The 54,469-nt window shown below is 61.5% G+C and carries 59 protein-coding genes and 1 pseudogene (2 of these 60 cut by a window edge); 25 read left to right on the top strand and 35 right to left on the bottom strand.

Annotated features, from left to right (window positions below):
• Positions 1–1,897, top strand: the 3' portion of a protein-coding gene (locus tag QTL94_RS03690) for a TPR end-of-group domain-containing protein (protein WP_289800623.1). It extends 2 nt beyond the left edge of the window; 1,897 of the gene's 1,899 nt are visible here — the last part of the coding sequence; only part of the start codon is in view: it crosses the left edge, with 1 base visible at position 1; the stop codon is at positions 1,895–1,897.
• 143 nt (positions 1,898–2,040) lie between these two features.
• Positions 2,041–2,241, top strand: coding sequence for a hypothetical protein (locus QTL94_RS03685; protein ID WP_289800622.1), 201 nt, complete (start codon positions 2,041–2,043; stop codon positions 2,239–2,241).
• 21 nt (positions 2,242–2,262) lie between these two features.
• Here QTL94_RS03685 and QTL94_RS03680 read toward each other — a convergent pair whose 3' ends face one another.
• Complete coding sequence (locus QTL94_RS03680; RefSeq protein ID WP_065691098.1) at positions 2,263–2,619, bottom strand: helix-turn-helix domain-containing protein; 357 nt, start codon at positions 2,617–2,619, stop codon at positions 2,263–2,265.
• Positions 2,620–2,917: 298 nt separating this feature from the next.
• On the opposite strand from QTL94_RS03680, the gene mbfA reads away from it, so the two are divergent.
• Positions 2,918–3,901: an iron exporter MbfA gene (gene mbfA / locus QTL94_RS03675; protein ID WP_289800621.1), complete on the top strand. Its 984-nt coding sequence runs from the start codon at positions 2,918–2,920 to the stop codon at positions 3,899–3,901.
• Between the two features lie 60 nt (positions 3,902–3,961).
• Here the strand turns inward: mbfA and QTL94_RS03670 are convergent, their stop codons facing one another.
• Entirely contained in the window at positions 3,962–4,561 is a 600-nt protein-coding gene (locus tag QTL94_RS03670; RefSeq protein WP_289800620.1) for a transglutaminase-like cysteine peptidase, read from the bottom strand.
• A gap of 172 nt (positions 4,562–4,733) precedes the next feature.
• Entirely contained in the window at positions 4,734–5,534 is an 801-nt protein-coding gene (locus QTL94_RS03665) for an alpha/beta hydrolase (protein ID WP_289800619.1), read from the bottom strand.
• 177 nt (positions 5,535–5,711) lie between these two features.
• Between QTL94_RS03665 and infC the strand changes: the two genes are divergently transcribed.
• From infC to pheT, 10 genes are all read left to right on the top strand, one after another.
• Positions 5,712–6,248 carry a translation initiation factor IF-3 gene (gene infC, locus QTL94_RS03660; RefSeq protein ID WP_065691097.1) on the top strand — a complete coding sequence of 179 codons (537 nt, stop codon included), beginning with the start codon at positions 5,712–5,714 and terminating at the stop codon, positions 6,246–6,248.
• Between the two features lie 172 nt (positions 6,249–6,420).
• Complete coding sequence (locus QTL94_RS03655) at positions 6,421–7,014, top strand: hypothetical protein (protein WP_289800618.1); 594 nt, start codon at positions 6,421–6,423, stop codon at positions 7,012–7,014.
• 136 nt (positions 7,015–7,150) lie between these two features.
• Positions 7,151–7,705, top strand: a complete 555-nt coding sequence (locus tag QTL94_RS03650; protein ID WP_289800617.1) for a PepSY domain-containing protein — start codon at positions 7,151–7,153, stop codon at positions 7,703–7,705.
• 3 nt (positions 7,706–7,708) lie between these two features.
• Positions 7,709–8,377: a response regulator transcription factor gene (locus QTL94_RS03645; RefSeq protein ID WP_065690981.1), complete on the top strand. Its 669-nt coding sequence runs from the start codon at positions 7,709–7,711 to the stop codon at positions 8,375–8,377.
• Positions 8,374–9,714, top strand: coding sequence for an ATP-binding protein (locus tag QTL94_RS03640; RefSeq protein WP_289800616.1), 1,341 nt, complete (start codon positions 8,374–8,376; stop codon positions 9,712–9,714). Before QTL94_RS03645 ends, QTL94_RS03640 begins: the two co-directional genes overlap by 4 nt.
• 245 nt (positions 9,715–9,959) lie before the next feature.
• A complete protein-coding gene (rpmI, locus tag QTL94_RS03635; protein WP_056816455.1) occupies positions 9,960–10,163 on the top strand; it encodes a 50S ribosomal protein L35 in 204 nt (67 codons plus the stop codon).
• A gap of 38 nt (positions 10,164–10,201) precedes the next feature.
• On the top strand, positions 10,202–10,606 hold the full coding sequence (gene rplT, locus QTL94_RS03630; RefSeq protein ID WP_007798644.1) for a 50S ribosomal protein L20: 405 nt from the start codon (positions 10,202–10,204) through the stop codon (positions 10,604–10,606).
• 100 nt (positions 10,607–10,706) lie between these two features.
• Entirely contained in the window at positions 10,707–11,546 is an 840-nt protein-coding gene (locus QTL94_RS03625; protein ID WP_198928690.1) for a BUD32 family EKC/KEOPS complex subunit, read from the top strand.
• Positions 11,547–11,566: 20 nt separating this feature from the next.
• Positions 11,567–12,649, top strand: a complete 1,083-nt coding sequence (pheS, locus tag QTL94_RS03620; protein WP_065690979.1) for a phenylalanine--tRNA ligase subunit alpha — start codon at positions 11,567–11,569, stop codon at positions 12,647–12,649.
• 15 nt (positions 12,650–12,664) lie between these two features.
• A complete protein-coding gene (gene pheT, locus QTL94_RS03615) occupies positions 12,665–15,100 on the top strand; it encodes a phenylalanine--tRNA ligase subunit beta (RefSeq protein WP_065690978.1) in 2,436 nt (811 codons plus the stop codon).
• 46 nt (positions 15,101–15,146) lie between these two features.
• Here pheT and QTL94_RS03610 read toward each other — a convergent pair whose 3' ends face one another.
• Complete coding sequence (locus tag QTL94_RS03610; protein WP_065690977.1) at positions 15,147–15,506, bottom strand: nuclear transport factor 2 family protein; 360 nt, start codon at positions 15,504–15,506, stop codon at positions 15,147–15,149.
• A 69-nt stretch (positions 15,507–15,575) separates the two neighbouring features.
• The gene (locus QTL94_RS03605; protein ID WP_289800615.1) at positions 15,576–15,857 is read right to left on the bottom strand and encodes a hypothetical protein; all 282 of its coding nucleotides are present in this window, start codon (positions 15,855–15,857) and stop codon (positions 15,576–15,578) included.
• A 190-nt stretch (positions 15,858–16,047) separates the two neighbouring features.
• On the opposite strand from QTL94_RS03605, the gene QTL94_RS03600 reads away from it, so the two are divergent.
• A complete protein-coding gene (locus QTL94_RS03600) occupies positions 16,048–16,665 on the top strand; it encodes a hypothetical protein (RefSeq protein ID WP_065691095.1) in 618 nt (205 codons plus the stop codon).
• Here QTL94_RS03600 and QTL94_RS03595 read toward each other — a convergent pair.
• Positions 16,655–17,098, bottom strand: a complete 444-nt coding sequence (locus QTL94_RS03595) for a GNAT family N-acetyltransferase (protein WP_289800614.1) — start codon at positions 17,096–17,098, stop codon at positions 16,655–16,657. The genes QTL94_RS03600 and QTL94_RS03595 overlap by 11 nt on opposite strands.
• Before the next feature lie 13 nt (positions 17,099–17,111).
• A complete protein-coding gene (locus QTL94_RS03590; protein ID WP_065690974.1) occupies positions 17,112–18,059 on the bottom strand; it encodes an aldo/keto reductase in 948 nt (315 codons plus the stop codon).
• A gap of 178 nt (positions 18,060–18,237) precedes the next feature.
• Between QTL94_RS03590 and QTL94_RS03585 the strand changes: the two genes are divergently transcribed.
• Positions 18,238–19,224, top strand: coding sequence for a Gfo/Idh/MocA family protein (locus tag QTL94_RS03585; RefSeq protein ID WP_065690973.1), 987 nt, complete (start codon positions 18,238–18,240; stop codon positions 19,222–19,224).
• A gap of 3 nt (positions 19,225–19,227) precedes the next feature.
• Here QTL94_RS03585 and QTL94_RS03580 read toward each other — a convergent pair whose 3' ends face one another.
• Positions 19,228–19,605, bottom strand: coding sequence for a GtrA family protein (locus tag QTL94_RS03580; RefSeq protein WP_289800613.1), 378 nt, complete (start codon positions 19,603–19,605; stop codon positions 19,228–19,230).
• Positions 19,602–20,612 carry a glycosyltransferase gene (locus QTL94_RS03575; protein ID WP_354666047.1) on the bottom strand — a complete coding sequence of 337 codons (1,011 nt, stop codon included), beginning with the start codon at positions 20,610–20,612 and terminating at the stop codon, positions 19,602–19,604. Before QTL94_RS03575 ends, QTL94_RS03580 begins: the two co-directional genes overlap by 4 nt.
• Before the next feature lie 141 nt (positions 20,613–20,753).
• Here QTL94_RS03575 and QTL94_RS03570 point away from each other — a divergent pair, with 141 nt between their 5' ends.
• Positions 20,754–22,595: a hypothetical protein gene (locus QTL94_RS03570; RefSeq protein ID WP_289800612.1), complete on the top strand. Its 1,842-nt coding sequence runs from the start codon at positions 20,754–20,756 to the stop codon at positions 22,593–22,595.
• 3 nt (positions 22,596–22,598) lie between these two features.
• Here QTL94_RS03570 and QTL94_RS03565 read toward each other — a convergent pair whose 3' ends face one another.
• Together QTL94_RS03565 and QTL94_RS03560 are read right to left on the bottom strand one after the other, a co-directional pair.
• Positions 22,599–22,838 carry a hypothetical protein gene (locus QTL94_RS03565; RefSeq protein ID WP_065690969.1) on the bottom strand — a complete coding sequence of 80 codons (240 nt, stop codon included), beginning with the start codon at positions 22,836–22,838 and terminating at the stop codon, positions 22,599–22,601.
• Positions 22,839–22,959: 121 nt separating this feature from the next.
• Entirely contained in the window at positions 22,960–23,223 is a 264-nt protein-coding gene (locus QTL94_RS03560; protein ID WP_289800611.1) for a spike base protein, RCAP_Rcc01079 family, read from the bottom strand.
• A 207-nt stretch (positions 23,224–23,430) separates the two neighbouring features.
• Between QTL94_RS03560 and xseA the strand changes: the two genes are divergently transcribed.
• Positions 23,431–25,017 (top strand): exodeoxyribonuclease VII large subunit, encoded by a 1,587-nt coding sequence (gene xseA, locus QTL94_RS03555; RefSeq protein WP_289800610.1) that lies wholly within the window; start codon positions 23,431–23,433, stop codon positions 25,015–25,017.
• A gap of 9 nt (positions 25,018–25,026) precedes the next feature.
• Positions 25,027–25,616: pseudogene (locus QTL94_RS03550) on the top strand (NAD(P)H-dependent oxidoreductase).
• Here QTL94_RS03550 and QTL94_RS03545 read toward each other — a convergent pair.
• Positions 25,617–26,099, bottom strand: a complete 483-nt coding sequence (locus QTL94_RS03545; RefSeq protein ID WP_289800609.1) for a MarR family winged helix-turn-helix transcriptional regulator — start codon at positions 26,097–26,099, stop codon at positions 25,617–25,619. It abuts the pseudogene before it with no gap.
• A 95-nt stretch (positions 26,100–26,194) separates the two neighbouring features.
• Here QTL94_RS03545 and QTL94_RS03540 point away from each other — a divergent pair, with 95 nt between their 5' ends.
• Positions 26,195–27,106, top strand: a complete 912-nt coding sequence (locus QTL94_RS03540; protein ID WP_289800608.1) for an EamA family transporter — start codon at positions 26,195–26,197, stop codon at positions 27,104–27,106.
• Here the strand turns inward: QTL94_RS03540 and QTL94_RS03535 are convergent.
• The 5 genes from QTL94_RS03535 to QTL94_RS03515 all read right to left on the bottom strand — a co-directional run bounded on the left by QTL94_RS03535 (position 27,054) and on the right by QTL94_RS03515 (position 31,022).
• On the bottom strand, positions 27,054–28,307 hold the full coding sequence (locus tag QTL94_RS03535) for an aminopeptidase (protein ID WP_289800607.1): 1,254 nt from the start codon (positions 28,305–28,307) through the stop codon (positions 27,054–27,056). The two genes, QTL94_RS03540 and QTL94_RS03535, sit on opposite strands and share 53 nt — an antisense overlap.
• A gap of 73 nt (positions 28,308–28,380) precedes the next feature.
• Complete coding sequence (gene ybaK / locus QTL94_RS03530) at positions 28,381–28,854, bottom strand: Cys-tRNA(Pro) deacylase (protein ID WP_289800606.1); 474 nt, start codon at positions 28,852–28,854, stop codon at positions 28,381–28,383.
• Between the two features lie 3 nt (positions 28,855–28,857).
• Positions 28,858–29,208 carry an ArsC family reductase gene (locus QTL94_RS03525; RefSeq protein ID WP_289800605.1) on the bottom strand — a complete coding sequence of 117 codons (351 nt, stop codon included), beginning with the start codon at positions 29,206–29,208 and terminating at the stop codon, positions 28,858–28,860.
• A gap of 2 nt (positions 29,209–29,210) precedes the next feature.
• Positions 29,211–30,269 (bottom strand): succinylglutamate desuccinylase/aspartoacylase family protein, encoded by a 1,059-nt coding sequence (locus QTL94_RS03520; protein ID WP_289800604.1) that lies wholly within the window; start codon positions 30,267–30,269, stop codon positions 29,211–29,213.
• A gap of 66 nt (positions 30,270–30,335) precedes the next feature.
• Positions 30,336–31,022, bottom strand: coding sequence for a 2'-5' RNA ligase family protein (locus QTL94_RS03515; RefSeq protein WP_289800603.1), 687 nt, complete (start codon positions 31,020–31,022; stop codon positions 30,336–30,338).
• A gap of 54 nt (positions 31,023–31,076) precedes the next feature.
• Here QTL94_RS03515 and QTL94_RS03510 point away from each other — a divergent pair, with 54 nt between their 5' ends.
• On the top strand, positions 31,077–32,306 hold the full coding sequence (locus QTL94_RS03510; protein ID WP_289800602.1) for a glycosyltransferase: 1,230 nt from the start codon (positions 31,077–31,079) through the stop codon (positions 32,304–32,306).
• 19 nt (positions 32,307–32,325) lie between these two features.
• On the opposite strand, the gene QTL94_RS03505 is transcribed toward QTL94_RS03510, so the two are convergent.
• A complete protein-coding gene (locus QTL94_RS03505) occupies positions 32,326–33,249 on the bottom strand; it encodes a LysR family transcriptional regulator (RefSeq protein ID WP_289800601.1) in 924 nt (307 codons plus the stop codon).
• A 128-nt stretch (positions 33,250–33,377) separates the two neighbouring features.
• Between QTL94_RS03505 and QTL94_RS03500 the strand changes: the two genes are divergently transcribed.
• Positions 33,378–34,559: an MFS transporter gene (locus QTL94_RS03500; RefSeq protein WP_289800600.1), complete on the top strand. Its 1,182-nt coding sequence runs from the start codon at positions 33,378–33,380 to the stop codon at positions 34,557–34,559.
• Between the two features lie 44 nt (positions 34,560–34,603).
• Positions 34,604–35,437, top strand: a complete 834-nt coding sequence (locus tag QTL94_RS03495) for an aldo/keto reductase (protein ID WP_289800599.1) — start codon at positions 34,604–34,606, stop codon at positions 35,435–35,437.
• 62 nt (positions 35,438–35,499) lie between these two features.
• On the opposite strand, the gene guaA is transcribed toward QTL94_RS03495, so the two are convergent.
• From guaA to QTL94_RS03475, 4 genes are all read right to left on the bottom strand, one after another.
• A complete protein-coding gene (guaA, locus tag QTL94_RS03490) occupies positions 35,500–37,062 on the bottom strand; it encodes a glutamine-hydrolyzing GMP synthase (RefSeq protein WP_065692491.1) in 1,563 nt (520 codons plus the stop codon).
• Between the two features lie 94 nt (positions 37,063–37,156).
• Positions 37,157–37,795: a 5'-methylthioadenosine/S-adenosylhomocysteine nucleosidase gene (locus QTL94_RS03485; RefSeq protein WP_113520465.1), complete on the bottom strand. Its 639-nt coding sequence runs from the start codon at positions 37,793–37,795 to the stop codon at positions 37,157–37,159.
• Complete coding sequence (locus tag QTL94_RS03480; RefSeq protein ID WP_065692489.1) at positions 37,792–38,241, bottom strand: PaaI family thioesterase; 450 nt, start codon at positions 38,239–38,241, stop codon at positions 37,792–37,794. Before QTL94_RS03480 ends, QTL94_RS03485 begins: the two co-directional genes overlap by 4 nt.
• Before the next feature lie 139 nt (positions 38,242–38,380).
• Entirely contained in the window at positions 38,381–38,833 is a 453-nt protein-coding gene (locus tag QTL94_RS03475; RefSeq protein ID WP_289800598.1) for a TspO/MBR family protein, read from the bottom strand.
• Positions 38,834–38,969: 136 nt separating this feature from the next.
• On the opposite strand from QTL94_RS03475, the gene QTL94_RS03470 reads away from it, so the two are divergent.
• Positions 38,970–40,046 carry a DUF2252 family protein gene (locus QTL94_RS03470; RefSeq protein ID WP_289800597.1) on the top strand — a complete coding sequence of 359 codons (1,077 nt, stop codon included), beginning with the start codon at positions 38,970–38,972 and terminating at the stop codon, positions 40,044–40,046.
• Here QTL94_RS03470 and QTL94_RS03465 read toward each other — a convergent pair.
• The 6 genes from QTL94_RS03465 to QTL94_RS03440 form a co-directional block, all read right to left on the bottom strand.
• Entirely contained in the window at positions 40,032–41,129 is a 1,098-nt protein-coding gene (locus QTL94_RS03465) for a DUF1513 domain-containing protein (RefSeq protein ID WP_289800596.1), read from the bottom strand. The genes QTL94_RS03470 and QTL94_RS03465 overlap by 15 nt on opposite strands.
• Before the next feature lie 3 nt (positions 41,130–41,132).
• On the bottom strand, positions 41,133–42,227 hold the full coding sequence (locus QTL94_RS03460) for an imelysin family protein (protein ID WP_289800595.1): 1,095 nt from the start codon (positions 42,225–42,227) through the stop codon (positions 41,133–41,135).
• Positions 42,227–43,765: a di-heme oxidoreductase family protein gene (locus QTL94_RS03455; RefSeq protein ID WP_289800594.1), complete on the bottom strand. Its 1,539-nt coding sequence runs from the start codon at positions 43,763–43,765 to the stop codon at positions 42,227–42,229. Before QTL94_RS03455 ends, QTL94_RS03460 begins: the two co-directional genes overlap by 1 nt.
• A gap of 46 nt (positions 43,766–43,811) precedes the next feature.
• On the bottom strand, positions 43,812–45,092 hold the full coding sequence (locus QTL94_RS03450) for an imelysin family protein (protein WP_289800593.1): 1,281 nt from the start codon (positions 45,090–45,092) through the stop codon (positions 43,812–43,814).
• Positions 45,093–45,307: 215 nt separating this feature from the next.
• Positions 45,308–46,597: an RsmB/NOP family class I SAM-dependent RNA methyltransferase gene (locus QTL94_RS03445; protein WP_065692482.1), complete on the bottom strand. Its 1,290-nt coding sequence runs from the start codon at positions 46,595–46,597 to the stop codon at positions 45,308–45,310.
• 156 nt (positions 46,598–46,753) lie between these two features.
• On the bottom strand, positions 46,754–47,077 hold the full coding sequence (locus tag QTL94_RS03440; RefSeq protein WP_244499522.1) for a septal ring lytic transglycosylase RlpA family protein: 324 nt from the start codon (positions 47,075–47,077) through the stop codon (positions 46,754–46,756).
• Here QTL94_RS03440 and QTL94_RS03435 point away from each other — a divergent pair.
• Entirely contained in the window at positions 46,971–47,294 is a 324-nt protein-coding gene (locus QTL94_RS03435; RefSeq protein WP_244499523.1) for a hypothetical protein, read from the top strand. The two genes, QTL94_RS03440 and QTL94_RS03435, sit on opposite strands and share 107 nt — an antisense overlap.
• A gap of 230 nt (positions 47,295–47,524) precedes the next feature.
• Here the strand turns inward: QTL94_RS03435 and QTL94_RS03430 are convergent, their stop codons facing one another.
• The 3 genes from QTL94_RS03430 to QTL94_RS03420 are packed head-to-tail and all read right to left on the bottom strand — an operon-like array spanning position 47,525 to position 50,260.
• Complete coding sequence (locus QTL94_RS03430; protein WP_065692480.1) at positions 47,525–48,397, bottom strand: SDR family oxidoreductase; 873 nt, start codon at positions 48,395–48,397, stop codon at positions 47,525–47,527.
• Entirely contained in the window at positions 48,397–49,557 is a 1,161-nt protein-coding gene (queG, locus tag QTL94_RS03425; protein ID WP_289800592.1) for a tRNA epoxyqueuosine(34) reductase QueG, read from the bottom strand. The genes QTL94_RS03430 and queG overlap by 1 nt, the downstream gene beginning before the upstream one ends.
• Before the next feature lie 10 nt (positions 49,558–49,567).
• Positions 49,568–50,260, bottom strand: a complete 693-nt coding sequence (locus QTL94_RS03420; RefSeq protein ID WP_065692478.1) for a glutathione S-transferase family protein — start codon at positions 50,258–50,260, stop codon at positions 49,568–49,570.
• Positions 50,261–50,536: 276 nt separating this feature from the next.
• On the opposite strand from QTL94_RS03420, the gene QTL94_RS03415 reads away from it, so the two are divergent.
• A complete protein-coding gene (locus tag QTL94_RS03415; RefSeq protein ID WP_065692477.1) occupies positions 50,537–51,334 on the top strand; it encodes an undecaprenyl-diphosphate phosphatase in 798 nt (265 codons plus the stop codon).
• Positions 51,335–51,871: 537 nt separating this feature from the next.
• Here the strand turns inward: QTL94_RS03415 and QTL94_RS03410 are convergent.
• The 4 genes from QTL94_RS03410 to QTL94_RS03395 all read right to left on the bottom strand — a co-directional run.
• Entirely contained in the window at positions 51,872–52,852 is a 981-nt protein-coding gene (locus QTL94_RS03410) for a complex I NDUFA9 subunit family protein (RefSeq protein WP_065692476.1), read from the bottom strand.
• Positions 52,853–52,961: 109 nt separating this feature from the next.
• Positions 52,962–53,249 (bottom strand): DUF1330 domain-containing protein, encoded by a 288-nt coding sequence (locus tag QTL94_RS03405; protein WP_065692475.1) that lies wholly within the window; start codon positions 53,247–53,249, stop codon positions 52,962–52,964.
• Positions 53,250–53,274: 25 nt separating this feature from the next.
• On the bottom strand, positions 53,275–53,970 hold the full coding sequence (pyrF, locus tag QTL94_RS03400; protein WP_065692474.1) for an orotidine-5'-phosphate decarboxylase: 696 nt from the start codon (positions 53,968–53,970) through the stop codon (positions 53,275–53,277).
• 1 nt (position 53,971) lies between these two features.
• Positions 53,972–54,469, bottom strand: the 3' portion of a protein-coding gene (locus QTL94_RS03395) for a histidine phosphatase family protein (protein WP_065692473.1). The gene runs 90 nt beyond the window's last position; the window shows 498 of its 588 coding nt (coding positions 91–588); its start codon lies off the right edge, out of view; its stop codon occupies positions 53,972–53,974.

Genomic DNA, 54,469 nt, shown 5'->3' with positions numbered 1-54,469 from the left:
GGAACGCCGTCTCGCAGCCATCTTAGCAGCAGATATCGTAGGCTACAGCCGTCTGATGGGCTCAGACGAGTCGGGCACGCTTGCCGCCGTCAAGCGTTGCCGCGAGGAGTTGATCGACCCGAAGATCGCAGCTCACAAGGGCCGGATCGTCAAGCTGACAGGCGACGGGATGCTCGTCGAATTCTCCAGCATCGTCAATGCGGTAGCCTGCGCCGACGAGGTGCAGCGAGCGATGGCGGAGCGCAATGGCTTGGTCGAGGACCCGCGCCGCATAGAGTTTCGCATCGGTATCCATCTGGGGGACGTTCTGGTCGAGGATGGCGATATCTTCGGGGACGGCGTCAATCTCGCCGCGCGTCTGGAGGGGATCGCCGAGCCTGGCGGGATCGCGATTTCGGCGTCCGCCAGAGACCATGTCGGCGGAAGGCTCGATGTCGTGTTCCAGGACAAGGGCGAGCATTCCCTGAAGAACATCGCGCGCCCGGTGAGGGTATACGCCGTCGCACCAAGGCGCGCATTGCCGCTGAAGGTGCATGAAGCGGCGCTCAGCGCGGCAAAGGAGAAGCACAAGCAACTGGTCGCCGTCCTGCCCTTCACCAACATGAGCGGCGATCCCGAACAGGAATATTTCTCCGACGGCATCACTGAGGACATCATTACCGACCTGTCAAAGATCTCGAACCTTTATGTCGTCGCCCGCAACACGGCCTTCACCTACAAGGGCAAATCCGTGCAGGTGAAGCAGGTAGCTGCCGAGTTGGGCGTCAATTTCATTCTGGAAGGCAGCGTCCGCAAGGTCGGCCAGCGGGTGCGCATAACAGGACAGCTGATCGATGCTAAGAACGGTGGGCACGTCTGGGCCGACCGGTTCGACCGCGAGTTGACCGACATCTTCGCGATCCAGGACGAGATCACCCACGCGATCGTCGCTCAGCTTAAGATCAAGCTTCTGCCGGAGGAAAAGCAGGCAATCGCCAGCGAGCCCACCAACAGCGTCGAAGCCTACACCTACTATTTGCGCGGCCGCCAGTTTTCCAACACCTGGACGCGGCCTTACCTGCTGATGGCACGGCGTATGTTCACGACCGCGGTTGCGCTCGATCCGCAATATGCCCGTGCCTATGCCGGCATCGCCGATTGCGAATCCGCTCTGCGTGACTGGCATGCCGGCGAATACACGTTGCAGGGCATCCTGAACCTGACCGCCAAGGCGCTGGCGCTCGATCCGCATCTTGCCGAGGCCCATGCCTCGCGCGGCCTCGCGCTGCATCAGGACGGGCGGGACGACGAGGCGCTGGTGGAGTTCGACAAGGCGCTCTCGCTCGAACCCGATCTCTATGAGGTGAACTTCCACTACGGCCGCTTCATGTTCATGCAGGGCAAGTTCCAGCGCGCCATCAACTTCTTCACCAGAGCCTCGGAAATCCATCCGGACGACTATCTCTCGCCGATCCACTTGATCAGCGCCTGCCGCTCCCTTGGTTTCAAGAAGGAGCGGGAGAACTGGGCGCGTGTCGCTCTGGAGCGCGCTGAACGTGCGCTCGAGCGTCATCCGGAAAACTCCGGCCCCGCCCACCGCGGCGCGCTCGCGCTGGCGCATATGGGCGACAAGGAGCGGGCCAAGGAATGGATCAGGCGCGCCCAGGCCATCGATCCCGACGATATCGTCGCGCAGTACAATGCTGCCTGCGTGTACGCGCTGCTGGATGAGCGAGACACGGCGCTCGACATTCTCGAGTCGCTGTTGCCGCAGTCCTCCTGCTACCAGATCCTCTGGTTCAAGCACGACTCCGACCTGGATTCAGTTCGAAATCATCCTCGTTTCCGCAAGATGCTGGATGCGATCGAGGCGTGCTCTCTGTCTCTCGATAGCCTCACACGCGTGGCTTCCGAATAAAGCGCCTGCAATCTGCTCCATATTGAAACAGCACGCTCGTCGGTTCTGTCTTGTGTTAACGCAGGTCGCTGATCGCGCTTTGCAGCGGTGGCGAATCTATTCATGATGGCTGCAGGGGAATATTCTAACTGAGGGCAACTTCCATGACGGTAGCAAGCACCTTCCAGGCTGACGATGACGATGTACTCGCAGGCGCTCTTTACGCTTGGTGCGCCGAGCGCAACATCAAGATCCGCAGCCAGCAGGGCCTCTCGATTGCCAGCATCGCAATTGATCTGTACCACGCCGGTCACCAGACCCAGGACGACCTCTTGGTCGCTCTGCACGAGCGCGAATTGCACTGATATCGCAGCCCGCTGGGCACGTTAAGCGAACGCTTCTCCGTTCATCAGCGTCAGGATCGTCTTGACGGCCTCCTTGCCGGCGGCCGAACTCAGTCGGTCGTAGTGGACGGCAAGCTCATAGGCTTCGGCGCTGAGGCCCGGCCGCGCGGATGCGTCCGTCGTGTTTGCGCCTTCGAACAGGGCTGAAATCTCTACGCCGAGAAAAACCGCGATCTGGTGCAGCTTGCTGGCCGATACGCGGTTGGTTCCTTTTTCGTATTTCTGGATCTGCTGAAAGGTGAGGCCCAATGCCTCGCCCAATTCCAGCTGCGATATGCGTCGCTTTGCCCGAAGCGCCCTGACATTCTGGCCAACAATCATATCCACCGGATCTGGCACGTCGGTTTCCCCCATAGACGCCTAGTTTCGACAATACTATGCCCGCGTTTTTTTATATCTCAACCCGGCAGTTGCAAAATTCAACCTGATTTTCGCAAGAATTCAGGCAAGATTCTCTCGCTTTTTGCAGGGATGTAGACCTTAGCGTGCGCCCAGGTATACATGCCAGTTAAGGGGGGTGTTGGCGTTTCTATTGTAAGCCTATTCGACCGGACGCGAGGCGAGTCGGAAGATACTTGCGGCCTTGACGGTCAGCGGGCGCACTCTTAAATTAGAATAATTCTAAAAAGAGGATGCCATGTTCAATAGATTTTTCAGATCGTCGAAACGCCCTTTTACGTCGCTCTCCGAGCAGGAGATCCTCGCGCTGGCAATCGCGTCGGAGGAAGAGGATGCGCGCATCTATCTCGCCTACGCTGACCGTCTGAGGGGCGACTATCCGGCATCCGCCAAGGTATTCGAAGAGATGGCCGAGGTCGAGGACACCCACCGCCAGTCTCTGATCGCCATTTATCGCGAGCGTTTCGGCGAACGTATCGTTCTCATCCGCCGCGAGCACGTCAGCGGTTTCTACGAGCGGCGGCCGGACTGGTTGGCCCGCAATCTGTCGCTGGAGACGATCCGGGCCGAGGCCGAGGCCATGGAGCAGCAGGCCTATCGGTTCTATGTCGAGGCGACCGGTCGCGTCTCCGATGCGCGGACACGCCAGCTGCTTGGCGATCTGGCGCTCGCGGAGCAGGGGCATGGGGACATCACCCGCATGTTAGGCGAAAAGCACCTGCCCGAGGATGCGCGCGCGGAAGAGGATCAGACGGTCCGCCGGCAGTTCGTCCTGACCTATGTTCAACCTGGCCTGGCTGGCCTCATGGACGGCTCGGTCTCGACACTCGCGCCGATCTTCGCTGCGGCGTTTGCCACCCAGGATACCTGGCAGACGTTCCTCGTCGGCATGTCGGCCTCGGTCGGTGCCGGTATTTCCATGGGCTTCACCGAAGCCGCCCATGACGACGGAAAGATCTCCGGACGCGGCTCCCCGATCAAGCGCGGGCTTGCCTGCGGCCTCATGACGGCGCTGGGCGGCCTCGGGCACACCCTGCCGTATCTGATCCCGAATTTCTGGACGGCGACCACCATGGCCGTGATTATCGCGATCTTCGAGCTGTGGGCGATCGCGTTCATTCAGAACCGCTATATGGAAACGCCGTTCCTGCGCGCGGCGTTTCAGGTTGTCGTCGGCGGCGGACTGGTGCTTGGCGCCGGCATCCTGATTGGCAATTCCTGATCCGGAAACGAAAAAGGCCGGCGATAAGCCGGCCTCTCAATTCCGCGTTGTGCGCTGTGACTACTTCAGGGCGCCGACCAGGACGTCGCGGCCATTCTCGATGGTGACCCAGCGGCCGGCATTGTAGCTCGACTGGCGCTTGATGAAGGAATAGCTCGTCTCGAACCATGGTTTGACGGTCGAAGCGAGGTTGTCGAGGATGAAATCGCCCTGCGTCGTGCGCAGTGTCAGAACCGCATGGCCCTCGCCATCGGGCTTGCGAACGACGGTCATGAGAAGGTTAGCCGGCGAAAAACCGCGCTGAATAAGGATGCGACGCTTGAGTAGTGCGAAATCTTCGCAATCACCTGCCGTCGTGGGGTAGGCCCAGACCTCGTCCTTGCCGTAGATTTCCTTGTCGGTCATCGGTGTGATGGTGTTGTTGACCATCGAGTTGACAGAACGAACGAGCGCCCATTTGCCGTCCGACATTTCGGCGACCGCGGCGTTGCGATTGGCGCCGCACTCGCTGCGATGGGTCTGACAGAATTCGTAATGGCCGATCGGCTGCGAGGTCGACGCGCCCGTTACCATCGAAACATTGTTGGCCGGCGCCGGTGTTGCGGCTGTCGACATCGCAAACACAGCCGTCATGGCTACCAGGAAACCCTTGATCTGCACGCCCGCTCTTCCTTGCACCGCCCCTGAATTCTTAACAAAAAGTTAACGGAGAGAGGCTCGGAGAGTCAATCGTTACTTCTGCTAGGGTCGGTGCAACTCGCAGACATGGTTAAAATGCGTTAGGATTTGGGACAGGACCGCGTCCCTAAGGCGCGGCCTGTCCGTGGTTTGCCTAGTGGATCAGCGCTTTGACGGCGGCAACCATCCGCTCGATATCTTCGGGACGGGATAGGCGATGGTCGCCATCGCGGATAAAGGTCAGCACGACATCGTCGGCGGGAAGGTGCTCGATGAGCGTCATCGCGTGCTGGTAGGGCACGTCGGGATCCTTCATGCCCTGCAGGATATGGACGGGGCAGCCGGTCTCGATGATGCCCTTGAGCACGCGGTTCTCACGACCGTCCTCGATGAGCGCGCGCGTGTAGATATTGGGCTCCGGGCTATAGGCGGAGCGCTCCTCGAAATAGCCCCGTTCGGCCAGGGAGGACTGCTCTGCCGGCGTGAGATGAGGTTCGATCAGCTCCGACGTGAAATCGGGCGCAGGCGCGATCAGCACGATGCCGTCGAGTTTCGGTGCGTTCGCAAGCTTGGCAAGCTCCTGCACCAGCCGCAAAGCGATCCAGCCGCCCATGGACGAGCCGACGAGAACGATGCGCTCTGGCCTGACGTGCAGGATCACGGAAAGCGCCTCCTCCAGCCACCGCGAAATGGTCCCGTCGACGAAGTTCCCGCCAGACAGGCCATGGCCGGAATAGTCGAAGCGCACGCAGGCAAGCCCGCTCTCGGCGGCCAGCCTGTCGATCTCCACCGCCTTGGTGCCGCTCATGTCGGAGCGGTATCCCGACAGCCAGACCAGCGCCGGGCCGGTCGCGCCCGCTGCCTGCGGACGGACGACGTAGGCGATCTCGCGAGCAGCGTCGGCGGATCCGACGGTCAGGAACTGATGATCGATGGCGGGATTTGCGTCAGACATGGCGGAACTCCGTTTGTTTAGTGGCTATAAAACAGATTCTTGACAGGCTGACAGCAGGTGATTTTTCCGCTAAAGCGTGCTAATGACTTGGTTGCAGCGATGGCGAAACTCGGTCGTCTTCCTTATATAGAGGCGATCCGCTGCAGCAATCCGAAACAACGCGAGGAGAGTACGACCATTCGCAGACCTTTCAAGAACGACGCGCCCGTAAAGGAAGGGCCGCGCTCGAACAGGGAAATTCGCATTCCCAAAGTTCAGCTCATCGATGCTGAAGGACAGAATCTAGGCGTCGTGGCGACCGACCAGGCCCTGAGAATGGCTGAAGAAGCCGGCCTCGACCTGGTGGAGATTTCCCCCAACGCCGAACCGCCTGTGTGCAAGATCCTCGATCTGGGCAAGCTGAAATACGCTAACCAGAAGAAGGCCGCCGAGGCGCGCAAGAAGCAGAAGATCGTCGAAGTCAAAGAAATCAAGATGCGCCCGAACATCGACACCCATGACTATGAGGTGAAGATGAAGGCGATGGGTCGTTTCTTCGAGGAAGGCGACAAGGTCAAGGTGACCCTGAAGTTCCGCGGCCGCGAAATGGCTCACCAGGAACTGGGCATGAAGCTTTTGCAGCAGGTCAAGGCCGATACCCTGGAATATGCCAAGGTCGAAGCCGAGCCGAAGCTCGAAGGCCGCCAGATGATGATGGTGCTCGCACCGAAATAAGATGTCGGAACAGGGCGCATCGCCGCCGTTCGTATCAAAGCCGTCCGCGAGGGCGGCTTTTGTATTTCCGGGCTGTCCCATCAATCTGACAGGATGCTGACATCGGCACTCAACGCGTTGTCAGCCAACCTTTGCCATTCTCTCCTCATCGAAACGAGAGAGGAGGCAAGTCATGACAATCAAGATTCGCAGTATGGCGCTCGCATCGGTTGCCGCATTGGCGCTGACAGCGTCGATTCCGATCGTTCAATCGTTCGGCCCGGCTTCTTCGGCGGCTGTTGCATTGGCCCGGGGCGGTCACGACGATGGCGGTTCCTCAGGCAGTAGCAGCGGCGGCGGTAGCTCCGGTCGCAGCGGCAGCGACGATCATGGGAGTGACGACCACGGCGGACGTAGTGGTGGTCACGGCGATGACAGCAATGACGACGACGGCAACGATGATCACGGCGGCCGGCGCGACGATCGCGCCTCTGATGATGGTCCCTCTCATGACGTCGGCGACGATAATCCCGGAAACCATAGCGGGCGGGGAGACCGTGGCCGGTCCGACAGGCCGCAGACCGTCCTGAAGGTTTCTGAGTCGAGCCTGCGCGGCCTGCTGAACGGATCGCTGGTTGCCCGTGATCAGCTTGGCCGCCTGTTGGAAATCGAGGTCGAGCGCGAACATGGGGCGCGCGTCATCAAGGCCCAGGTTCACAGGTCCGATGCTCGCCGTAATCCGGGGGCGATCACCAGCGTCCAGATCTTCCCCGCTGCCGCGCAGTAAACGTGCGACAGATCTTCCGACCGCCTCGGAAGAAAGAGGCTCCGTCGCCATGCGGCGGGGTCTCTTGGTCTGGCGACCTTGCCTCGCCGCAGCGAAGCGTTCAATCTAGCGCTGGCCCTTAATCGCCGGAACAATCATGGACCCCAAACGCCGCTCGCTTCTATCTTTGTTGTTGTTGACCTGCTGGTTCGCGGCCGCCGGCAACGTCGCGGTGCGCGATGCGTCTGCCAAGGATGGCGGCAGCAACAGCGGGTCGGGCAGCTCGGGCAGCGGCTCCTCTGGTTCCGGCTCGTCTGGATCGAATTCCGGCTCCGGAAGCGATGACAGCGGCCATAGTGGCAGCGATGACAGCGGCCATGGCGGCGGCGATGATGACGGGGGTGGTCATGGCAGCGACGACGGCGATGACGACAATGGCAGCGATGATAGCAACAACAGCGGCAGCAGCGGCAATCAGGGGCGCGGTTCGGATTACGATCGCGCCAGGGATGCAGTACGAGACGGCAAGGTGCTTCCCCTGAAGGCGATCTTGAAAAACATCGACATGCGGCGCTATGGCCGCGTCATCGATGTTCGGCTGAAGCGGTCGATGTTTAGCGATACCTATCAGTTGAAAGTCAGGGACGGCGCGGGAACCATCAGAACCCTGCGCATCAACGCTCGCAACGGTACCTTGTTGGGGGGATCATGATCGATGCGGATCTTGCTGGGGGAGGACGACGCCAACATTTCCAGTCATGTGGTCGAGGCGCTCCAGCGGGAGGGCTACCGCATCGACGTCCTCGCGACCGGGCCGCAGGTCTGGGAGGAAGGAGAGACCGGTGACTTCGCCGCGATCATTCTCGATCTCGGCCTGCCAGGCATGGATGGCCTGTCTATCCTGAAGCGATGGCGCATGGCGGGCATCAATACGCCTGTCCTCGTGCTGACGGCTCGCGGCTCATGGATGGAACGGGTTGATGGCTTCGATGCCGGCGCCGACGACTATCTGCCGAAGCCGTTTCGCACCGAGGAATTGATCGCGCGTCTGCGCGCCTTGTTGCGCCGCTCCGGTGCCGGACGCTCACGCGTCAAATCCGCCGATCGCTTCACGCTGGATGAAAACGCCCGCCGGGTGACATTCGACGGCCGGGAGTTGGACCTCAGTCCGCTCGAGTATCGGATGCTGGCGCTTTTCATCGCAAGGCCGGGCGCGGTGCTCACCGCCGCTGAACTTGCGAGCCAGGTTCAGGGCAGGGACGACGATGCCGCCAAGAATGCCGTCGAGGCCATGGTGGCGCGGCTGAGAAAGAAGACCGACAGCGATGCGATCGAGACGCGTCGTGGCTTCGGCTATGTGCTGCCGGAGCGGCGTGGCGCATGATGGGGTCGCTGCGGTTTCGCCTTGCCGTCGGCGCGCTTGTCGCGATCGGCGTTGCATTGACGATCGTCTGGTTTGTGCTCAGTCATCTGTTCACGGACTATCTCGCCGACCAGTATTCCTACGAGATGACGGGCGTGATGGATTCTCTCGCCGCGCGCCTCACTGTGGAAGATGAGCGGCTTGTGCTGACGGGTGAACTGGCCGACACCCGCTTCGACCTGCCGACGGGCGGCCGCTACTGGCAGATCTCTCCGAGCGATGGCGGGCGCCCCTTGCGTTCGCGATCGCTGTGGGACGAGGAGATCGCCGCGGGCGATCTGTCCGCGGACCTCTATTGCGGGTTCCGCCAGGCAGAAGGCCCGGACGGACTGCCTGTTCTTGTTTCTGAAAAGCGGATGAGCCTGGGGGAGGGGGGCGCGCGCAAGGATTTCACGGTCTACGCCGGTTTCTCCAAGGCTGAGATGGAGAAGGTGCTTGAAAGCTATCACCGTCCGTTGCGATTGATGCTGCTGTCGATCGGCGGGATCTTGCTGTTGGCAGCCTTTCTGCAGGGCTGGATTGGCCTTCGTCCGCTTGCGCGGCTTCGTGACAGCGTTGCCGATATCCGCGCTGGCCGCCTTGCCCATATTGGCTGGAGCGGACCAAGCGAGGTGACGCCTCTGGTGCGCGAGATCAACCTCTTGCTGACCGAACGGGAAACAGCCGTGGAGCGGGCCCGGGCGCGGGCAAGCGATCTCGCGCATGGGCTGAAGACACCGCTGACGGTTCTCTCGCATCTCGCGGAGAGCCTGCCGGCGGAAAAGCGCGACACTGCCATGCAGCAGATCGAGTTGGTGCGGCAGCGCTCCGATCGTCAGTTGCAGGCCGCCCGTATGGGTGTCGAACAGATGGCGACGACGTCGCTGCTTGGGATATCGGGAAAACTCGTCAATGTCCTGCAGGCGTTCACGTCTGGAAAGGGCATCGATTGGCATGTCGATATCGATCCGACGCTGACCATTCAGGCTGATCCCGCGGATATCGCGGAGGCGCTGGGCAATGTGCTCGACAACGCCGTACGCTTTGCCCGCTCGCGAATAGAACTCAGCGCCCGCCACGACGAACGGCATGTCGTATTGATCGTATCCGATGATGGCCCCGGCGCAGGCGCCGAGAGTTACGACCGGATGCTGAAGCGCGGAATCACCATCGATGACGAAACCTCCGGTTCCGGGCTCGGGCTTGCAATCTCCGCCGATATCGTCGAAGCCTATGGCGGCAAGCTCGATCTCCTGGCCTCGAAACTGGGTGGGTTGATGGTGAAAATGACCTTGCCCGCCACGGAAGGGACGCCCTGATCTCGGGGCACGGAAGATTCCTCGCTTCGCCCCGTTGCACTTTTATGACGTCGCGGTTATAAGCGCGCGTCCGAACTGACCGGCAGGGCATGCCGTGGCAGTTTCGAATGCTTGCGGAACGGTTCGTCACCGGAGCCGCAGATCAACAACAAACGCTCCCGCACTTGTTGCGACTCCAGGGAAACCGGGCATCGCGAGAAGGCTTCTTTTGAAGCGCGCAGGGGGATCAGAAACGGAGTAGCAAAATGCCCAAGATGAAGACGAAGTCTGCTGCCAAGAAGCGGTTCAAGATCACCGCGACTGGCAAGGTCAAGGCTGCAGCTGCTGGCAAGCGCCATGGCATGATCAAGCGTTCCAACAAGTTCATCCGCGATGCACGTGGCACCATGGTTCTCGCAGAACCGGATGGCCGCAAGGTCGTGAAGAACTACCTGCCGAACGGTCTCTAAGACTATTCCGCGAACGTATAGATTAAGGAGATCATGAAATGGCACGTGTAAAAAGAGGCGTTACCGCCCACGCCAAGCACAAGAAGGTTTTGAAGGCCGCTAAGGGCTTTTACGGCCGTCGCAAGAACACCATCCGCGCCGCGAAGGCTGCTGTCGATCGTTCGAAGCAGTACGCTTACCGCGACCGCAAGATCAACAAGCGCAACTTCCGCGCTCTGTGGATACAGCGTATCAACGCCGCTGTCCGCGAATTCGGCCTGACCTACGGCCGCTTCATCGACGGCCTGAACAAGGCTGGTATCGAAGTTGACCGTAAGGTTCTCTCCGACATGGCAATCCATGAGCCGGAAGCATTCGGTGCACTCGTTGCAGCCTCCAAGAAGGCTCTCGAGTACCTGAAGGACGCCGGTACGAAGAACGAGTTTGAAGCAGCCGTCAACTAAGCCGGCGCTATTCGAACCTTCGTTTCGATGATTTGGAACCCGCGCTGGCAAAGCTTGCGCGGGTTCTTTCGTTTTGATCTGAATAAGGACGCCGAAAGACGTGGCGGGCGATTTCGAAACCCTGGTGGCCGATGAGGGCTTGTGCGAGAAGGACGTTCCCGTTCTGCTCGCGGCGCTTATCAACGGCTCCGGTCGACGGGTCGAGCGCGTCGCCTTGTCGAAAGGCGCCGTGTGGATCAAGCGCTACGGTACGGAGCGTACCTCGCGCTGGGTTGCGCTTCAGCACACGCTGGCCGCTCTTCTTCGCGCTCCCTTCCTCCGACCGTCTCCGGTTCTTGCCGACGAAGGCATGGCGGCGCGCGAAATTCGCCGCATTGCCCAGTTCTCGAAAAATGGCGTGCCGACGGCGCGCGTCATCTATTCGTCGGGCGCCGCTGTCGTCTTCAGCGATGCGGGCAAGACGGTTGACACCTATCTCTTCGATATCCGCAAGGTTGACCCCGTCGCCCACGACGATATGCTCGTCCATTGCGCCGGCGAACTCGGTCGGCTGCATGCCAAGGGTCTTTGCCATGGTCGCCCCTATCCGCGGGATATGTTCCTGAAGGACGGCCGCATCGGCTTCATGGATTTCGAGGAAGAGCCAGATACCGTCATGCCACTCGAAGTCGCGCAAGCACGCGACATCTGGCTGCTGTTTCTGCAGGTGGCCACACGCGCGCATTTCGGCAAGAAAACCTACGATCGGGCCTACCAGGCCTGGCTCAAGGTGGCACCGCCTGCCGCGGTCGCCGAACTGCGCAAGCTTACCGGCTTTCTCGGCGGCTTTTTATGGGCTGCCCGGTTGATTGGCCGCGTCCACATGGGTAGTGATCTGCAACGTTTCATCGTGGCAACCAGCTATCTCACGCATGTTTTCGTAAATTGTCGACAAGACTGACGCCCGCGAGGCAGGAAAAGATGACCGAACTCGATACTTTGGAAAAGCAACTTCTGTCTGACGTCGCAGCTGCTGCCGACGAACCGGCAATCGAAGCGGTGCGTGTTGGCGCGCTGGGCAAGAAGGGCTCGGTGTCCGAACTGCTGAAGACGCTCGGCGCCATGTCGCCGGAAGAGCGCCAGACCCGCGGCGCCCAGATCAACGCGCTGAAGACTGTCGTGACCGAGGCGATCAACGCCCGCAAGGCCGATCTCAAGAAGGCGGCGATCGACGCGCGCCTGAAGGCCGAGACGGTCGACGTCTCGCTGCCCGTCCGCTCCTCGCCGGCCGAGCGTGGCCGCATCCATCCGATCAGCCAGATCGTCGACGAGATCACTGCCATCTTTGCCGACATGGGCTTCTCGATCGCCGAAGGTCCGGATGTCGAGACCGACTACTACAATTTCACGGCGCTGAACTTCCCCGAGGGCCATCCGGCCCGCGAGATGCACGACACCTTCTTCTTCAATCCGGACGAGAACGGTGAGCGCAAGGTGCTGCGCACGCACACCTCGCCGGTGCAGGTCCGCACCATGGAAGCGCGGAAGCCACCGATCCGCATCATCATCCCCGGCAAGACCTATCGCCAGGACAGTGACGCGACGCATTCGCCGATGTTCCACCAGGTCGAAGGCCTCGTCGTCGACAAGAAGGCCAATGTCGCCAATATCCGCTGGGTGCTGGAAGAATTCTGCAAGACCTTCTTCGAGGTCGACAGCGTCACCATGCGCTTCCGCCCGTCCTTCTTCCCCTTCACCGAGCCGTCCTTCGAGGTCGACATCCAGTGCGACCGTTCCGGCCCGATCGTCAAGTTCGGCGAAGGCACGGACTGGATGGAGATCCTCGGTTGCGGCATGGTGCACCCGAACGTGCTCCGCGCCGGCGGTCTCGATCCCGACGAATACCAGGGCTTTGCCTGGGGCATGGGCCTCGACCGCATCGCCATGCTGAAATACGGCATGCCCGACCTGCGCGACTTCTTCAACGCCGACGTCCGCTGGATGACCCATTACGGCTTCCGCCCACTCGACATGCCGACGCTGTTCGGCGGTCTGAGCGCGTAAGGGAGGATAGACATCATGAAATTCACGCTTTCCTGGCTCAAGGATCATCTTGAGACCGACGCCACACTGGATGAAATCTGCAAGCGACTGACCGAGATCGGCCTTGAGGTCGAGGATGTCGACGACAAGGCGGCCTACAAGCCCTTCGTCATCGCCCGGGTTCTGTCGGCCGAGAAGCATCCGGAAGCCGATCGCCTGAAGGTGCTGTCGGTCGATGCCGGCCCCGATATCAACGGCGGCAAGCCGCTGCAGATCGTCTGCGGCGCGCCGAATGCGCGCGCCGGTCTGGTGGGCGCGCTCGCACGGCCGGGCGATTATGTGCCGGGTATCGATGTCACGCTCGGCGTCGGCAAAATCCGTGGCGTCGAAAGCCACGGCATGATGTGCTCAGAAAAAGAGCTCAACATGTCCGACAGCCACGACGGCATCATCGACCTGCCTGAAGATGCGCCGGTCGGCACCTCGTTTGCCGCCTACGCCCATCTCGACGACCCGATGATCGAGATCAACCTGACGCCGAACCGTCCGGATTGCACCTCGATCTACGGCATCGCCCGCGATCTGGCCGCTTCCGGTCTCGGCACGCTGAAGACGCGCCCCGCGCCGTCCTTCGCCGTCGAAGGCGAAACGCCGGTGAAGCTGACGCTCGATCTCGACGACGACAAGCTCTGCCCGGGCTTCGGCCTGCGCCTGGTGCGCGGCGTCAAGAACGGCCCGAGCCCCAAGTGGGTGCAGCAGCGCCTGACGGCGATCGGTCTGCGTCCGATCAACGCGCTCGTCGACATCACCAACTACATGACGTTCGACCAGGGTCGCCCGATGCACGTCTTCGACGCCGCCAAGGTGAAGGGCAACCTCACCGTTCGCCGCGCCAAGGACGGCGAGACGGTGCTCGCGCTCGACCAGCGCGAATACAAGCTCGGCCCGAACAATGTCGTCATCGCTGACGAAAACGGCATCGAGTCGATCGGCGGCATCATGGGCGGCGAGCATTCCGGCTGCGACGAGAACACCACCGACGTCTTGATCGAATCGGCGCTGTGGGACCCGATGAACATCGCGAAATCAGGCCGTGGCCTCGGCATCATCACCGATGCCCGCTACCGCTTCGAGCGCGGCGTCGATCCCGAATACATGGTCCCCGGTCTCGAGCGCACCACCGAACTGGTGCTCGAATTCTGCGGCGGCACGGCAGCCAAGGCCGAGATCGTGGGCTACAAGGGCTACGAGCCGAAGATCGTCGACTTCCCATTCTCGGAAGTGAAGCGCCTGACGGGCCTGGAAGTCTCCACTGAGGAGAGCGTCGAGATCCTGACGCGCCTCGGCTTCAAGGTCACCGGCTCGGGTGAGCGCGTTTCCGTCGCCGTTCCCTCCTGGCGTCCCGATGTCGACGGCAAGGCCGATCTCGTCGAAGAGGTCATGCGCATCCATGGCGTCGACAACATCAAGCCGGCGCCGCTGGAAAGCCACACCGAAGTCAACGGCCGCATCCTGACGACGCTGCAGATCCGCACCCGCACCGCCAAGCGCGCGCTTGCCTCGCGTGGCATGCTGGAAGCCGTCACCTGGTCCTTCATTTCGGAAGATCAGGCCAAGCTCTTCGGCGGTGGTTCGCCGGCTCTGAAGCTTGCCAACCCGATCGCATCAGAAATGTCCGACATGCGCCCCTCGCTGCTGCCGGGTCTCCTGACCGCTGCCCAGCGCAATGCCGACAAGGGCTATGGCGACGTCGCGATCTTCGAAGTCTCCGGCACCTATGAGAACGACAGGCCGGAAGGCCAGCGCCGCGTTGCCGGCGGCATCCGTCGCGGCACCGCCTCGATGGCGGGCGCCGGCCGCATGTGGTCGAATGCATCCAAGGGCGGCGGCAAGCCGGTCGACGTCTTCGACGCCAAGGCCGATGCGCTTGCCGTGATCGAGGCCTGCGGCCTGCCGATGACCAACATCCAGGTCGAGCAGGGCGGTCCGGAATGGTACCATCCCGGCCGTTCCGGCACTATCAAGATGGGCCCGAAGGTCGTGCTCGGCTATTTCGGCGAGTTCCATCCCTCGACGCTGGAAGCGCTCGACGTCTCTGGCGCGCTCGCGGGCTTCGAGGTCTATCTCGACGCCATGCCCGAGCCGAAGAAGAAGGCGACCCGTACCAAGCCGGCGCTGGAGCTCTCGCAGTTCCAGGCCGTCAAGCGCGACTTCGCCTTCGTCGTCGACAAGGCGGTCGAAGCCGGCGCCATCATCAAGGCCGCCACCGGTGCCGACCGCAAGCTGGTCGCCGGTGTCAACGTCTTCGATATCTTCGAGGGCGCCTCGGTCGGCGAGGGCAAGAAGTCGGTTGCCATCGAGGTGCAGATCCAGCCGGTCGAGCGCACGCTGACCGACGAGGATTTCGAGGCCCTGACGCAGAAGATCGTCGCCAGCGTCACCAAGGTCACCGGCGGCGTTCTCAGAGGTTGAGATCACCCATCAGACAAGAGAGAGGCCGGCGATTTCGCCGGCTTTTCTATGTGTTGAGGTAATAGAGTTTGTTGACGATCGTCCAGCGGCCGTCGATCTTCAACATCGACAGGTAGTCGGTGAAGCGCATCCCGGCGAAGTCATCGCTGACTTTCACGCTGGCGGCGTCGCCGACGAAATCGACCAGTTCGATATCCATGTAAGGCTGTGTGCCGGGCGGCGCTGAGCCTTCGGCGACGATGGCCGCAATGAACTCATCGCGCGTCAGCCATTCCACGACATTCTCATAGTGCCCTATGATGGCGCATTGCGGGTGAAACGCCTTTTTCAAGGCGGCCTCGTTGGCGAATGTCATGCCTTCGACGTAGAGATGAACGACTGCTTCTATTGCCTGCTGATCTGACATGTGGCGCGTCCCCCGCAAGGTTGTGTTCTAAAGCATAGGGCGGGGCGACAAAGCCGCAAGGCGTAGACGTCACTCGTGGCCGTTCGAAAACAATGATCCGGCCGCAGCCTGCAGAAGCTCTTCCACATAGGTCGTGGCGGCTGACGTCGCGGTGTTGGAAAGAGCGAGTTCTTCGCATTTGTTCGCGACCGCATCGCGAATGAGGTAGAGCACATTTCTGCCGAGGTTTGCGTTTCCCTCGTCACAGACGCCAATCACCAGTGCGAGCGATGTCATGGCAACGATCTCTAAAACGACAAGGCGCCCTTCGAGTTCAGCGATATTCGTTGGTTTCCCTCCGTCAATCTGCATCTCCCCCTCCCGCCGCGCGTTTGGCAGGAGGAGTCTATTATCACTAAATGAGAAAAGATGAATATGACCGTCTGTCGGATGCTCTACCAACTTCGGCCAGTTGAGCGCAGAACATTTCAGTAGAGCGGAAATCGGGTTGCGCGCTTGCCGCGCATGCGAAAAGATCGCGGCGCAGGCGGAGGGTTCGAGCGTGAAGAAGCCGGGTTCGATGAAGGGTTTGGAAGATCTCGGGCGTGTGCGGTTGTCGCAGAATTTCTTCCTGCGCGATTTCCTGCATTCGGAGATCGCTGATTTCTATCGCATTTCCAACATACCCGACGATCCCGATCTGGCGGTCGAAGCCGGCCGGCATCTCTGCGAGCAGCTGCTGGAGCCCCTGCAGGCGACGTTCGGACGCCTGCATATCCGTTCCGGTTATCGCTCGGCGGAAGTCAACCAGTTCGGCAACCGGAACAAGCTGAACTGTTCCTCGAACGCCGCAACCGCTGCGGATCACATTTGGGACCGCAGGGACGCCGACGGATGCATGGGGGCGACCGCCTGCATCGTCGTCCCATGGATGGTCGATCACTACCGCGACGAAGAGGATTGGCAGAAGCTGGCGTGGTGGATCCACGACCACCTCCCTTACGCGTCGCTCTGCTTCTTTCCCAAGCTATGGGCCTTCAATATCCAGTGGCACGAACGGCCACGAAGGATCATTCAAAGCTACGTGCGTCCGCGCGGTACGCTGACTCGGCAAGGGATGCCGAACTGGGAGGGGACGCATTCGGCGCTATACGAAGGTTTTCCAGCGCTCAAAAATTGATCCGGTAGCGAATGTGGCCATCGCTCTCCACGTAGCTGTCGTAGAGCGCGCGCGCCGTCTTGTTGTGCTCGCTGGTGTGCCAGTAGAGGCGTGACCAGCCCTTGTCTTTGCAAAGCGCGATCAGATCGTTCATCAATGCCTTGCCGACGCCTCGGCCGCGCGCTTCCGCATCGACGAAAAGTTCCTCAAGGTAGCAGTCCTTGCCCCGGATCCAGGTGCCTTCGTGGGTGAGGTAAAGCGCAAATCCCATGACGCGACCGTCGACTTCCGCCACGCGCATCGAGATCTCCGAGGCGGGGTCGAAAACCCGACTCCAGGTGGAGTCGGTGATATCGGCATCGACCGTGACCTCGTAGAAGGCGAGGTAGCCCGCCCAAAGTTGCCGCCAGCGGGCCTCGTCGTCGGGTCGCGCGTCACGAATGGTCACGGTCATGGTCTTGCTCCTCTCAGGCGCCCGCGGCGTCGAGCAGCGCCATCGCATCGTCCGACAGATTGAGAGCGGCCGATTTCGTCAGGCTCTGGAGCTGTGAAAGGCTGGTGGCGCTGGCGATCGGTGCGGTTACGCCCTTCTTCCGGAGCAGCCATGCCAGCGCGATCTCGGCCGGCTTCGCGCCCGTTTCCGCGGCAACCTTGTCGAGCGCGGCGAGAATGCGCAGCCCCTTGTCGTCGAGATATTGCGCGACCCGGCCCTCGCGTGCTCGTCCTTCTGTATCGGCCTTGGTGCGGTATTTTCCGGAAAGGAAGCCCGCCGCAAGGCTGAAATAGGTGATGACGCCGATGTCTTCCTTGATGCAGAGTTCGGCGAGAGGCCCCTCGAAGCTCGCGCGTTCATAGAGGTTGTATTCCGGCTGAATGACGTCATAGCGCGGCACACCTGCCTTTTCCGCGGCGTCGAACGATGCCTTCAGCTGGGTAGCGTCGAGGTTCGAGCAGCCGATCGCCCGGATTTTTCCCTGCTGCTTCAGCTTTGCAAAGGCGCCGAGCGTTTCTTCATACGGTGTGTCTTCATCCGGCCAATGCGAGAGATAGAGGTCGATATAGTCAGTCTGCAGACGACGCAGCGAATCTTCGACGGCTTTGAGGATGTAGGTTTCCTTGAGGGTCTTACCCTGGCCCATGTCGGACCCGACCTTGGTGATGATGATCGCCTTGTCTCGCGATACCTTGCCCTGCTTCAGCCATTTGCCGATGATCTCTTCGGAATCGCCGCCCTTGTTGCCAGGCACCCAGGCCGAATAGACGTCAGCGGTATCAATGGTGTTGAAGCCGGCGTCGAAGAACGCGTCGAGGATTTCGAACGACGTCTTTTCGTCCGCGGTCCAGCCGAAGACGTTGCCGCCAAAGACGATGGGGGAAATCGAAAGCCCGGTTTTTCCAAGTTGGCGCATATTCATGGCGCTCTCCTAAATGGCTGAAAGAATTGAAATCGGGGGCACGGCAAAAAGAGCCGACGCCGTAACTTAGCGACGGGTGTCTCGGATGGAAACCAATCTTCCGTGAATTGCAGCCGCGCCATTGCATGGCCGGATGCCGGCCAATATGTTGCGCAAAAATTCAGAAGGGAGAAACACCATGTTGCGCTTCGGTATTATGTCGACTGCAAAAATCGGCCGGGACCTCGTTGTTCCCGCCATTCAGGATGCGGAAAACTGCGTCGTCACGGCTGTCGCAAGCCGCGACCTGTCCAGGGCGCGGGAGATGGCCGATCGCTTCTCGGTACCGCATGCTTTCGGCTCCTACGAGGAGATGTTGGCCTCCGACAAGATCGACGCGGTCTATATTCCGCTGCCGACGGCCCAGCATATCGAATGGGCCATCAAGGCGGCCGACGCCGGCAAGCACGTGCTTTGCGAGAAGCCGATTGCGCTGAAGGCGGATGACATCGATGGCGTGATCGCGGCTGCGGATCGCAACAAGGTCCTGATCGCCGAAGCCTACATGGTCACCTACGCGCCGGTGTGGCGGAAGGTCCGCTCGCTGATCGCGGAAGGCGCCATCGGCAATCTTCGCCATGTGCAGGGTGTTTTCACCTACTTCAACCGCGACCCGGGCAATATGCGCAACATCCCCGCACTCGGCGGCGGCGGCTTGCCCGATATCGGCGTATACCCGACGATCACGACACGCTTTTCGACCGGCAAGGAGCCGCTGCGCGTCCAGGCCGTCACCGAGCGCGATCCGGAGTTTGGCACTGATATCTATTCCAGCGTGAAGGCGGATTTCGGTACGTTCGAATTGAGCTTCTATATCTCGACGCAGCTCGCCAACCGTCAGTCGATGACGTTCCATGGCACCGACGGCTTCATCGAGGTCAAGTCGCCCTTCAATGCCGATCGTTGGGGCGCGGAAGAGATCGAACTGTCCAATCGCAGCCACAATGAATCGACCATCTTCCGTTTCCAGGATAGCCGCCAGTACAAACGCCAGGCGGAGGCGTTCGCGCGTGCGGCACTGGGGGAGAACGAAGAGGTCGTTTCTCTTCAAAGCTCGAAATTGAACCAGAAGTTCATCGACGCGATCTACCGCGCCAGCGAAAAGGACGGATGGGAAAAGGTTTGAGGTTCACTCGCTGCGGAATACGAAGCGCGAGTATCCGAAAAAGCTGAGGAACATCGAAGCGGCGGTGGCAAAAACCATCGCCGCGAGCGGCTGCAGTGCAGGCAATGTAATCAGCAGCGCCGAATATAGGCCGTAGTTGACCAGCGCCGAGGTGACGCCGACGGAACCGTATCGGAAGCCTTCGGCCGCCAGGGAATGGGGCGACCGATCGAACGTGAAGGTTCGGTTGAACAGCCACGTCACCGTCATGGCAGCGGCAATTGCGATCAGGCGACCAAGAAATGGGCCGAGCGGCGTCGCGTGCAGCAGCAACGCCAGAATGCCGGCGTCGACGACAAATCCGAGCCCCCCCGCGATCGCAAAGCGAAGCAGCTTCTTCATGCCGCCCCCGTCTTCCGCTGCCGGTGAGATTTCATCTCCATCTCGCCTCTGGCGGCCGCGCTATAGCCGAGGTTGGGAGCGATCAAGTTCATGTAATGGATACGAAGTTGTTCGGCGCGGGCGCGAGCGACGGAATCGAGAATGACGCCGGCGGTGAACATCATGAACGAGATCATCATCAGCGCCATGGAGAGAACCCAGGTCGGCATCCGGCTGACAAGGCCCGTTTCGAAATACTCGGCGAGAACCGGGACCATGAAGCCGAGACTTGCCAGCATGAAAGCACTGCTGATCATCCCGAAGAACGCAAACGGCCGCGTCTCCTTCATCAGCATCGCGAACATCCAGAGAATCTTGGCGCCGTCCTTGAAGGTGGAGAGCTTGGAGTGTGATCCTTCCGGTCTCCGGCCGTAGTCGAGTTCCAGCTCGCTAACCGGCAATTTCAGCCTCGAGGCATGCACGGACATCTCGGTTTCGATCTCGAAGCCCCCCGATACCGCCGGGAAGCTCTTGACGAAGCGGCGGGAGAAGACGCGGTAGCCGGAAAATATGTCGGTGAAATCAGAGCCGAAGATCGTGCGGTAGAGCACGTTGAAGATCCGGTTTCCGAACGCGTGTCCCTGCCTGCCGGCATCCATATGGACGCCGCGACGAGTCCCGACCACCATGTCGGCGCGTTCGGTAAGCAGCGTGCGGATGAGCTCTTCGGCGTCGTCGGGCGAATAGGTGCCGTCGCCATCGGCCATGATGTAGATATCGGCATCGATGTCGGAGAACATGCGGCGCACGACATGGCCTTTGCCCTGCCGGCGTTCCCGCACCACCGTCGCGCCGGCGAGCATTGCGTGCAGCGCTGTGCCGTCGGTGGAGTTGTTGTCGTAGACGTGGATCTGCGCGCCCGGCAAGGCGGCCTTGAAGCCATGCACGACGGCGCCGATCGTCGCCGCCTCGTTGTAGCAGGGAAGCAGGACGGCGATGCTCAGATTGGCGCTCATTGATCCGCTCATGATCAGGTCCGTGACGAAGAAATCCGCGCAAGTCTAACGACTGGCCGTTAACAACTAGCTATGACCTGCAGGGTCTTCGGTGCTTTACGCTTTCTTGATGCGCGATGGCTAAACTGTCGCGCACTGAAAACGAGATCCGCCATGACGAATGTTACCTCGATGACCGGCAATCCAGCATCGAAGTTCTCCGCCGGGACCCTGCGCGCCTTGGCGACGCAGCTCTGGCCGTCGGTGATTGTCTACAGCATCATTCTGCTGGTCGCTCTTGCCGCGCTCAAGCTGCCCGGAGCGAAGGATTATGTCGGTGCCGACAATGATGACGGCATGCGTCTCGTCGAGGTGCGCGATTTTCTGAACGGGCAGGGCTGGTTCGATCTCATGCAGTACCGCATGGGGCTTGGCAACGGGACGCTGATGCACTGGTCGCGGCTGATCGATTTGCCGATTGCAACTTTGATCAGGTTCTTTGGCCTCTTCCTGCCGCAGGAAAGGGCAGAGGCGATATCGCTGACGGTCTGGCCCTTTGCGCTTGTCGTCCCCAGCCTGTGGGGGATGGGCCTCGCCGGGCGCCGCATCGGCGGCATCGCGGGCATGCATGTGGTTCTCGGACTGAGTGTCTTGCTTCTGGTAACCAGCAACCGCTTCGTTCCCGGCGCGATCGACCACCACAACGCCCAGTTTGCGCTGGTGGCGATCATGGCGGCCATGCTTCTGGACGAGGATTATCGACCGCTCAGTTTCATGATCGCGGGCATTGCCGCCGCCATCGCCATCGCGATCGGCGCGGAGACGACACCGTTCGTTGCCGCTGTCTGTGTCGTCGTTGCCTTGTCGTGGGTATGGGAAGGCGAGGTCTTCGCTCCAGCCGCGAAGTCCTTCGGCCTCTCGCTCGCATTGTCCATAACCGTTTTCTTCTTCGGCATGACGCCGCCGCGGCTTTACTCGGCCGTCACCTGCGACAACCTCTCGCTCGGTTATTACAGCCTGGCTGCGATCGGAGGAGGGCTCCTGCTGCTGACTGCCGCAACGGCAAGCCGCGCCACCCGTACCGTCCGCTTTGCCGCGCTCGGCGGCATCGGCGCTTCGGTTCTGCTATCGGCGCTGATCATCGCGCCGAACTGCCTGCACAATCCCCTTGCGGATCTCGATCCGATGCTGGTGAACCTCTGGCTGAACCAGATTCAGGAGGCACAGTCCATCTTCGGCGCCAACCGGCAGGATCCGTTTACCCTTGGCTTTTTCTATGCGACGGGCGTCTTCGCGATCGCCGTCTGCGTTGCCCGTCTTGCCTGCCGCGACAGGATCCGCATTCACCTGATCCTGCTTGTACTCCTGGCTGTCAGCTGGGGGATTGCCACCGTCCAGGTGCGCGGCGCGCAGTTCTCGAACCTTCTCGCCATCTTCCCGCTTGCGCTGCTGATCATCGATATCAGGCGCGTCTCCAACAGCGACAGCGAGAACGTTGCAGCAGCCTTTTGCTACATCTCCACCGTCTTGATGAGCGTCGCTGCGGTCTGGGGACTCGGTGGCGGGCTGGTGGGCATACAGATCGACGGCAATCTGTATAATCCACGGCAAGGCGGGGCCCAGTCATCCTGCTCGGCGAAAACCAGCCTTTCGCCTCTCGCAGACATTCCTCCGGGTCTCGTCGCAGGGCCATCCGATATGGGGGTCTCGATCCTGCGGTTTACTGACCACCGCATCCTGTCGGCGCCATACCATCGCAATCAGGGTGGCATGTTGACCGAGATGCATATCGGGCTTGCGCAGCCGCAGGAGGCGGAAGCCTTTCTTCGCGGCGCTGGTGTCAATGTGCTGGCCTTTTGCGCCGGCAATCCGCAAACGCGCGAACTCGCCAAGATCAAGCCGGATGGTCTCTATGCGCAGTTGGAAAAGGGCAATGTCCCTGCTTATCTCCAGCCCATCGCGAAGCCGCAGGACGCGCCGGTCCAGTTCTTCCGCTATGTGCCAACGGAGAAGTGAAGCTTAGCTGAAGCGGGTTTGCTTTCGCGCGAGCTCGATCGAGTGCAAGCCGACGAGGGCCACAAGCAGGCCGACATTGTAGCAGATGATCGCTGCGATCAGGTGAAGCACGGAGACCGATGAGGAGAAGATGGCGGCGCAAGCATAGGAAACGCAAATCATGCAACCGACAAACGCCATTGCGAACATTGAGCGCAGCGGCGCAGTCGCAAAGCCCAGTCCAGCACCAATCAAAGCGATCATTCGCTATCTCCCGATTCGCTTAAGTATAGATGGGCTTGTGTTGCCGAACAATTAACGCGCGCCCCTATCCCCGTTTTCCACATGCCCAACACCAGCCTCGCGCAAGCTTCGATCCATCGCGCTAGATCAGCCCGATGATGGCTTCGGCGGAGGTGTCGGTCGCGTAGACCCGCGAGACCCGCAACGGCAGCAGCGTGCCGTCGGGAACGGCTTCGAAGCGCAAAACCTGGCCGGAGGCCATGGCCACCGTCAATTCGCCTCCGCTGCCGATGTAGAGAGCTCGGGTTATCTCGGGCAGGTCAAGGCTGTCACTCGGCGAGACAGGAAAGCCGGAGCTCGCGGGGCCGGTCAGGGATGGTGCGTGGGAAGCGAAGCGGTCGGACATGGAAACTCCTTTCATCAATGCCGCGATCATGACGGCCCGCAATGGGGCGGGGAAAACGCGGGGGAGCCGGTCGCGACGCCCGGCGCGATAATTCGTTGAAATCCAAGGGCGAAAAGTCGGGTTCGCGACGATATCGCGCGGAGGGTGCCAAAAAAACGTCCCCTTCCGGAGGCTGATCTTCCGCGTCTATTCGGATAGAACGTAGCCATGAGCAACGTCTTCGAGAATGATTCGCCAAGCAATCTCACCGAATATTCGGTGTCGGAGCTGTCCGGTTCGATCAAGCGGACCGTGGAGACTGCATTCGATCAGGTCCGGGTGCGCGGTGAGATATCGGGCTACCGCGGGCCGCATTCCTCCGGTCATGCCTATTTCGCGCTGAAGGACGATCGGTCGCGGATCGATGCCGTTATCTGGAAGGGCGTGTTCTCGAGGCTGAAATTTCGACCCGAAGAGGGGATGGAAGTGATCGCCACCGGCAAGGTGACGACATTCCCAGGCTCGTCGAAATACCAGATCGTCATCGAGAGCCTCGAGCCAGCCGGCGCCGGTGCGCTGATGGCCCTCATCGAGGAACGCAAGCGCAGGCTTGGCGCCGAGGGGCTGTTCGACCCCGCGCGCAAGCGGCGGCTGCCTTACATGCCACGGGTAATCGGCGTGGTGACGTCGCCGACCGGCGCGGTCATCCGCGATATTCTTCACCGCATAGCCGATCGCTTTGCCGTCCACGTTATCGTCTGGCCGGTCAAGGTTCAGGGCGAGGGGTCGGGTGAGGAGGTCGCCAATGCCATTCGCGGCTTCAACGCCTTCGAGCCCGGCGGCGCACTGCCGCGTCCCGACGTGCTCATTGTGGCACGCGGCGGTGGCAGCCTTGAGGATCTCTGGAGTTTCAACGACGAGATCGTCGTCCGGGCGGCGGCCGAAAGCGGCATACCGCTGATCTCAGCCGTCGGGCACGAAACCGACTGGACCCTGATCGACTACGCCGCCGACGTGCGCGCGCCGACGCCGACGGGCGCTGCCGAAATGGCCGTGCCTGTCAAAGCCGAGCTGGAAGCGCAGATTGCCGGATTGTCGGCACGACTGCAGGGCGCCACGAGCCGCCACATGGACCACCGTCGTCAATCGGTTCGGGCGCTGATGCGCGCCTTGCCATCGCTGGACCAGCTTCTGGCGTTGCCACGTCGCCGGTTCGACGAGACTGCGGCGGGGCTCGGCCGTGGCCTGGAACTCAACACGATCAACAAGCGCCGAAGCTTCGAGAAGACGGCGGCGCATCTGCGCCCCGAAGTTCTGTCGAACCGCATTGCCGAGCGTCGACAGATGCTTGTCGAGCGCATCACGCGGGCGGAACGCAGGATCGAGCGTCTGATCGATTTCTCGAAGTCCCGCGTCAGCCGCGCCGATGCCGTCTTTGCCTCGCTGCCGGCGAGATTGAAAACGCAGACCGCCAGAATGCGTGACCATCTGGCAAACCTCTCGCGCCACGCCGATACGGCCGTCCGCCACAAGATGACGCGCGCGAGGGGCGACGTGGCTGCCCAGGACCGCGTGCTGCAGTCCCTGTCCTACAAGAACGTGTTGAAGCGCGGATACGCGGTCGTCCGAGACGATGAAAATCGCCCGGTGTCACAGGCCGCGGCTCTGGCGTCCGGCATGGCTATTTCGATCGAGTTCGCCGATGGCCAGATCGGCGCGATCACGACGGAAGGCGGACCCGCGCCGGCCACCAAGAAGCGCGTGGTGAAGGCGTCGACGGCGGGCGAGCCACCCAAGCAGGGCACTCTTTTCTAGGGGTAAGCAGTGCACATATTACTGGTTCTCGCGCATCCGCTGGAAGACAGTTTCGCCTCCGCCGTGGCTGCCACTGCCCGCCAGGCGCTTGAAGCGCGCGGTCATAGCGTCGATCTGCTGGACCTCTATCGGGAGGATTTGGTCCGCGACTGTCGAAATCCGAAAGAGCCGGCTACTTCGACGTTCCCTATGATTGCTCGGGCGTTTCCGGCATCTTCGAGCGCCTGCGGGCGGCGGACGGACTGGTCCTGGTTTTCCCGCAATGGTGGTTCAATTTCCCGGCGGTTCTCAAGGGTTTCTTCGATCGCGTCTTCGCGCCGGGCGTCGCCTTCGAGCATGACGTCGCCGGTGGCCGCATCCTTCCGCGGCTGGGCAATATCAAGATACTGTGGGCTTTGACGACGACGGGATCGCCGTGGTGGCTCGTGCATTTCTACATGGGCAATCCCGTTCGCCGGCTACTGAAGCGCGGGATTGCAAGCTTCTGCTCGAAGCGCGTGAATTTCCGCATGCTGACGCTGCACGATATGGACCGGGCAACCGCAGAAAGACGGGCCGCACACCTCGAGCGCGTCAGAAGCGCCCTAGGCGCCCTCTGATCATTCGAAGGCTGCCAGGAACTTGCGCAGCAGCAGGTCGAGTTCGGCCTTATCCTGTGAGGTAAGGCTCTGCGTCAGGCGTTGTTGATTGGCGACATGCGCGCCGACGGCGGTCTCGACCACGGCCAGCCCGTTCGGGGTCAGCGCAATCAGGACACTCCGCCGGTCATCGGGATTGACGACGCGTTCGACGAAGCCTGCTTTCTCCAGCTGGTCGATCCGGTTCGTCATCGTGCCGGAACTGACCATCGTCATGCCGAGCAGATCGCCCGGCGAGAGACGATAGGGAGCGCCTGAACGGCGAAGCGTCGCCAGTACGTCGAAGGACGAGGAGGAGAGGCCGTGCTGCTGGAGCACCTGTTCGACTTCGCGTGCCAAGTGTGTCGCAAGCCTCTTCAGGCGGCCCATGATCCCCATGGCTTCGGTGTCGAGATCAGGACGCTCCTGCTTCCACTGTAATAAAATTCGGTCAACGCGGTCCATGAATGTCTCCTGCTCGGTCACACTTAACGACTGATATCTTGACGTCAAGATAAATGGGCGTAAGCTTGAAATATCTTGACGTAGAGATTCTTGATATGAAGAAAAATACGACCTATGCCGCCGACGTCGCGGCCACCGCACTGGCTCCCGCGATCTGGGGAAGCACCTATTTTGTGACGACCACCTTTCTGCCCGCGGGCTATCCACTCACCGTGGCCTTGCTCCGCGCACTGCCGGCGGGTCTTCTGTTGCTGGCGCTTGTCCGCAAGCTGCCGCACGGCATCTGGTGGTTCAGGGCTTTCCTGCTCGGCGCGCTGAATTTTTCGTTCTTCTGGGCGATGTTGTTCGTCTCGGCATACAGGCTTCCCGGGGGCGTCGCCGCGACGGTCGGCGCCATCCAACCGTTGATCGTCATTGCCTTGTCGCGTCTGTTTCTTGGCAGGCCAATTCGGCCGCTTGCGGTCGTGGCCGGGTGCATTGGCATGCTCGGCGTAGGGCTGCTGGTCTTGACGCCGAAGGCAGCCTTGGATCCGGTCGGTATCGCCGCCGGGCTGGCGGGTGCGGTCTCGATAGCGTTTGGAACGGTGCTGACGCGCCGCTGGACGCCGCCGGTGTCGAGCCTCACCTTCACCGCATGGCAGCTCACGGCGGGCGGAATCCTGTTGTTGCCGATCGCGCTGTTGGCGGAGCCGGCGTTGCCGGTCCCGACCCTCGGCAATGTCCTTGGCATGGCCTATCTCGGCCTTATCGGCGCGGCCGCAACCTATCTCTTGTGGTTCCGTGGATTGGCGCGCATCGAGCCGTCGGCGGCGGCGTCGCTGGGGTTTCTAAGCCCCGTTGTCGCGACGCTGCTCGGGTGGCTGGCGTTGGGCCAGAGCCTGACGCTCGCGCAGCTTTGCGGTTTCGCAATGGTGCTCGCGAGCGTCTGGCTCAGTCAGAGAACGATGATACCGGTCAGGCCCATTCACCCTGGCGCATTACCGGAACGCGGGAGCCGTCCGGCCTGATACCGTCGATGTCGACCTTGTTGGACCCGATCATCCAATCGATGTGGATGAGGCTCGAATTGCCGCCCTGCGCCTTGATCTGCTCCTGGCTGAGCTTGGCGCCATCGAGGAAGCACTTGGAGTAGCATTGGCCCAGCGCGATGTGGCAGGAGGCGTTCTCGTCGAACAGCGTGTTGTAGAACAGGATGCCGCTTGCCGAGATCGGCGATGAGTGCGGCACCAGGGCGACCTCGCCAAGCCGGCGCGCGCCCTCATCGGTATCCAGTACCTTGTTTAGGACCTCCTCGCCACGCGAGGCCTTTGCCTCGACGATCCGGCCACCTTCGAAGCGAACGCGGATATTGTCGATCAACGTTCCCTGGTGCGACAACGGCTTGGTGCTCGATACATGCCCTTCGACGCGCAGGGCATGCGGCGTGGTGAAGACCTCTTCTGTCGGAATATTGGGATTGCAGGTAATCCCGTTCTTCGCGGTTGAAGCGCCGCCGTGCCACTCGTGGCCATCGGCAAGGCCAACCTTGAGATCGGTGCCCGGACCGGTGAAATGCAGCGCCTCGAAGCGCTCGCCGTTCAGCCAGTGAGAGCGCTTGGCGAGGTTGGCATTGTGTTCGGCCCAAGCCGCAATCGGATCGTCGAGGTCGACGCGGGACGCCGCAAAGATCGCCTTCGCGAGCTTCGCAACCGCGATGGGCTCGGGATCGTTGGGAAACACCAGCTTTGCCCAGGAGGGATTGGGATAAGAGACGATGTTCCAGTTGGTGTCGAAGTTAGAGATCTTCTCCAAGGCCGGCTTGTAGGCGGTGGAGTTCGCCCGGTTGGCGCGGCCGACCTTGGCCGGGTCCTGCTCGGACAGCAGCATCGGATTGTCGCCGGCGATCGCAAGCCGCGCTGTGCCGCTGGAATAAGCCTTCGCCATGCCCTCATAGAGCCAGCCAGACGCGCGGTCGAAACTCTCGTTGGAACCATACTGGTAGCGGGCGAGGGTCGATTCCTCGTCGGAATAGAAGGCGGTCACGAGACCGGCGCCGGCCATATAGGCATGTTTGGTGATCAGCCGCACGAGGGGAAGGGCGACGACAGGTGCCGTCACAACAAGATCCTGACCGGCCTGCAGCTGCAGGCCGACCTTGACGGCCACCTCTGCCAGCTTCTCAAGCTTGACGGGATCCACGGAGTTCTGGCTCTGGGGAATGAAATTCATGGTTGATCACCTCCTGATACGGACTGAACCCTAGACTTAGTGGCCTTTGCGGCGAAAATGAAGGCGTTCTCGCTCAAACGACGAGCGGTGCCGATATCGCTTTCAGCGCCGTCAATGCATCCTTCGGGTCAAGGCGGACCTGCAGGCCGCGCTGCCCGCCGTTCATGTAGACGAGGGGCTCGGTCAGCGCCGTCGCTTCGATGGCGGTGGGAACGAGCTTCTTCTGGCCGAAGGGGCTGATGCCGCCGACATGATAGCCCGTCAGTCGCTCGGCGTCCGCCGGCTTCATCATGTTCGCAGCCTTGCCGCCGAAGGCGCTGGCGAGCTTCTTCATGCTAACTTCCCGGTCCGACGGGACCACGACACAGACCGGCTTGCCGTCGACCTCCGCCATCAGCGTTTTCAGCACCCGGTGCGGCTGCTCGCCGATCGCCTCCGCCGCCTGCAGCCCGATGCGCTCGGCATTCGGGTCGTAATCGTAGGTATGAACGGAAAAGGCCACGCCCGCCTTGCCGAGAACCTGGGTTGCGCGGGTCGTCTTCGACATGGCTCAGGACTCGAAGAAATCGGCGTAGCTGTCCGGCTTGAAGCCGATCAGAAGCTTGCCATCGGCTTCCACGACCGGTCGCTTGATCATCGACGGCTGCTCGATCATGAGGGCGATGGCCTTGTCCTTGTCGAGATCCTGGCGGGCCTCTTCGGGAAGCTTGCGGAACGTCGTTCCGGCCCGGTTCAGCACCGTCTCCCAGCCCGCTTCGGCCGTCCATTTTTCCAGATGCGCGCGATCGATCCCGACGGCTTTGTAGTCGTGGAAATCATGGGCGACAGCGTGCTCTTCCAGCCAGCTGCGCGCCTTCTTCATCGTGTCGCAATTCTTGATGCCATAAATGGTAGCGGCCATTCTCAGTCCTCCAGCGTTCCGGCCTTGCGTGTTGCCCTGCTCGGGTTTTCGCAGGCGATCTTCATCAGGTCGCCTCTGCGGCGCACGAAACGCTCGGCCGTGCGGGTCACGATCAGGCCTGCCTGCGGCGCCCGAACCTCGATGCTGCCATCGACCGCGCCGGGCCTGGTGATCAGCGTTGCGAGCAGCTCGCCCTCGGCGATCGTCTCGCCGATGTTGCGATGGAAAAGCACGGTTCCGGCGTCTGGCGCGCGGATCATCTCGACGTTGTCGAGCGGTACGGCCGGACCGGTGAATGACGCCGCCGAAACGGCGCTTTCGATGACCCCACGGCCAGCCAGGAAGCGAAACAGTCCGTCAGCGTCCTTGGCCGCCATCTCAGGGTAGACGTCGCGACGGCCGCGAAGCTCGACGGTGACCGATAGCTTGCCGGGGAGCTGTGTTTTCTTCTCGCCGGCGTCCTCGTATTTCCAGGCGTAACCCACGGCTTCCTCGAAAGCAGAGCTTTCACCGTCGGAGAGGAGCACCGCTTCCATGTCGAGCGCTGCCGCCAGGTCCTGCGCTTCCGGCCAGAAGGCGTCGTCGATGTAGGCATACTGGAGTGCTTCGTCATCGCAGTGCAGATCGATAACGAGATCCGCGCCGAGCGCCATATGCGTCAGCTGGCGCTTGAGCTTGTCGACGGCGGTGTGGCGATCGATATTGTCGATCAGGGTATCGCGATCCTTGGCGGAGATCAGCGGGAACTCGCGGTTGAAATTCGTCCTCGATGCGAGGTCGAACCGTCCCTGCAGTTCGCCAAAGTGCGACTGCGCCGTTCCGATCGGATTGGCTTGCGGTACGACCGTGATATCGCCACGGATCAGCCCGGCGCTTTCGGTCTGACGCAGCTGTTCGCAGAGGAAATGCGCCAGCGCCGTGCCGGGCAGTTCGTTGGCGTGCAGGGCGGCCTGGATGTAGACCTTCGGCGCCTTCGGGTCGCTGCCTTTGAAGCGCAGCACCGGAAGCCGCCATTCAATGCCCGTCGTATCGCCTGAAAGGATGATCTCGGACGTTTCCATCACTATCTCCGCTGCTTCTGATTGATGCAGCAGCTTTAAGCGCGTTCCAGCGGCTGAGGCAAGCCGTCAGCCACGGTTCTGCAGCGGCCAGCGTGCGACGTGGTCGTAGCCGGCTTCACCGACCCGCTTGTGCAGCAGCACGAATTCGCGCACCGGCACGACGACAGGTGTGGCGAGCCTCGTCCTGGGAATGATCTGGTCGGCATAGAACAAGGTAGCGTGCGGCTGGAAGTCGATATTCACGCCTGCGCCGCAACCGATAGCATGCATTTCGATGCCGATCCGCACATGCAGCTGCCGCAGCAGTTCGCGCCCGCCGTTTCCCGAAAGCACGATTGCGTTGCGGGACGAGAGGGGGAACGTGGTGATGTGATCGAAGGAGAGATCGAAGCTGCAGGCCTCTATCGCCGATGCTGCCCGGCAGGCCGCGAAGATCACGTCGTCGGAGATGCGCGCGGCGCTGTGGACGCCATAGAGCGAAACATGCAGCCGTTCGGACGGCAGGGGCGAGAGGCAGGGGCCGTGCTCTTCCCGCAGATTTTGCTGAATCTCCAGGCAGGCCTCGCGCGCTTCGGCATCGGGAAGAATGGCGAAAAACAGGTTTTCTTTGCCAAATCTTGACGATTGCGGAGGCATTCTGCCGCTTGCGAAATCGAAGGACGATTGCGTGTTCTGTCCGTGCATGACCAACCACCGGAGCATCCGCCCCGCCTCCGCTTCTCCAGGGAACGCGGCGATGGTAGCAGTTGTCATGCGTAGATCAAGAACAAAAGAAGAACAGATGCCATCGATGCCGGGAGTTCTGTTATGCGTATCCTGATGGCCTGCGCCGCCTTTCCGCCTTTTATCGATGGGGGCGGCCCGATTTCGGCGATGATGGTCGCCAAGCTTTTGATCTCCGCCGGCCACGACCTCGAAGTTGTGAACGTCTCTGGCGAGGACAAGCACGAGATCTACGACGGCGTGCCCGTGCGCAGGCTGAAGACGCTGAACATCGATTGGAACTATCGTCTGCCGCGTCCGGGCTGGAAGAAGCTGATCTGGCACGCGCTGGAGAACTTCAATCCGCGCGCTTTCGTCGTCATGCGCCGGGAAATCCGCCGCTTCAAGCCGGATATCGTGCTCACCGACAGCATCGAAAACATCAACGTCGCAACCTGGGTGGCGGCCAAGAGCTGCGACGTACCGGTCTGCCACATCCTCCGCAGCGCCTTTCTGCTGTGCTGGAAGGCCAGCATGCGACGCGGCAACGACAACTGCGAGCGCGCCTGTTCATCCTGCCAGGTGTCGTCCTACGGCAAGAAGGTCTTCTCGCGCTACGTCGACGCCGTGATCGGCGAGACCGACTTCATTCTGGGGCGCCATCTGGAGCATGGCTATTTTCCGAATGCGACCAGCCACAGGGTCCCTGGTGTGGTTTCGGTGGCTGCGCAGAAGCCGCGAACCTCCGCGCCCGCCACACCGCTGCGGTTCGGCTTCATCGGTGTGCACGATCCGGTGAAGGGGCTCGATACGCTGGCGCTCGCCGCTCAGCGGTTGAGTGATAACCCCGACGTCACCTTCGCGATCGCCGGCGGCACGGAGAGCGACTATTCAAAATCGCTCCAACAGAAATTCCCGGCGACCAACACCCGCTTTCTCGGCTGGACGAAGCCGGCTGATTTCTTTCCCGGGATCGATGTGCTCGTCGTGCCCTCGCTCTTCCGCGAGCCGTTCGGCCGGGTCGTCATCGAAGCATTCGCGCATGGCGTACCGGTGATCGGCGCGCGTTCCGGCGGCATACCGGAATCGATCAGGCATGGTGTCGACGGCTTTCTTTTTGAAGCTGGAGATGACGCGGCGCTGGCGCTGCAGATTGCCGATCTGGCCGCCTCGCCTGAGGCAATACCAGCACTCTCGGCGACGGCATTGGAGGCGGCCAGACGCTACAGGCCGGAGATTATCGCGGCTGGGTACGATGCAATATTTGCAGAGCTGAGGCCCGATCTTGCCGTCGAGGCTGAAACGACAATCCGTGCCGGCGGAAACGCCGGCTAACCAACCGGTTGGAGACAGCTCAGGCCGCCGGCGCGGTCAGCCTTGTTCCTCCCGTCCGTTCCACCATGAAGTCGACGAATGCGCGGATCCGGGCCGCAAGATGCTCATGACCGAGAAACACTGCGTGAATGACCTCCATGTCTTCCGCATTGAAGTCTTCGAGCAAAGGGACGAGGGTGCCGGCGTCGAGATCCGCTTGCACATGAAACTGTCCGATACGGCCGATGCCCACGCCGGCCAGGCATAGCTGCCGAACGATCGCACCGCTGTTGACCTGCATGTTGCCGCTCACCGCCTGGTAATAGACCTCCGAGGTGCCGGGCGCCCGGAAGGGCCATCCCTCATAAGAGCGGCGAAAATTGAAATTGATGCAGTTGTGGTCCGCCAGATCGTCGGGATCTCTGGGCGTCCCGTGCGCTTCCAGATAGCTTGGTGAGGCAATGGCCACGCTGCGGCTTTCGAAGAGCTTGCGTGCCTTCAGGGAGGAGTCGCGCATCGGCCCCGATCGTATCGCGATATCCGTGCGCTCTTCGAGAAGATCAATGACGCCGTCCGTGAGTGAAAGGTCGAGCTGCACCTCGGGATAGAGCGCAAGAAATTCCTGGGCGAGCGGTAGGATATAGCGCTCGCCGAAGCCGACGGAAGCGCTGACCCGGAGGATACCTCGCGGCACCATCCGGCCTCCACCGGCGACGATCTGCTCGGTTTCTTCGATCTCCGCGACAATCCTCTCCGCCCGCGCCAGGTAGACTTCACCCTCCGGCGTCAACTGCAGCGCGCGCGTCGAGCGCACTAGCAGCCGGGTTCCGAGACGGTCTTCGATACGCGTTATCAGCTTGCTGACGGCCGATGGCGACAGCTTAAGCTTTCGTCCCGCTGCCGAGAAGCTTTGCAATTGCGCCGCCTCCACGAAGACCTGCATTTCGCCTGCCCGATTGTCCATCTCTCACCTGTGAATTCAATTCAAAGGCATTTATCCGGCATACCCGATTATCGTTCAAGTGCACTGCCTCCATATTGCGCTGCAACAGCCCCAATGGCGCAACGCCGCTTTATGGAAAGAACTTCATCATGCCCTTGGCAATCTTTGCTTTGACGATCGCTGCGTATGCGATCGGAACCACGGAATTCGTGATTGTCGGCCTTCTGCCGACTGTTGCGACGGACCTCAACATCACCCTTTCGCTCGCCGGCCTGATCGTCAGCGTCTATGCCCTCGGTGTCACCTTCGGCGCGCCCATCCTGACCGCGCTGACCGGCAAGATCGAGCGGAAGCCGCTACTTCTCGGCCTCATGGCCGTGTTCGTGGTCGGCAACACGATCGCCGCGCTGTCGCCGAGCTATCATGCCCTGCTGGTCGCCCGCGTGATCGCCGCATTCGCCCACGGCGTCTTTTTCTCGGTGGGATCGACCATCGCCGCCGATCTTGTGCCTGAAAATCGTCGTGCATCGGCCATTGCCATGATGTTCATGGGCCTGACCGTCGCCATCGTCACCGGCGTTCCCATCGGCACCTATATCGGCCAGGTCTTCGGCTGGCGGGCAACCTTCTGGGCCGTCGCGGGCCTCGGTATCGTGGCCTTCGTCGGTATCGCTGCCCTGCTGCCGAACACGATCAGGAAGGCGCCGCCGGCAAGCATTCTCGATCAGGTCCGTGTCCTCGGCTCCGGTCGTCTCCTGCTCGTCTTCGCGATGACCGCACTCGGCTACGGCGGCACCTTTGTGGCCTTCACCTTCCTCGCACCGATCCTGCAGCAGATCACCGGCTTCTCCGCCTCCAGCGTCAGCCTGATCCTCGTACTCTATGGTATCGCGATTGCGGCGGGTAACATCGGCGGCGGCAGGATTGCCAACCGCAACCCTGTGAAGGCGCTGATTGGTCTGTTTGCCTTGCAGGCGATCGTTCTGGCGATCTTCTCGTTCACCGCGGTGTCGCCGGTCCTCACCCTGATCACGCTTGCCGCCCTCGGCTTCCTGTCCTTCGCCAACGTTCCGGGCCTGCAGCTCTATGTCGTGCAACTCGCCAAGGAGCACCGCCCCGGCGCCGTCGATGTCGCCTCCGCGCTCAATATCGCGGCCTTCAATCTCGGCATTGCGCTCGGCGCCTGGCTCGGCGGGCTCGTGGTCGAATCCCCGATGGGCCTTGCCGCGACGCCCTGGGTCGGAGGCATCCTTGTCGCCGCCGCACTGCTTCTGACGATCTGGAGCGGCGCCTTGGACCGCCGCACGATCCCGGCCCTGAAGACGGCCTGATCCGAGACAACCTCACTCCCACTTCGAAAAACAAGGAAAGACCCATGCATACTGTAACCACCAATGGCGCGACCGTTCCGGCCCTGGGCTTCGGCACCTTCCGCATTCCGGGCCCTGATGTGCTCAACATCGTGCCACAGGCACTGAAGGCCGGCTTCCGCCATATTGATACAGCCCAGATCTACGGCAACGAAGCCGAAATTGGCCAAGCCATCGCCAGTTCCGGCGTCGCGCGTGGAGATATTTTCCTGACCACCAAGGTCTGGGTCGACAACTACAGGCACGACGCATTCATCCGGTCCGTCGAGGAAAGCCTGACCAAGCTGAAGACCGACTACGTCGACCTGCTCCTGCTGCACTGGCCGAACGACGCCGTTTCGCTTGCCGAGCAGATCGGTGCGCTGAATGAAGTCAGGAAGGCGGGCAAGGTGCGCCACGTCGGCGTATCCAATTTCAACACCACCCTGATGGCCGAGGCACTGAAGCTCTCTGACGCGCCGCTCGTCACCAACCAGATCGAGTACCATCCCTATATCAATCAGGATGTGGTGATCGATGCGGCGAAGAAGGCCGGAATGGCCGTGACCGGCTACTACGGCATGGCGGACGGCAAGGTCTTTTCCGATGTCGTGCTGAAGGATATCGCCGCCAGGCACGGCAAGTCGGTCGCCCAGGTCGTGCTGCGCTGGCTCGTCCAGCAGGACGGCATCATCGCCCTGTCGAAGACGGTGAGCGAGGCGCGTGCGATTGAAAACGTTGCGATCTTTGATTTCGCGCTCACCGCGGAAGAAATGGCTGCGATCCACGCGCTCGCCAACGCCGATGGCCGCATCGTTTCGCCGGACGGCCTGGCTCCAATCTGGGACAAGGCTGCCTGATAAAGCTCGGCGGCGCGGAAGGAAATCAACCGCGCCGCCTGGCAATCTTCAAGATGTGACGATCATTCCCACTCGATCGTGCCCGGCGGCTTGCTGGTCACGTCATAGACCACGCGGTTGATCCCGCGCACTTCGTTGATGATGCGGGTGGCGGCGCGGCCGAGGAATTCCATGTCGTAGTGGTAGAAATCCGCCGTCATGCCGTCGACGGAGGTCACGGCGCGCAGCGCGCAGACGAATTCATAGGTGCGGCCGTCGCCCATGACGCCGACGGTCTGGACCGGGAGCAGCACGGCGAAAGCCTGCCAGATCGCGTCGTAGAGACCGGCCTTGCGGATTTCGTCGAGATAGATGGCGTCTGCTTCGCGCAGGATCTCCAGCTTTTCGCGGGTGATGCCGCCGGGGCAGCGGATCGCGAGGCCGGGACCCGGGAAGGGGTGGCGGCCGATGAAGCTATCGGGCAGGCCGAGCTCCTTGCCGAGCACGCGCACTTCGTCCTTGAAGAGTTCGCGCAGCGGCTCGACGAGCTGCATGTTCATACGTTCAGGCAGGCCACCGACATTGTGGTGCGACTTGATCGTCACCGACGGGCCGCCGGTGAAGGAAACGCTTTCGATCACGTCGGGATAGAGCGTGCCCTGGCCGAGGAAATCGGCGCCACCGAGCTTCTTGGCCTCTTCCTCGAAGGTCTCGATGAACAGGCGGCCGATGATCTTGCGCTTGGTCTCGGGGTCGGAAACGCCCTCGAGCTCGCCGATGAACTTGTCGGCCGCGTCGACGTGGATCAGGTGCAGATTATAGTGTTCGCGGAACATGGCGACGACATTGGCCGCCTCGTCTTTGCGCATCAGGCCGTGGTCGACGAGCACGCAGGTGAGCTTGTCGCCGATCGCCTCGTGGATCAGCAGAGCCGCAACCGAGCTGTCGACGCCGCCGGACAGAGCGCAAAGCACGCGCTTGTCGCCGACCTGCTTGCGGATCTCTTCGACCGCCTTCTGGCGGTAGGCCGACATCGACCAGTCGCCCTTGATGCCGGCGATGTTGTGAATGAAGTTGCCGATCAGCTTGGCGCCATCGGGGGTGTGGACCACCTCGGGGTGGAATTGCACACCGTAATATTTGCGCTTCTCGTCGGCGATGAAGGCGTAGGGCGCGTTCGGCGAAGTCGCGACGACCTTGAAACCTTCGGGAAGTGCGGTGACGCGGTCGCCATGGCTCATCCACACCTGGTGGCGCGAGCCCTTCGACCAGAGGCCTTCGAACAACTCGCTGTCTTCGTCGACTTCAAGGAAGGCGCGGCCGAATTCGCGGTGATGGCCGCTCTCGACCTTGCCGCCGAGCTGCATGCACATCGTCTGCTGGCCGTAGCAGATGCCGAAAACGGGAAGGCCGCTGTCGAAGATGATCTGGGGGGCGCGGGGCGAACCCTCGTCGACCGTCGAGGCCGGGCTGCCGGACAGGATCACGGCTTTCGGCTTCAGGCTCTTGAAGCCTTCTTCGGCGGACTGGAAGGGAACGATCTCGCAGTAGACGCCCGCTTCGCGCACGCGGCGCGCGATCAGCTGGGTTACCTGGCTGCCGAAATCGACGATGAGAACGCTGTCGGGATGTGCTGTCTGGGTCATGGCGAGCCTTTAATGAAAAGCACCCGGTCTTGCAATGCGGGAAATCCGCCGCACGAACATTTTATTGTGCTGATTGTCCCTATTTTAAAGGGTTTTAGAACCAAAAGACACCGTCCTCAAGCGCCGTGAACAGGCTGTCAACTGCGTAGGAGAGCTTGCGGTCGATGACGTGCAGATACTCCGTCCAGCCGGAAATATGCTGCAGCTCCTCGACGCCATCGGAAATGCCGCGCAGGCCGATGAGCGGCAGCTGGTAGGCCTGGCAGGCGCGCAGCACGGCGAAGGTCTCCATGTCGACCATGTCGGCTGCGATGCTGCCATAGGCCGTGCCGGAGACGACGTTGCCCCCCGTCGACAGGCTCGCCTCGGCGATGCCGGGGATCCGGAGCGGTAGCTCGACCGTGGCGGGAAGGTCGAGGAACGGCGTGCGTCCCTTCTCGAAGCCGAGTGGCGAGGCGTCCATGTCGCGGTAGGAGACGGAGGTGACCTGGTAGATCTCGGTCTGCTCGAGCTTCGACGAGCCGGCCGAGCCGAGCGAAACGACTAGCTGCGGCAGGTCGCCGGCGTGGTCGAGCTCCGTCAGCGCCCGGGTGAGGACCACGGCCGCTTCCACCGGGCCGACGCCGGTCATCAGAGGTTCGAACCGCGAGCGAAGAAAGGGGCCATATTCGGCCTCGGCCGCCATCACGAACAAAATGGACTTGCCGGCGACCGATTTCAGTTCGAACTTCATCCCGTAATTCCCTCTCTGCCGCGGATGATCATCATGGTGCTTGTCATGGAGGCGATCAGTTTGGCTGGTCCATCGCTGATCGCATAGCCTCTTCCGTCGGCGACGATGATGTTCGATCCAGGCTTGGTGATCTCGCCACGAAACAGGAAGCGGTCGCCGCGCCCCGGCGACATCAGGTTGACCTTGAATTCGATCGTCAGGATCGACGCGTCCGGGTCGATCACGCTGTAGGCCGCGAAACCGCAGGCGGAATCGAGCGCAGCCGAAATCACGCCGGCATGCAGTATGCCGTGCTGCTGCGTCAGTTTCACATCGAAGGGCAGCTCTATCTCGACCATCGCATGCTCGACCCGCGTCAGCTCAGCGCCGATGGTGTGCAGCGCGGCCTGTCGCGCAAAATTCTGGCGGATTCGTTCGCGGAAGTCGCCATTGTCGTTATTGGTCATGTGTCCTGTCCTTTGCCAGCGCGAAAGTGGCACGGCGCGCAGTGTTCGACAAGCGCTCCGGGCGGGCGTAGCCGGCATAATTCCAGTGCAAACCGAAGATGTTAAGGCACGGGGAGGGCAGCTTGGCTCTTGCGCCGGTTCAGTTCAAATAGGCGATGGACGCGTTGAGCACGGTCGCGAAACCCACCCACGCCGCATAGGGAACGAACAGCAATGCCGCGACCCGGTCGGCGCGCCACCGGTTTCCGATGAAGGCAAGAACCACCACGAGCAGGACAAGGATGATCGCCAGCGCGACGGGCGGCTTTTGCAGACCGAAGAAAAACGGCGACCAGAGGAAATTGAGAACCATCTGGCAGGCCCAGATCAGCATGCCCACGGAGAGATGCCCGCGCAGCCATGTCCGGGCGCCGGCAATGCCGATCACGACGTAGAGGACCGACCAAACCGGACCGAAGATCCAGTTGGGCGGATTGAACGATGGTTTGGCAAGCGATTGATACCACTCGCCTGGAAGATTGTTGATGCCGATGGCCAAACCGCCGCCGAGTGCGATGGCGACGAAGATGATGTAGGTCAGGGCTCTGCTCATGCGCGGGAAATAGGGCGGCGCTTGCGACCTGCCAGATCGGGCATCCTTGCGATTTAAGCGCGCAGTCTCGCCATCTCGATTGCCCCGCGGAGGGGCGGGTATATTCTGCGCTAGATCGATATTTCGAGGAGCCGGCATGGCAACCTTTTCACAGTCTGTGCAAGCCTACGAGGCCTGGCTACGCCAACAACTCGGAAGCGACCTTGTCGAGAACGATCTTGCGCGCAAGCACGCGAAGATGAAGACAAACGGCTTCGTCTTCCTGCGCGCGACCTACTGGCGGTGGGCGGAGACGATTCTCGATGTCTGCCCCGATTTCAAGGCTGCGCCACAGGTGCTCGCCATCGGCGACACCCATCTGGAGAACTTCGGCACCTGGCGCGATGCCGAGGGGCGGCTGGTGTGGGGCGCCAACGATTTCGACGATGCGGCCGTTATGCCCTATGCCTTCGACCTTATCCGCCTGACGGCAAGCGCGCTTCTGGCGCGCGGCAGCGATGGTCCGGCCGCGCATGCGATCGCCGAGCCCATCCTCACTGGCTATCGTCGTGCCATCGCCGCGCCGATGCCCGTCATCCTCGAACGCGATCATAAATGGCTGCGCAAGGCGCTGCTGCTGCCCGATGCCGAGCGCAAGGAGTTCTGGGACAAGTTCGCGTCGTTGCGTCCTGCGACAAAGCCGGTGCCGGCCGCCTATCATCAGGCGCTGCAAGTGGCTCTGCCGGGCGGTTCTCCGGCGTTTGATCCAAAGCCCCGCACGGCGGGAACCGGCAGCCTCGGCCGTCCACGCTTTGTCGCCTATGTGGATTGGCAGGGTGGACCGGTGCTGCGGGAAGCAAAGGCGATGCTGCAGTCGGCATGGTCGCTGGCGCACAATCCGGCAGATCGCGCAATCCACGCCGTCGATATCGCGGCGGGAAGAATGCGCTGTGCCGATCCGCACTATGAGCTGCAAGGTTCCATTCTCGTCCGGCGTCTCTCGCCCAACAGCACGAAGATCGAGATCGATCGAAATCCGGGCCTGTTGCTCTCGCCCGATATGCTCGATCTAATGGGCTTCGAGATCGGCAATTGCCATGCAAGCGATCCGTCCGTCGGGCCGGCGATCGAGCGGGATATCAAGGCGCGAAGCGGCACCTGGTTGTCCGACGCGGCAAAGGCCGCGGCCGCCGCGATCACGGCGGAGCAGAAAGCGTGGTCACAGACGGCGTGACGGCGCGATCCGCACGATGTGCTGGTCCCAGGCGACATTGCTGCGCGACCCGAGGAAATCGCCGTCGTAGGATGACACAGCAAAACCGTCCGTCGCCGGCGCGATGCCCGCGGCGTCGGGAACGGTCGTCTCGCTGAGCACCTTGCCGCTGCGGGCATCGATGGTCACGGCAACGCCGCCCTTGGGGGAGGTAACTCCCACAAGGCCGTCCTTCCGGTTCACGGCGATCGCCCCGACATAGTTTGCCAGCCTGCGCGTCGTCTCCTCGGGCAGTTCGACGAAGCGAAGGTCTTCGCCCTTGGCGAATGATCCCACCAGCGGCGGCAGGTCGTTGCGGTGGCCCTCGTATTGGCAGGCAAACCAGATGCGCCCGCTATCGTCGATATCGACGTGGCGCGTCGAAACCCGTGCCCATTGCGGTGGCAGGGCATGCTTTTCGATCAGCCCGCCCGTTGCCGCATCGATCAGCGTCAGCGACGGCTGCATGTTTGCCAGGTTGAGCTTCGTCCGGCCGGTATCCGGGTGCGTCTCGATCCCGCCATTGGCGACAACAAGCATCCGCCCGTCGTCGGTAACCGTCATGTCGTGCGGACCGACGCCATAGGTCTCGAATTCGCCGATACGCGCAAAGCGGTTCGTGGCGTCGTAAAGCCCGATCATGCCGCGATTGGCGTCGAAATCGTTCTCGCTCGCGTAGAGGATGCGACCGTCCGGTGAAAACGCCCCATGGCCATAGAAATGGCGGCCCTCGACAGAGGCAATCACGATGGGATCGGTCTTGTCGTGCGCATCGAAGATCATTGCATAGGTGCCGGGACGTCGCGCGAAGGCGACGGTCTTGCCCGTCGCCGGACTGAATGCCATCCCGTGGGCCCGCGCCGGCAGGGCGACGCGATCGACGATCTCGCCACGCTCCGTCACCGTAGCCACGGCATAGGAGCCGTTGGCATCGCGCATTCCCGAGGCATAGACGGCGTCGGCACGCTCAAGCGCCATCAGGGCGCGCGGCTGCAGGGCGGCCAGAAAACCGAGCCCGGCAGCTTTGACAAAACGACGCCGGTCAATCGCCGAACTGTTCCACATCAGTCAATCGCCGTCCGAGAAGGAGAAGCCGGCAGAAAGGCCGATGGCCGAGCCGTAGTCGTCGCTGATCTTGGTGATGAGCTCGCGCGTGCTGACGAGCAGAGCGTCAAGCTTTTCCTTCTCGGCATCGCTGGTCGCGACCTCGATGTCGGGATTGAGCTTCGGTACCACCTCCAGCAGCGACTTCAGGTTCGCGTCGATTGCCTCGGCGATCGGCTTGCGGTCGGCGGGCAGCAGTTCGGCCATGCCGGCCTTCTGCCAGAGCGTCCGCAGGCCTTCGAGATTGGCCGCCATCGACTTCCAGGTGTTCTTCGAGCGCCAGTAGATGGCCATCTTCGGCCGGGGAGCGCTGTCCTTACCCTTGTAGAACTGTTCGAGACGCTGATCGCGAACGGTTTCGGCACCATGCACGAGGATGCCGAGCAGCGCTGTCACGGCTTCCTTGTTGTCCACGAAGTCTTCGCTCTTCGGCCCCGGATGCTTCCAGCTGCCCTGGACGCCGTCAGGCTTTTCCCAGGCGGCGACAACTTCGCCGGCTTCGCGCTGGACATTGCCGGCAACGGCCGCGCCATAGAGGCAGCGGAAGCCGTTCTTCTGCTTGATAAGGTCTTCGGAGCCGGTGCCGTAAAGCACGTATTCGAGTGCCGTCAGGCCCTGCAGCGCAACGCTCTTGCCGGCGATCGTATCGACCGTCGTGTCTTTCGGATCGGCCTTGGCGATCAGCGCCTGCACCTGCTTCAGGCCAACGCCCTTGCGGTCGGGATAGAAGAGAATGTGCTCGAAGAGATTGTCCTGAATGACGGGCCCGATCTGAACGATCTCGATGTTGGACCAGTAGCGGATCGTATCGTCGAACGCCGATTTCGCCTTGTCCAGCGTCTGCTGTGTAGCGTCGTCGCACAAGTCCTTCATTGCGGTCGTCAGCCGCGCTGCCGATTGCTGCGCATTGCGGTAGCCCGGCCGGATCACCTCGTCGACGGCGCGCTGCATCACAGCAGGAACCGCGTCCTCATTGAGCCCGACCTGTGGTGCGGCATCTTGTGCGAAGGCGGATGAAGCAAGGGCAAACGAAAGGACGAGGGGGTGCCAAAGGCGCATCAAAGGGACTCCAGGAATGTAATCAGTGCCTGCCTATCATCCCTAGGCAGGGATGCGAAAGCGTCACGCTCTTTTTGTGCTTCGCCGCCATGCCACAGGATAGCCTCGGTGAGGTTCCTGGCACGGCCGTCATGAAGGAAAAAGCTGTGTCCGCTGACAGTCTTGGTGAGACCTATACCCCATAGCGGCGGTGTGCGCCATTCACGTCCGCTTGCCAGGCCAACCTGTTGTCCATCGGCAAGGCCATCGCCCATGTCATGGAGCAGGAAGTCGGAGTAGGGCCAGATAAGCTGGAAGGATTGCGCCTTGTCGGAGCTGTCGCGACGGGTGACGAATTTGGGCACATGGCAGGAAATGCAGCCGCTTTCGTAAAAGACCTGCTTGCCCCTCAGTGTTTCGGGAAAGCTTGCCTTGCGCCGCGCCGGCACTGCCAGATTGGCAGAGTAGAAGGTCACGAGGTCGAGGATCGGCCCGGGGGCTTCCTCGTTGCCGAGGCGCTTCTGGACGCCGGTCGGCATGGTCCGGCACTTTGCCTCGGCCTGCGTGCAATCGCCGTGCGCGTCCGGTTTGTCCGGGGTGGAAATGCCAATGTCATTGGAGAAGGCGCCGGCGCTCTGATCGCGCACGGTCGCATTCTGTGCCTTCCAGCCGAAGCGTCCGAGGGCAATCTTGCCGGTTTGGTGGTCGCGAACGATGGCGGCCTTGCCGTGGATGCCGTCGCCATTCGTGTCGTCGGGGTCGGCGTGGGCAAGAATATCAGCTTCCGGTATCGCTTCGATCAGGCCTAGCCCGATCATGGCCGGCGCGACGCGTGGCGAGATCGTCGTAGCGGCATTCAACGGGCCATAGGCGAGGTCCGTGGCCGAATAGGTCGGCCTGCGCAGCGAAATCCTCTCGCCGTCGCCGAGCGTGACCGTTTCTTCGGTATAGCGGATCGCCATCCGGCCTTCCGAGGCAAGGCCCGGCACCGCGAGTTCCTGCAACTGGTGGCCATAGGTCGGATCGGGAAAGTTGAGGACATCGGCGCTGGCGATGGCACGCTGCTCCTCGGGCGTTGCGGCCGCGCGGGACAGTCGAAGGAACATAGAAAGCGAAGCGGCGCCATTTTCCGGCGGCTTGCCGCGCCCGTCGTTGACATGGCAGCTCATGCAGGAGCGGGCGTTATAAAGCGGCCCGAGGCCGTCCGATGCCTGCGTCGAAGACGGCGCGGACACCCAGAGCTTCTTGAAGAGCGCGTTGCCCAGCTTGAAGTTCTGTTCTTCCTCGAAGGGAATGTTGGCGGAGATATGCGAGAAGGCACGGTGCGTGACCGGATCGATGGAGGTCGCGCCGCCCGCCTGCATCGCCTCGTACTGTTCGGCCTTCGAAAAATCGGTGGTCGGCCGCGTCACATCGGCGACGCGTTTTGCGTCTGTATCGGAAAGGTCGGTCCGCTGGGTCGGGAGATCGAAACCGTACGCCAGAGCGACGGAAAAACCGGCAATCGCGGCGCAGAATGCTGCGCTACTGAGAAGACGACGAGCCGGGAAAGGCGACATTTCGGAGTTCGGGCCGCTTCGATAGCGAAGCGGCCCGCCTTTTCACTTATTTGAAGACCGCGCTAGGATTATCCAAGCTGTCGGAACCTTCAAGCTTGACCGTGCCGAGATCGAGTGCGGCAATAACGCGCTGCACGGACTTGGTCTGATTGACGAGGCCGTCGATGGCAGTCTGGACAACGGCATTGCCCTTCTTGTTGCCTTCGGCGATCATCTGGTCATACTTTTCGACCGTGTCGCCGCGCTTTGCCATGGCGTGCATCGCCTTGAGCGTCGCGTCGAGCTTGCCCTGCATTTCCTTGTCGAGCTTCTTGTCCTTGGCTGCGACGAGATCATGCAGCGACGGACCCTTCATCTTCGTGCCGTCGACGCGGGTGTAGTTGCCGGTGTAAGCGGCAGCGATGCCGATCGCGTCGTTGAGGTGCGAGTTGTAGGTGTTGTCGGAGAAGCAATCATGCTCTTCTTCCGGATCGTGCAGGATCAGGCCGAGCTTCATGCGCTCGCCGGCCAGTTCGCCGTAGGAGAGCGAGCCCATGCCGGTCAGTATGGCAACGAGGCCAGCCTTGGGGTCGGCTTCGACATGCTTGGTCGCTTCGCCATCCGGAGCCCAGTTGTTGGTCATCTCCTGGAGATCGGAAACCAGCAGGGTCGAGGCGGACTTCAGATATTCGGCGCGGCGGTCGCAATTGCCGTGCGTGCAATTCTTGAGGTCATAATCGGTGGCAGGACGGTTGCCGGCGCCCGGGCCGGTGCCGTTCAGATCCTGGCCCCAGAGCAGGAATTCGATGGCGTGGTAGCCCGTCGCGACGTTGGCGTCGACACCGCCGGCCCCAGCGAGCGTCCCGGAAAGAAATTCTGGCGTCAGCTTCGAAGCGTCGACATCCTTGCCGTCGATCTTGATCGTCTTGTTGGCGATGACGTTGGCGACATAGAGCGCGTTTTCATCGCTTTCCGTGCCGTACGAGGCGTCGACATAGTCGATCAGGCCTTCGTCGAGCGGCCAGGAGTTGACCTTGCCTTCCCAGTCGTCAACGATCGGGTTGCCGAAGCGGTAGACTTCCGTCTGCTGATAAGGAACGCGAGCCTTGATCCATGCTGCGCGCGCCGCCTTCAGCGTCGAATCCGTCGGCTCCTTCAAGAACGCGTCGATGGCAACGTCGAGTGCCTTGGCCGTCGTCAGCGCGTCTTCATATTTCGCGTGGCCGACTTCTGTATAATGCTTGACCACAGCTGCAGCATCAGGTGCTGCGATTGCGGGAACGGCGGAAACGGCAATCGGCGCCGCCACCAGCGCCAGCGCTGCGTAAAAATTCCTGTTGAGTTTCATGGTCCTCTCCTGTGACGGACGTTCCGTCTGAATCCGGCTTCGTCTCTTCGCGCAAAAGTAAACTGGTGTCAAATAATCTAGTTTGGAACGGTTTTAAGAATTGGGCTGGCGCAAAATAGCTGGCACGTAGGCCTGTGATTCAGGGAGATATGGACAAAGCGCATCGACCGCGAGTCGCTCGGCGACGCCCGGTCTTCGGCATTCGCGATACCGGGTCAGCCCTTGCGCTGCAGCTTGCTGAAGAAGAAGCCGTCGGTATCAGTCGAGGCGGGGGTGAGCGTGATCGTCTTGCCGTCCGACGAGCGCGGCCGCGGGCTGTCCTTGCCGAACAGTTTGTCCCAATCGGGAATCGCGCTGACGATCTCGAATTCCGGATGTGCGACGCTGAAGGCGCGAACCTGCTCTTCATTCTCCTGCGGCAGGACCGAGCAGGTGACGTAGAGCAATTCTCCGCCCGGACGGACATACGCGCTCGCCTGCTTCAGTGCGTCCTGCTGCTGGGAGGTGCGTTCATCGAGATTCTTTGTCGTCAGGCGCCATTTGGTATCGGGACGACGGCGCCAGGTTCCGGTGCCGGTGCAGGGCGCATCGACGAGAACCTTATCGCAGTGTTCGGACAGGCTCTTGAGATCCCTGGCATCGTCGTGGACCTGCACGTTGCGGGTGCCGGCGCGCTTCAGCCGTTCGATGATCGGCGCCAGCCGCTTGCGGTCGGCGTCATAGGCGTGAACCTGGCCCTTGTTGTGCATGGCGGCCGACATGGCGAGCGTCTTGCCGCCGCCGCCTGCGCAATAGTCGAGGATCTGCTCGCCGTCCTTCGCCATCACGAGATCCGCGACGATCTGCGATCCTTCATCCTGAACTTCGAACCAACCTTTTTGGAACGAAAGCTCGGCGGTGACGTTAGGAAGACGAGAGGCACCTTCGCCGGCCGGAATCCGGATGCCGTACCGTGCGATGGTTGCTGCTTGAGCGCCTGCGCGCTCCAGCGCCTTGACGGCCTTTTCGCGGGTAGCCTTCAGGATGTTGGCGCGAAGATCGAGCGTCGGGCGAGTGGCAAGCGCTTGTGCCTCTGCAAGCCATGTGTCGGAGAAGGCTTGCTCGAATGACGGGACAACCCATTCCGGGATGTCACCCTGGATATAGGAAGGAGCATCAACGAGCTGTCGGCTTTGGAATGCGGAAAGTGCGGCCTCGGAAAGCGGGCTCGGTGCGAACTTGTCGTCTGTAAGCTCAGCGGAAAGCGTTTCCGGCGTAAAACCCCACTGGCGGAACATGACCGCGTGAGCAATGGCTGACGCGCTATCGTCATCCATGAGCCAGGCATGGGACAGGCGCATGCGAAGGGCGTCGTAGACGATGTTGCCGATCGCGGCCCGGTCGCCGGATCCGGCAAAGCGATGCGCGAGACCCCAGTCTTTCAGCGCATCGGCAACTGGCCGTCTGCGGGCATCGATATCAGCAAGAACCGAAATTGCCCCTTCGAGCCGTCCGCCCAACCGCATCTAAACAGCTCCTATCGCTTAAGGTCAAAACACCGGGCTTGTGAACAATCCGCAGGAAGCGCGACTGACGCAGCGGATTGTTCACAAGTCTCAATCGCGTGGTTACCCGCGATTGGTGGTAAGAGCAAGCGGCCCGTTTGGATACGGTAGCGGCGCTTAGCCGATGACTTCGTAGCAGACCTTTGCCGTGCCGGTGCTAACCATGCCGATGTTCTGAGCGGCAGCGCGGGAAAGATCGAGCACGCGGCCGCGGATGAACGGGCCACGATCGTTGACGCGAACGACGACACTACGGCCGTTGTTACGGTTGGTAACTTTCAGCTTCGTCCCAAATGCAAGTGAACGGTGTGCAGCAGTATTGATGGTGGGGTTCATGCGTTCCCCGGAAGCGGTTTTGGAGCGAAGTGCGTACCATGAAGCGCCACCACAACCATTTGCAGCAAAACCTTCCATCGGAAGGATGGTAGAACAGGCTGCTATAGTCGTTGCGGCGATAATAGAACGGCAGATTTTCTTCAAAACGGATTGTCCCTCTACTGTTGAACTTGCGCCTTTGCGGGCGGTGGGGCTTAAATCCGTCGAAAAATGGCAAAAAAGTGCCGCCAATGATCACGCAATGTTACAGAGTGTAACATTTGTGATTGAGTCGCAATTGATTCGACAGGCCCGACAAGAGGGGAAGGTAGAAAAAGATTAAGGAAATCAAGTAAAATTAGAACATTTTTTGCAGGCGGGATTCCGCGCAACCCGCGATCACAAAATCAATAAAAATAATTTTGCGCGCGCGCCATAATTCTTGCCCCATTTGCGCAAATTCAGAGGCCGTTAACCATAAATTGGAGAGAAAAGTGGTTGTCGGCGCGAGAAGGTAGGAATTTCCTACCGATCCATCGCATGCGATCTATGAAGCATAAAGCCGAGTTTTTTCTACCCGCGCCAGCGATCTTGCTGCAACAACTGCGCGAGTGAGGCGGGATAGGTCGGAAATTCGAAGGCAAAGCCGGCGGCTTTCAGCTTCGCGTTCGAGACCCGCTTGTTCTCGCCGTAGAACGATCTGGCCATGGGCGTCAGCTCCGCCGTCTCGAACGGTTGCTCCGGCGGCGGCTCGACGCCCATCAGGCGCGACGCCTCGACAATGACGTCCTGCGGAGGGCCGGGCCGATCATCCGTCACATTATATATGCCGCCCAGTTCCCGATCGGCCAGAAAGCGCGTGGCTGCCCCGATATCCTCGACGCGGATCCGGTTGAAGACCTGATCCTTCTTGATCAGGCGTCGCGCCGTACCGCGTTGCAGATTGCAGAAAGCGTTGCGGCCGGGCCCGTAGATACCGGAAAGGCGCAGCACGGCGGCGGGGATGCCGAGCTCTTGCCCAGCAACCGCCCACGCAGCCTCGGCCTCAAGGCGCTCCTTGGACCTGCCGGATACCGGAACGCACGGCGTGTCCTCCGTCACCCAGTTGCCCTTGTGGTCGCCGTAGACGCCGACGGTCGAGAGATAGCCGATCCAGGCAAGATCCGGCATGAGCTGGCGAATGCGTCCGCTGGCCAGTCGGATCAGCGGATCGCCGCTATCCCGGGGCGCGATCGATTGCACGAGGTGCGTTGCCGACGCCATGGCGGCAAGGAGGTCGTCGGTGAGAACCTCGCCGTCAAAGACAAAGGCGTCGATGCCGGCGGCGCGGAGGCTTGCTGCCTTTTCCGGCGAGCGCGTCGTGCCGGAGACGCGGAAGCCATTGGCCAGGAACGCCTTGCCGATCGCCGTGCCCGAGTAGCCGCAGCCGAAAATCACCAGATGCATCACACCGCTCCTGCCAGTCTCCATTCGTCCAGCACGTCGCCGTCCGACTCATCTGCCGGCCTTTGTGCCGCAAAGGTCGAGAATTCGCCAGCCTCCATCAGCCGCGATAGCGCCCACACGGCCATGCCCCGCACCACGGGCGAGGGATCTGCCGATAGCGCCCGACACTGCGCAATAAGGCCACGGTCGCCGGAATTGCCGGCTGCAATGAGGGTGTTGCGAACAAAGCGATCGCGGCCGATCCGCTTGACCGGCGATCCGCTGAAGAATGTGCGAAAGGTCGGGTCGTCGAGATCGAGCAGATAACCGATTGACGGTTCCTTCAGATCCTCGCGGGCCTGAAGCTTCATCTCCCACGCCTCGCGGGCGAACTTGTTCCACGGGCAAGCCGCCAGACAGTCGTCACAGCCATAGATACGATTGCCGATCAGCGGTCGCAGCTGCGGGTCGATCGCTCCCTTGTGCTCGATCGTCAGGTAGGAGATGCAGCGTCGCGCATCGATCTGGTAGGGCGCCGGAAAGGCGCCGGTCGGGCAGGCGTCGAGACAGGCCCGGCAGGAACCGCAGTGGTCAATCTCCGGCGCGTCGATCGTAAGGTCGGCGGTGGTGAACATCGAGCCGAGAAACAGCCATGAGCCGTGCACGCGGCTGACGAGATTGGTGTGCTTTCCCTGCCAGCCGAGGCCCGCCGCCGCCGCGAGCGGCTTTTCCATCACCGGCGCGGTATCGACAAAGACCTTGACGTCAGCGCCGGCACGGGCCGCGAACCGTGTCGCGATCTCCTTCAGTCGGCCCTTGATGACATCGTGATAGTCGCGGTTGCGAGCGTAGACAGAAATGGCCGCCTTGTCCGGCTTGTCCAGAATGCCACGCGGATCTTCGTCGGGACCATAGTTCAGGCCAAAGACGACAATCGATTTGACGTCGCTCCAGAGCGTGCGGGGATCGCCGCGTCGGTCGCGGGTCTCCGCCATCCATTCCATGGTGCCGTGCCGCCCTGCGTCGATGAACTCGCCGAGGCGGGCTTTCGCGTCCGGAATGGTGTCAGGACTCGTGATCCGACAGAGGTCGAAGCCGAGCGCCTGCGCTTCCGCGCGCACGAAGGCGGTCAAGGTTTCGCGGCGTTTGTGCTCCTTGGCCTCTGCGGTTCGTTCGGGCATACGGCCCTCGTCAGAAATCCAGATCGGCGTAGTGAGAAACCGGCGTCAGGCCGCGCACGCGCTCGGTCAGCATCGGACGGAAAGACGGTCGCGACTTCAGTCGCTGATACCAGTCCTTGACCATCGGCGATTCCGACCAGTCGATCTCGCCGAGATAGTCAAGGATCGAAATCGAGGCAGCCGCGGCGAGGTCGGCATAGCTCATGCGTTCGCCCGCCAGCCACTGGCGCGAGCCGGAAAGCCAGGTGAGGTACTTCATGTGCTGCCGGATATTGGCCCGCGCGGTCCGCAGGATCTTCGAATCCGGCGCACCGCCGCCCTGGTCCGCCGTCATCTGCAGCTTGTAGACACGCTCGCGGGCGAGCGGCTTGGTGACGTCCGTCTCCATCTTGGTCATGAACCATTCCGTCAGCCGACGAATTTCGGCGCGCTGGAAGGGGTCTTCGGCAAGAAGGCGCCGGTCGCGCTTCAAGACGCCATGCGTCTCGTCAAGATATTCGGAGATGACGCTCGCGCCACAGAGCGCGCGCATGCTGTCGTCGACGTAAACCGGCAGCGTGCCGGCCGGATTAAGCGCCAGGAAGTCCCGGCGCTTCTCCCAGGTCTGTTCTTCGATCAGGTCTGCCTGATAACCGTACTCCGTCAGGATCAACCGGACGAAGCGTGATGCGGATGACATGGGGTGATGATAGAGCGTGGGCATCGAGACTCGGATTTTTGATGGGTGGGTCGCACTTGCAGGGGCGCAACAATCATAGCGCCCTAGTCATGACTCATTCGTTGAAGCTATAGGAGTTTGGCCCTTCCAATACAAGCGAGTCGGGCTGCCCAACGCCTGACAAAGGATGTGGACATCGCTGAACAGCTCTCACCAGCAGCCAAGTGGCCCGCGCCACACACTTGTCGAACGCGACGGATGCCGCCCCCCACGGCATGAGCACAACTCAGGTCCGAGCAAACTCTAAACCGGAGACATTATATGGACTATATAAACGCTGTAATTCTAGGCATCGTAGAAGGGATTACCGAGTTTCTCCCGATCTCGAGCACCGGCCATCTCATCATTGCCGAACAATGGCTGGGCCATCGGTCCGATCTGTTCAATATCGTTATCCAGGCTGGCGCGATTCTCGCCGTCACCATCATCTATTGGCGCCGCCTCTGGGATCTCGTGATCGGCTGGCGGGACCCGAAAAACCGCTCTTACGCGGGCAAGCTGATCGTCGCATTTCTGATCACCGCGGTCCTCGGCCTGATCGTCAAGAAGCTTGGCTTCGAGCTGCCCGAGACTGCGACGCCGGTCGCCTGGGCGCTGATCATCGGCGGCTTCTGGATGATTTTCGCGGAATGGATCGCCGCGCGCCGGCCGCAGTACAAGAGCATTACCTGGTACGTCGCCATCCTGGTCGGTATCGCCCAGGTGGTTGCGGGCGTTTTCCCGGGAACGTCGCGCTCCGGCGCCACGATTTTCGTGGCCATGCTGGCCGGTACCGGCAATCGCGCTGCTGCGACCGAATTCGCGTTTCTGGTCGGCATTCCCACGATGTACGCGGCAAGCGCCTATGAATTGCTGAAGACGTTCAAGGATGGCGGCGCGGCAAACGAGGACTGGACCGGTCTTGGGATCGCTTTCGTCGTTTCCACGATCGTCGCGTTCGTCGCCGTCAAATGGCTTCTGTCCTACATCCAGAGCCACCGCTTCACGGTGTTTGCGGTCTACCGCATCATTCTCGGCGCTGTCCTGCTCGGCATGGCTGCAGCCGGCATGATCGCCTGAGGCGAGGTATACGGTGCATTCGCGCCGTGGTGGCGCGGATGCGGCAGTCCAGAGATTGTCGAAGAGACAACAAAGCCGGCTCTCAGGCCGGCTTTTTCATTACCGGTTGATGGAACCGGTTTCGCAAGGGTCTACGCCATAAGCCGGCGAACACTCGCCCTTCACTGCCGCGACCGAACCCGGCGCAATGAAGGAACCCGCCAGAATAACCAGCGCCGCACACGCAAAAAGGAGCGCGATTGACCTACCCATCGAAAAAGCCTTTCAAGTCGTTTAGCGCGCCGAAGACTGGCGCTGAGTCCATGCACAGACGCGCGGGGTGTGTAGTCAGAGGAATGATAAATAGCAATAAACGTTCCTGCTAAATTTGGTGTTAATTCCGCTAATTTTCTCGTGCGTCTTTTATGCAACGCTTGGTAGGCCAAAAGGGTGGAAAACGTCGCCGTTGCGGCGGTCTTGTCCACAGCCGCCCGCAATGAAAAACGCCGCCCGCGGGGTGTCGCGAGCGGCGTCAGGAAAGGCGAGAAGCTTGGCTGTTCAGGCAGCCTTGCCGGAGCCGGTGTACTGGCCATGCGGGCGATACTGCACGAGGTAGGAATCGAGCACCGAGTTGACCAGCGTCGGCGTGATCCCGAGGTGAGACAGCGTGCGGCCTTCCGCTTCGGCTTCCTTGGAGACGACATTGTCCTTCTTCAGCAGGCGCACCTGGTCCGGAGTGATCGGCGGCGCGACGAAGGGAACCAGCGATGCAATGCTGCCGATCAGCGAGGCAATCCCGAAGGGAATGGAGACGAGACGGTTCGTGCGGCTCGTCGCCTTGAGCACGGCCTCGAGACATTCGCGGAAGGTCAGCACTTCAGGGCCGCCGAGTTCGTAGATCTTGCCACCCTCGACCTTGCCTTCGACAGCCTTGGCCACGGCTTCGGCAACGTCGACGACATAGACCGGCTGGAACTTCGTCTTGCCACCGCCGATGAGCGGGAGGGCAGGGGCGAGGCGCGCCATGTCGGCGAACTTGTTGAAGAAGTTGTCCTCGGGGCCGAAGACGATCGACGGGCGATAGATGATCGCGTCAGGCTTGATGGAATGGATTGCCGCTTCCGCGCGACCCTTGGTGCGGGCATAGCCGGAATCGGAATGTGTGTTGGCGCCGATCGCCGAAAGATGGATCAGCTTCGCGCCGACGCTGCGGGCGGCTTCAGCAACCGCGCGGGCACCGAATTCCTGGACCGCTTCAAACGAGTTGCGCCCGGCTTCGTGCAGGATGCCGACGCAGTTGACGACGTAGTCGGCGCCATCGACTGCGCGGTCGATGGAGTTCCGATAGCGCAGGTTCGCCTGTACGAAGGAAATCTGGCCGACATTGCCGAGCGGCTGCAGGAAGCCAGCAAGGTCGGGGCGGCGCACGGCGACGCGGATGCGATAGCCGCGCTTGGCAAGTGCGCGCACGACGTGCCTGCCGATGAAGCCGGACCCTCCGAACACGGTGACGAGTGGCGGCAGGTTGGCAAGGGTCATGGCAGGCTCCTCGAAAGGCTGATTTGGAAGGTCGTTGAATTCGTCTTAGACCAATAGCGGCGCGACGAAAAGGGCCGTCGCGTCGCAGTTCTCATGGCTTAAAATTCGATCAGATGCCTTCGACGACAACCATCTCGGCGTCGGCGATCTCCTGGCGGATCTTTGCGGCGATCTGGTATTCCGGCGAATTGTAGCAATCGACCGCGTGCTGCATCGAGGGAAACTCGATCACCACATTGCGGGCCCGTGCGTTGCCTTCGAGTTCCGTGATCGCGCCCCCGCGGGCGAGGAAGTTCGCGCCGTATTTCTCGAAGGCCGGCTTTGCCGCTGCGACATAATCCTTGTAGCGATCGGGCTGGCGTACATCGACGCGTGCGATCCAGTATCCTTTTGCCATCTGACGTCTCCCTTGCTTTGTTGGACTATTGGAGGGCGGCCGCCATTTCCGCAAGGATGGCGCGAGTGGCTTCCTTGGGATCGGGCGCCTTGATGATCGGGCGCGCCACGACGAGATGGCTCGATCCCGCTTTCAGGGCCTCGGCAGGCGTCATCACCCGCTTCTGGTCGCCCTTGTCGCTGCCCGCCGGGCGGATACCCGGGGTCACGAGGGCCATGTCGGGGCCGATGATCTTGCGCACGGCCGCAGACTCCTCCGCGGAACAGACGATGCCGCCCATGCCGGCCAGATGTGCCTGCTCGGCGCGGCGAAGCACCAGCGTATGCGGATCGTATTCGTAGCCTGCGGCTATGAGGTCCTGCTCGTCCATGGATGTCAGGACGGTAACGCCGAGCAGGCAGAGATCGGATCCCTTGGCCGCTTCCACGGCGGCCTTCATCGCCTTCGGGTAGGCGTGCAGGGTCAGCATCGACATTCCCATCTTCACGATGTTCTCGACGCCGGAGGCGATCGTGTTGTCGATGTCGAGCAGCTTCATGTCGAGGAAGATCTTCTTGCCGCTCTGGGCAAGCTCGCGGGCGAATTCGAGGCCGCCGGCGAAGACGAGCTGGTAGCCGATCTTGTAGAAAATGACATCGTCACCGAGCGTCGAGACCATCTTTTCGGCCTCACCAAGCGTTGGAACATCCAGTCCGACGATCAGCCGCTCGCGTGCGTCCATGTCACATCCATCCTTGCCACTCTTCGATAGGCGTCCAGTCGCATGATAAGCGCCGATCTGCAAGGCTGAAAGCATAGAGATTGCCGCCGCCTGCCGGCTGGTCCCGGTCGCGTCCGATGGGCCGCCCCTGCAGGTGGCATTTCAGCAATGTGCCGACGCCGCCGTGGCCGATGAAGGCGATGGGCTGGGAGGCGTCGTGCGTGGAAAGGATCGCTTCGACCGCGGCGACAATCCGCTGCTGCGCATCAGCTGCTCGCTCCCATCCGCGAAAACTGGCCAGCGGATTGGCAAAGAACCAGTCCGCAGCCTTCTCGAATTCGGCAGGCGGCAGGAAGCCGGTCGCGGAGCGGTCGTTTTCATGCATGCCGTCAACGATCTCGACGGGAACCCCGGCCACATCGGAGAGAAGCTGCGCGGTCTCGATCGCTTTGGTCTCGTCGCTGGAAATGATGCGCCGCAGCTGCGCCACCCAGGGCCGTTGCGCGGCCTGGCGGGCGCG

Source organism: Rhizobium sp. S96, from assembly GCF_030382195.1.
Lineage (GTDB): Bacteria > Pseudomonadota > Alphaproteobacteria > Rhizobiales > Rhizobiaceae > Rhizobium.
The sequence above is the reverse complement of the archived record's forward strand: the minus strand, read 5'-3'. Positions and strand labels throughout refer to the sequence as shown.

Excerpts from the sequence above, each read along its gene's own strand:
- QTL94_RS03520 (WP_289800604.1), bottom strand. The coding sequence starts at position 30,269 with ATGGAAACGTCCGAGATCATCCTTTCAGGCGATACGACGGGCATTGAA.
- QTL94_RS03475 (WP_289800598.1), bottom strand. The coding sequence starts at position 38,833 with ATGAGCAGAGCCCTGACCTACATCATCTTCGTCGCCATCGCACTCGGC.
- QTL94_RS03570 (WP_289800612.1), top strand. The coding sequence starts at position 20,754 with ATGACGAATGTTACCTCGATGACCGGCAATCCAGCATCGAAGTTCTCC.
- pyrF (WP_065692474.1), bottom strand. The coding sequence starts at position 53,970 with ATGGACGCACGCGAGCGGCTGATCGTCGGACTGGATGTTCCAACGCTT.
- QTL94_RS03655 (WP_289800618.1), top strand. The coding sequence starts at position 6,421 with ATGACAATCAAGATTCGCAGTATGGCGCTCGCATCGGTTGCCGCATTG.
- QTL94_RS03645 (WP_065690981.1), top strand. The coding sequence starts at position 7,709 with ATGCGGATCTTGCTGGGGGAGGACGACGCCAACATTTCCAGTCATGTG.
- QTL94_RS03410 (WP_065692476.1), bottom strand. The coding sequence starts at position 52,852 with ATGACCCTTGCCAACCTGCCGCCACTCGTCACCGTGTTCGGAGGGTCC.
- rpmI (WP_056816455.1), top strand. The coding sequence starts at position 9,960 with ATGCCCAAGATGAAGACGAAGTCTGCTGCCAAGAAGCGGTTCAAGATC.
- QTL94_RS03560 (WP_289800611.1), bottom strand. The coding sequence starts at position 23,223 with ATGTCCGACCGCTTCGCTTCCCACGCACCATCCCTGACCGGCCCCGCG.
- rplT (WP_007798644.1), top strand. The coding sequence starts at position 10,202 with ATGGCACGTGTAAAAAGAGGCGTTACCGCCCACGCCAAGCACAAGAAG.
- pheT (WP_065690978.1), top strand. The coding sequence starts at position 12,665 with ATGAAATTCACGCTTTCCTGGCTCAAGGATCATCTTGAGACCGACGCC.
- QTL94_RS03585 (WP_065690973.1), top strand. The coding sequence starts at position 18,238 with ATGTTGCGCTTCGGTATTATGTCGACTGCAAAAATCGGCCGGGACCTC.
- QTL94_RS03525 (WP_289800605.1), bottom strand. The coding sequence starts at position 29,208 with ATGGCCGCTACCATTTATGGCATCAAGAATTGCGACACGATGAAGAAG.
- QTL94_RS03590 (WP_065690974.1), bottom strand. The coding sequence starts at position 18,059 with ATGAATATGCGCCAACTTGGAAAAACCGGGCTTTCGATTTCCCCCATC.
- QTL94_RS03500 (WP_289800600.1), top strand. The coding sequence starts at position 33,378 with ATGCCCTTGGCAATCTTTGCTTTGACGATCGCTGCGTATGCGATCGGA.
- QTL94_RS03685 (WP_289800622.1), top strand. The coding sequence starts at position 2,041 with ATGACGGTAGCAAGCACCTTCCAGGCTGACGATGACGATGTACTCGCA.
- QTL94_RS03540 (WP_289800608.1), top strand. The coding sequence starts at position 26,195 with ATGAAGAAAAATACGACCTATGCCGCCGACGTCGCGGCCACCGCACTG.
- QTL94_RS03650 (WP_289800617.1), top strand. The coding sequence starts at position 7,151 with ATGGACCCCAAACGCCGCTCGCTTCTATCTTTGTTGTTGTTGACCTGC.
- QTL94_RS03445 (WP_065692482.1), bottom strand. The coding sequence starts at position 46,597 with ATGCGGTTGGGCGGACGGCTCGAAGGGGCAATTTCGGTTCTTGCTGAT.
- QTL94_RS03450 (WP_289800593.1), bottom strand. The coding sequence starts at position 45,092 with ATGAAACTCAACAGGAATTTTTACGCAGCGCTGGCGCTGGTGGCGGCG.
- guaA (WP_065692491.1), bottom strand. The coding sequence starts at position 37,062 with ATGACCCAGACAGCACATCCCGACAGCGTTCTCATCGTCGATTTCGGC.
- QTL94_RS03485 (WP_113520465.1), bottom strand. The coding sequence starts at position 37,795 with ATGAAGTTCGAACTGAAATCGGTCGCCGGCAAGTCCATTTTGTTCGTG.
- QTL94_RS03420 (WP_065692478.1), bottom strand. The coding sequence starts at position 50,260 with ATGCCCACGCTCTATCATCACCCCATGTCATCCGCATCACGCTTCGTC.
- QTL94_RS03595 (WP_289800614.1), bottom strand. The coding sequence starts at position 17,098 with ATGACCGTGACCATTCGTGACGCGCGACCCGACGACGAGGCCCGCTGG.
- QTL94_RS03610 (WP_065690977.1), bottom strand. The coding sequence starts at position 15,506 with ATGTCAGATCAGCAGGCAATAGAAGCAGTCGTTCATCTCTACGTCGAA.
- QTL94_RS03640 (WP_289800616.1), top strand. The coding sequence starts at position 8,374 with ATGATGGGGTCGCTGCGGTTTCGCCTTGCCGTCGGCGCGCTTGTCGCG.
- QTL94_RS03470 (WP_289800597.1), top strand. The coding sequence starts at position 38,970 with ATGGCAACCTTTTCACAGTCTGTGCAAGCCTACGAGGCCTGGCTACGC.
- QTL94_RS03515 (WP_289800603.1), bottom strand. The coding sequence starts at position 31,022 with ATGACAACTGCTACCATCGCCGCGTTCCCTGGAGAAGCGGAGGCGGGG.
- QTL94_RS03430 (WP_065692480.1), bottom strand. The coding sequence starts at position 48,397 with ATGCATCTGGTGATTTTCGGCTGCGGCTACTCGGGCACGGCGATCGGC.
- QTL94_RS03505 (WP_289800601.1), bottom strand. The coding sequence starts at position 33,249 with ATGGACAATCGGGCAGGCGAAATGCAGGTCTTCGTGGAGGCGGCGCAA.
- QTL94_RS03455 (WP_289800594.1), bottom strand. The coding sequence starts at position 43,765 with ATGTCGCCTTTCCCGGCTCGTCGTCTTCTCAGTAGCGCAGCATTCTGC.
- QTL94_RS03510 (WP_289800602.1), top strand. The coding sequence starts at position 31,077 with ATGCGTATCCTGATGGCCTGCGCCGCCTTTCCGCCTTTTATCGATGGG.
- QTL94_RS03465 (WP_289800596.1), bottom strand. The coding sequence starts at position 41,129 with ATGTGGAACAGTTCGGCGATTGACCGGCGTCGTTTTGTCAAAGCTGCC.
- QTL94_RS03460 (WP_289800595.1), bottom strand. The coding sequence starts at position 42,227 with ATGCGCCTTTGGCACCCCCTCGTCCTTTCGTTTGCCCTTGCTTCATCC.
- QTL94_RS03535 (WP_289800607.1), bottom strand. The coding sequence starts at position 28,307 with ATGAATTTCATTCCCCAGAGCCAGAACTCCGTGGATCCCGTCAAGCTT.
- QTL94_RS03545 (WP_289800609.1), bottom strand. The coding sequence starts at position 26,099 with ATGGACCGCGTTGACCGAATTTTATTACAGTGGAAGCAGGAGCGTCCT.
- queG (WP_289800592.1), bottom strand. The coding sequence starts at position 49,557 with ATGCCCGAACGAACCGCAGAGGCCAAGGAGCACAAACGCCGCGAAACC.
- QTL94_RS03605 (WP_289800615.1), bottom strand. The coding sequence starts at position 15,857 with ATGCAGATTGACGGAGGGAAACCAACGAATATCGCTGAACTCGAAGGG.
- pheS (WP_065690979.1), top strand. The coding sequence starts at position 11,567 with ATGACCGAACTCGATACTTTGGAAAAGCAACTTCTGTCTGACGTCGCA.
- QTL94_RS03495 (WP_289800599.1), top strand. The coding sequence starts at position 34,604 with ATGCATACTGTAACCACCAATGGCGCGACCGTTCCGGCCCTGGGCTTC.
- mbfA (WP_289800621.1), top strand. The coding sequence starts at position 2,918 with ATGTTCAATAGATTTTTCAGATCGTCGAAACGCCCTTTTACGTCGCTC.
- QTL94_RS03665 (WP_289800619.1), bottom strand. The coding sequence starts at position 5,534 with ATGTCTGACGCAAATCCCGCCATCGATCATCAGTTCCTGACCGTCGGA.
- QTL94_RS03575 (WP_354666047.1), bottom strand. The coding sequence starts at position 20,612 with ATGAGCGGATCAATGAGCGCCAATCTGAGCATCGCCGTCCTGCTTCCC.
- xseA (WP_289800610.1), top strand. The coding sequence starts at position 23,431 with ATGAGCAACGTCTTCGAGAATGATTCGCCAAGCAATCTCACCGAATAT.
- QTL94_RS03415 (WP_065692477.1), top strand. The coding sequence starts at position 50,537 with ATGGACTATATAAACGCTGTAATTCTAGGCATCGTAGAAGGGATTACC.
- QTL94_RS03580 (WP_289800613.1), bottom strand. The coding sequence starts at position 19,605 with ATGAAGAAGCTGCTTCGCTTTGCGATCGCGGGGGGGCTCGGATTTGTC.
- QTL94_RS03565 (WP_065690969.1), bottom strand. The coding sequence starts at position 22,838 with ATGATCGCTTTGATTGGTGCTGGACTGGGCTTTGCGACTGCGCCGCTG.
- QTL94_RS03480 (WP_065692489.1), bottom strand. The coding sequence starts at position 38,241 with ATGACCAATAACGACAATGGCGACTTCCGCGAACGAATCCGCCAGAAT.
- QTL94_RS03435 (WP_244499523.1), top strand. The coding sequence starts at position 46,971 with ATGCGTTCCCCGGAAGCGGTTTTGGAGCGAAGTGCGTACCATGAAGCG.
- QTL94_RS03405 (WP_065692475.1), bottom strand. The coding sequence starts at position 53,249 with ATGGCAAAAGGATACTGGATCGCACGCGTCGATGTACGCCAGCCCGAT.
- ybaK (WP_289800606.1), bottom strand. The coding sequence starts at position 28,854 with ATGTCGAAGACGACCCGCGCAACCCAGGTTCTCGGCAAGGCGGGCGTG.